We start from the raw sequence: 46,600 nt of genomic DNA on the forward strand, positions 1-46,600 counted from the left end.
CTTCATTAAAGTCCTAAAATCTTCAATAATTCACTTTAGAGCTAAAACTCATCTTTTCTTTCTTATTTTCAATGCGTTACCAGCGTATAACTCACTTTCTCTTTTGTATTAACTTTTAATTCTCTCTCTCATTGGGAGTGGGTTTAGCCTCTGCGATTAAAGGGCGAAATCCGATGATTGATGGCTTTGGATTGATCGCCTTTGCTTCACTGCTGCCGATGATGTTTGTCATGGTCTACGGGATGGTGGTGACATGATCAGTGCTCAGCAATTTATCGACACCTTTCTTGGCACTGTCATGGATGTGATTCCGATTGCGGTGATCATCTTCGGTTTCCAATTAGCGGTGCTGCGTAAGCCAGTTAATAACTTAGGCAAAGTGCTGATAGGTTTCTTTTACGTCATTCTTGGGTTGTCGCTCTTTTTGATGGGGTTAGAGCTCGCGCTGTTTCCTTTAGGGGAGACTATGGCAATGCAACTCACCGAACCAAGTTTTTTGACTGAGTTCAAGCTCAGTTCAGGCCTTACCTTGGCTTGGTTTGATTATTACTGGGTTTACCTTTTCGCGTTTTGTATTGGGTTCAGTACCACGATAGCCGAGCCCTCTTTGATTGCAGTGGCGATTAAGGCGAACCAAGTATCTGGTGGCAGTATTAGTGTTAACGGACTGAGAATCGCTGTGGCATTAGGCGTTGCCATCGGTATCTCATTGGGTAGTTACCGTATTGTTGCGGGCGATCCTATCCATTACTACATTATTTGTGGCTATGTCATTGTGGTGATTCAGACCTTTTATGCTCCCAAATTGATTATTCCATTGGCTTACGATTCCGGCGGGGTGACGACATCGACGGTGACAGTTCCTTTAGTGACGGCACTTGGGTTGGGACTCGCGTCAACGGTGCCAGGAAGAAATCCGGTAATTGATGGCTTTGGGTTGATTGCTTTCGCGAGCTTATTTCCAATTATATCCGTGATGGGGTATGCCCAAATAACGCAATGGCTAAACCGATCACAATCCTCTAAGGAGAGCAAAGATGCGCTTTAAACTTATCTTAGCGTTTGTAGAAGAGAGCAAGACCGATATCGTGCTCGACGCCGCGCGTGATGCGGGTGCAACAGGGGCAACCGTGATTAACAATGCCAGAGGGCAGGGGCTAAATCAAAAACGCACCTTCTTTGGGTTAACGTTAGAGGTGCAGAAAGATGTGCTGCTGTTTGTCGTCGAGGAGCATCTAGCTAGGCATATTCTAGAAACTATTGGGGAAGTGGGGGAGTTCGACCAAGAGTCAGGGCAAGGTATTGCAGTACAGATAGATGTGGAAGATGCAGTCGGCGTTGCGCACCAAGTTGAGACGTTAACAAAGGTTGTGGAGGATGAGCTATGAGTACCAGTGAAAAGATCCGAGTAGGTGATGTCATGGCCAATACGTATGTGATTATCGATGGGTTAACTACGGTGTTAGAAGCGATAGAGATGGCTAAAAAGCACAAAGTGAAGGCAATCATTGTCGATAAACGCCACGAGGATGACGAATACGGCATCGTATTGATGAATGATATTGCCAAGAAAGTACTGGCTAAGAACCGTTCTCCGAAGCGAACCAATGTTTATGAGATCATGACCAAGCCAGCGCTAAGCGTGTCTGCCGATATGAATGTGAAGTATTGTGCTCGCCTGTTTGAACGCTTTGGTATCAGTCGTGCCCCTGTGGTCAGTGACCATAAAATAGTTGGTATGGTTAGTTACAATAATATCGTGATCAATGGTATGGCGAGAGATGACGTGTAGCTGTTAGATACGTACAATAGGCTCATAAATTTTATGGAGAAGTACGTGTGAAATTATTTTTTGCTTCAGACCTACACGGTTCGCTGCCAGCAACAGAAAAGGTATTAGAACTCTACCAAGCGTCTGGTGCGCAATATTTAGTGCTATTGGGTGACATTCTGAATCATGGTCCAAGAAACCCGATCCCTGAAGGATACAACCCGCCGGCGGTTGCAGAGAAGTTGAATGCGTTTTCTCAAGAGATCATTGCTGTTCGTGGTAACTGCGATAGCGAAGTGGATCAGATGTTGTTGTCTTTTCCAATGATGATGGATTACTCGTGGGTGCTATTAGAATCAGGCCAACGTATCTTCCTAACCCATGGCCATTTGTACAACACCAATAAACGCCCTGCGCTGAAGGCGGGCGATATTATTGCCCATGGTCATACTCATATTCCTGTTGCTGAATACCAAGATGAGATCTTTATCTTTAATCCTAGCTCGGTGACATTCCCACGAGATGGTCACGCGGCTAGCTACGGTGTATATGAAAATAAAACGTTCAAAGTTATTAGCCTTGAGGGTGACGTAATTGTGAGTGGCGAGCTTTAAATAAACTCAATCGGCGGCGTTAGAAAAGGCTTACTTTGAGTCTACGTGGCCGAGGTCCCTGTCTGGAGCAATGATGTTTCGCACTCTTTGCTTCAGAACTTTAGCCTCAGGAAAACCGTCGTCCGCTTTTCTTTCCCAAATCTGTATTCCATTACAAAAAACCTCAAATCGACCTCCGGTATCTGGGTGTAAACTCACTTGCTCTATCTCTTCACTGAAAGTATGCAGTAATTCTTGGCATAACCAACTAGAACGAAGCATCCAATTGCATTGACGACAATAGTGTATTGCGATGGTTGCCTTGGAGATTGATGCACTTACCGAGCTTGGTTCTGTATTCATAGATATCCCTAATAATTCTAAAACAGTAGTTTGATGCCAACGGCTAACAAAAAAGGGGCATCATGCCCCTTTCTATTGGTATATCGTTTAACGGTATTAAGTTTTTGATATTAAATCACTAACTGTCGAGTTTTAGCTTGAACTGGTTTTAGTTTGAGAACAAAACAGTAGAACCATGATTTAAGCTAGTGAGCAGCAGTGCTTTCTGATTAATAATATCAATGCGTCGGCTTTGCTCTGCATCCATCTTAATCACTTGAGTTATCAGTTCTAGCTGCTCTTCCGAAAAATCTTGGCGCTCAGCAGAAGTCACATCTTTAAACTCCGTTGGCGAAATCAGTAAATAGTTATCGTTGATATCCCACTGACCTGTTTCGGAGATATTGATGACGTTTGCGGGTGCAGTCTGAGTGCTATACAACCTAACCACTGACATTCTCAAATACGTACCATTTGGTAGGTATTTTGCATTCGATGACAACTCAACTTTACGCAGTGGTCCGATTGAATCCTCTTGCTTGAGATCGCTAATCAGCGTCACCATTTTCGATTGCCATTCGTGTTGTGTCAGCAAACGCTCTACTTTTGCATCGCTACCCCAGTACAACCAACCGCTAAAGAAAGCAGAGATAACCAGTAAAATAATGGATACTTTTAATTTCATGTTACTGACCACCGTTACAAATGTCGTTTACATCCGACTGGTTTGCGTAAATTCTTAGAGTTACATTCTCGCTCGAGTAATCTTGAGGGTGAATATAGTTTAGAGCTAGATTGTTACCTTGCCCGCCTGTTGCAATCACCTCAGTTGGCTTTAGCATGCCTGTGTGGTTGGTGTTGTAACGCAATACACATTTCTCTATCGCTGGTAGCCAACTAGTCAGAGTCGGGTGGTTAATAGGTGTTTGAACTTTGACACCATTGACCTCTGCTAATATTCGAAACTCTGACTCTGCTGGGTTCGTTAACGTCAAAACGAGTACTGGCATGATGAAAGCGACAAGCAGTATTCCAAACGTTAACCATTTATTCGGGCTTTCAGTTTTAGGTTTAGCCTGATGGGTCACCTGTTCCGATTCGACATGAGGCTCTTGAGCCTTTGCAATTGGCTCTGGGTCGATAGTTTCAGTGATGACCTCATCAGCTAATGTGGTATTAGCAAATGTTAAGATAGGTTCTACGTCATTTTCTGCAATTTCAGCTGTTGTTGGCTGATCGTTTGATGACAGTGGTGCTGAGCGTTCAACAGTCGCAATAAATTGGTAACCGCGTTTAGGAACAGTCTTAACAAATGCCGGAGACTTGGTTGAGTCTTTTAGCATTTTTCTGAGTGTTGATACCGCTTGCGTTAAGCTGGAGTCGTCCACCTCAAAGCCTTGGTCTCGCCAAACATATTCGTGTAATTCGTTTCGAGTGATAACTTCATTGGGTCTTTCTGACAGCATTAGGAGAATGCGGCTTTCATTACTGCCAAGGCGTACGACTTCACCGTCGCTCATCTGATCAACAAGTGAGTTGCTATTTGGGTCGAATACGAACCGCTGTGCGAGAATAAACTTTGTGCCGATATTACTCATTGAATTCTTCTATTTTAGATGATTTGGGGTGTGAAATAGACAAATCTCAGGTGAAGTCCTGTTAATTCTTCACCAAATCATGGCTTCTTTTATGTTCTTTTATATTTATAACACTCAAGGATAATAAAAACAGATCAAAAAAACAGTGTTTTTATGCTTTTTGACCTTGAATTTACATTTGTCATCCTCATGTTAATGAACAGAAGAGTGGCATAATGTGCAACGCCCCTATGGTTATTCAACATAAAGTATAGATGTTTTGGAGTAAAAATGAGCGAAACGGCAACGCAAAATAAAGAGACTCGTGGCTTTCAATCTGAAGTAAAACAACTACTTCATCTAATGATTCACTCACTGTATTCAAATAAAGAAATCTTTCTACGTGAGCTGATCTCTAACGCATCTGACGCGGCTGATAAGCTTCGTTTCCAAGCGCTATCAAATGGCGACCTTTACCAAGGCGATGCTGATTTAGGTGTGAAACTTTCGTTCAACGCTGAAGCAAATACTTTAACGATCTCTGATAACGGCATCGGTATGAGCCGCGACAACGTTATCGAGCATTTGGGTACGATTGCTAAATCAGGTACGGCTGACTTTTTCTCAAAGCTGTCTGATGACCAAAGCAAAGACTCTCAGCTTATTGGCCAATTTGGTGTGGGTTTCTATTCTGCATTCATCGTTGCAGACGCAGTGACTGTTCGCACTCGAGCTGCTGGACTTGCTAATGACCAAGCAGTGCAATGGCACTCTGCGGGTGAAGGTGATTACACTATCGAAGACATCACGAAAGAATCTCGTGGTACAGACATCATTCTTCATATGCGTGAAGACGGCAAAGAGTTCTTAAATGAATGGCGTCTACGTGAAGTGATTGGTAAGTATTCTGATCACATCGGTATTCCTGTCTCTATCTTCACAGCGGTGAAAGATGACGAAGGTAAAGACACCGAAGAGAAGCATTGGGAGCAAATTAACAAGGCTCAAGCGCTTTGGACTCGTAACAAGTCTGATATCGAGAAAGAAGAATACCAAGAGTTTTACAAGCACGTATCTCACGACTTTGCTGATCCACTAACCTGGAGCCACAACAAAGTTGAAGGCAAGAACGACTACACAAGCCTGCTTTATATTCCTGCGAAAGCACCTTGGGATATGATGAACCGTGATCATAAGAGCGGCTTGAAACTATACGTGCAACGTGTGTTTATTATGGATGACGCAGAGCAGTTTATGCCATCTTACATGCGCTTCGTTCGTGGCTTGATTGATTCAAACGATTTACCATTGAACGTGTCTCGTGAAATCCTTCAAGATAACAAAGTGACTCAGTCTCTTCGTGGCGCATGTACTAAGCGTGTACTCACTATGCTTGAGCGCATGGCAAAGAATGACAACGACAAGTACTTGGAGTTTTGGAAAGAGTTCGGCTTAGTATTGAAAGAAGGCCCTGCTGAAGACATGGCGAACAAAGAAAAAATCGCTGGTCTACTTCGTTTCTCATCAACGGAAGTGGATTCTGTTGAGCAAACCATCAGCCTAGCTTCTTACTTAGAACGTATGAAGGAAGGTCAAGACAAGATCTATTACCTAACAGCAGATAGTTACGCTGCCGCTAAGAACAGCCCACACTTAGAGCAGTTCAAAGCAAAAGGTATCGAAGTTGTTCTCATGTACGATCGTATCGATGAGTACGTAATGAATTACCTGACTGACTTCGACGGTAAACAGTTCCAATCGATCACTAAAGCAGGCTTAGACCTAAGCAAGTTTGAAGGTGAAGAAGAGAAAGAGAAGCAAAAAGAGACAGAAGAAGAGTTCAAATCTGTTGTTGAGCGCACTCAATCTTACCTAGGTGGTCGTGTTAAAGAAGTTCGGACTACTTTCAAGCTCGCAACAACACCTGCCGTTGTGGTGACTGATGACTTCGAAATGGGCACGCAAATGGCTAAGCTTCTTGAAGCTGCGGGTCAAGCGGCACCTGAAGTGAAGTACATCTTTGAGATTAACCCTGAGCACGCACTTGTGAAACAGATGGCTTATGAAGCGGACGAACAAGCGTTTGGTCGTTGGGTTGAGCTACTCCTTGGTCAAGCTATGCTGGCTGAAAAGGGCTCAATGGAAGATCCGTCACAATTCTTAGGTGCAATCAACGAACTACTGACAAAACGTTAGTCTTTCGACTTTGGGCTAAGCTCATAATTATAATTAAAAGCTCGCTAATGCGGGCTTTTTTTATGAACGTCGCTTAACTTCATCGAAATGTCGCTAAAGTTGCTAACAAGACAAACGCAAACGCTGTCGATACATTCTTTAGTCTTAATTTAAGCAAAATTGAATATTAATGTGATAGAATGCTCGACCTAATCAGCTGGTACTATGAACCTATCATCTCCAGTTGTATGATTTTTAAACGTTATACCGAAACTTACCGTTTTGCTTCTGTTTACAGTTGTGCTTAGCCTCAGTTGTTACCTAACCTCTCTTGTTCGACTTAAATTGAACCAGAAAGGCGGGATAGTGAGCTTCGGTATAAATCATAATTTTTATAAGAGGATTAAACATGCGCATCATTCTTCTAGGTGCTCCTGGCGCGGGTAAAGGTACTCAAGCTAACTTCATCATGAACAAATTTGGTATCCCTCAAATTTCAACTGGTGACATGCTACGTGCTGCTATCAAAGCGGGTACTGAGCTTGGTAAGCAAGCAAAATCAGTAATCGACGCTGGTCAGCTAGTTTCTGATGAAATTATCCTTGGTCTAATCAAAGAGCGTATCGCTCAAGATGACTGTGAGAAAGGTTTCCTACTAGACGGTTTCCCACGCACAATCCCTCAAGCTGATGGCCTAAAAGAAATGGGTATCGCAGTAGACTACGTTGTTGAATTCGACGTAGCTGACGATGTGATTGTTGAGCGTATGGCTGGTCGTCGTGCTCACCTTCCTTCTGGCCGTACATACCACAATGTGTACAACCCGCCTAAAGAAGAAGGTAAAGATGACATCACTGGCGAAGAGCTAGTGGTTCGTGATGACGACAAAGAAGAAACAGTTCGTGCACGTCTAGGTGTATACCACGATCAAACAGCTCCGCTTATCTCTTACTACGGTAAAGAAGCTGAAGCAGGTAACACTAAGTACCTTAAGTTCGACGGTACTAAGCAAGTTGCTGAAGTTAGTGCAGAACTTGAGAAAGCACTAGCATAATTGGCTAACAGCCAGTTTTAGAATTTGATATATTGGAAGCGACCTTAAGGTCGCTTTTTTTGTTTCAATTTTTAGTCATATACCAATCTAGATAAACTCGATTGTGCACTGTTTCCGTGGTACGGCTTAGATTCGCGCGGCTAACGATCAATGTGATGTTGTGATCACCTAGGTTAAGAACGATTATTCTTAAATTTAGTAGCACAACAATGATCTTAAACTTATGTAGATTAGTATATTACGTTCCAGAAAATCACATATTGGTCTCAGGTATCTATGGAAAATAATAAAAAGCAGGGCGTTTTACTGGTGAACTTAGGAACACCAGACTCAGCGACCCCAGCTGGCGTTCGTCGATTTTTGAGTGAATTCTTACACGACAAGCGAGTCGTAAACTTAACGCGTTGGTTGTGGTGCCCTATTTTACATGGGGTGATCTTACCGATTAGAGCGCCGAAAGTGGCTAAGCTGTATCAGTCTGTTTGGATGGATGAAGGCTCACCACTGCTTGTGTACTCTCAAAGACAAGCCGAAAAGCTCCAGAAAAAATTACAGATACCCGTAGCGCTGGGTATGACCTATGGTAACCCAAGCCTTAAAACGGGCGTTGAGCAATTAATGGATCAGGGCGTTGAAGACATCATCGTATTGCCTTTATATCCTCAATACTCAGGCACAACCACAGCGGCCGTATCTGATGGCTTAACCAAGGCCTTTAAGCAGATGCCAGTGATTCCGAGCTATCGCTTTATTCGCGACTACTACGCGCACCCAAGCTACGCAAAAGCATTGGCTGAAAGCGTGCGTAGCCATTGGGATAAAAATGGTAGAGCCGATCATTTAGTTTGTTCTTTCCACGGTATTCCGAAACGATTGGCTGATGAAGGCGACATCTACCCACAGCATTGTGAAGCGACAACAGAGCTCCTTGCTGCTGAGTTAGGCTTATCAGCGGACGATATCACCATGACATACCAATCTCGATTTGGTCGAGAAGAGTGGTTGAAGCCATACACTGACGAGACACTTGAATCATTGCCAAGCAAAGGCATCAAAAAAATCGATATTATGGCGCCTGCATTTTCTGTGGATTGTTTAGAAACGTTAGAAGAGATTTCGGATCAGTGTAAAGAGACCTTCATTGACGCTGGTGGCTCAGACTTTAGCTACATTACGTGTCTGAATGATAGAGACTCGCACATCGATATGATGGCGGAGTTAGTGGCGCTGTATCGTTAAATACGACTTCGCCTAAACTGTCATGCACATCTAAAAATAACAAAAGGGCTGCTCATTGAGCAGCCCTTTTTGATCTGGATGTTTCTTCTTGAAATAGGTCTAGATATTAAGCAACCGAAGTTTCTGCTTTTGGCTCTGCTTCAAGCATCATGTTGCTTTCTACGCCATGCATCCATGATACAAGCTTGCCAGCACAAAGAAGAAGTAAGACGCCACTTATTGTCGCTGTAATTGCGATACCACCGAAGATAGACATTGCGCCAAGCTCACCAACGTGAGAACCCACAAGGCCAGCTACGTAGTTTGCGACAGCGTTGAAGCCAAACCATGCACCCATCATTAGCGATGCGAGACGGAGCGGAGCTAACTTAGTGACCAACGACAGGCCAATAGGAGATAGACAAAGTTCGCCAAGGGTATGGAAGAAGAAAGCACCGACTAGCCACAGCATTGATGTTTTCACTGTTAGGTCGCCACCTTGCTCCATTACAGCGCCCATCATGCACACAAAACCAAGAGCTAGGAAGAACAAAGCCATTGCAAATTTCACTGGAGAATTTGGTTCACGCTTACCAAGCTTAACCCAAAATGCAGCAATGATTGGTGCAAGTGTAATGATGAAGAATGGGTTCAGAGATTGGAACCACGCCGCTGGGACTTCAAAGCCACCAATCATGCGGTCAGTATATTGTTGAGTATAGATATTCATCAGACCGCCAGCTTGTTCAAAGCCCGCCCAGAAAACTATGACGAATAGACCCATAACCAGAATAACTTTTAATCGATCGAACTCTTCTTTGGTTAGTGGCGTTTTTTCTTTTGATTTGTTCAGTGCTTTTGCTCGCGCAGCTGCGGGCACTGAGCCAATGTTACCTAACCAAGATTGAGCCATTGTCATTTGCATGATTAAGCTAATAACCATACCAATACCAGCGGCTAAGAAACCTGCTTTCCAGCCGAAAGAGTCGACAGCAGCGCCTGAAATCAAGCCACCTAATAATGCACCTAAGTTGATGCCCATGTAGAAAATGGTGAATGCACCGTCACGGCGGTTATCGCCTTCTTGGTATAGGTCGCCAACCATGGTCGAGATGTTTGGCTTAAACATACCGTTACCACTGATAAGTAGTGCTAAACCTAGATAAAGAGCATTTACTTGGTCTAAGCCAATAGCGCCATTAGGAAGAGCGAGTGTAAACTGGCCGAGTGCCATTAATACACCACCCACTAGGATCGATTTACGTTGTCCTAAGTAGTTATCGGCAATCCAGCCACCGATCAATGGCGTGATGTAGACTAAGCCAGTGTAAATACCGTAGAGATCAAGTGCGTCTTTCGTTGACCAACCAAGTCCACCGTTGAGGGTCGTGTCAGTCAAAAATAAAACAAGGATGGCACGCATCGCGTAGTAGGAGAAACGTTCCCATAGCTCTGTGCTAAATAATAAAAATAGGCCTCTAGGGTGGCCAAAGATGTTGTGATTGCTTGGCATAAGTTTTACTAATTTTAGGTATTAAAAGATTTTATAGTCATTCATGTATACACAGTAGGGTAAAAGTCTGCAATAGGCGTATTTTGTGGTCACGATAACTTGGTTTTGCTAAGGTGTTGATATTAAATAAATTTACTTTTAATGTGGCCCATTCTACTTGTGCTGCAAACTAATTTTCCATATTTGACCTGGTTGGTTAGTAACCTTTTTTAAAACCCTATCCAATAAAAATGTTTAGATCTATTGCCCTAGCCTATCGTTATGATCTTATAGGGAATGTTATTCATATTATCTGCGATATACATATACTTACAGCAATGAGTCTTTTGATCTCTAAATGTTCCTTGTACAATGACTGACCAAATTTTTTACCTATGACTTTTTGGTTGATAAGTCTGTCTGTTCCGCGTAATTTCTCGCTTATCAGGACTCATTTATTAACGGCGACTAAATTGTTTTAGGCTGTGGTTAAATGTCCAAAGAACGAAGATGGCGAGTTAAATGAAACGTTGGTATTTACTTTACTGTAAGCGTGGTGATCAAAAACGCGCTCAACAGCACCTAGAAAATCAGGGGGTAGAGTGCTTTTACCCTCAAATAGAAGTCGAAAAGGTAGTGAGAGGGAAAGAGATGCTGGTCCAAGAACCGCTGTTCCCATCCTATATCTTTGTCCGTTTTGATTATGAGCAAGGCCCAAGCTTTACTACCGTTCGTTCAACTCGTGGTGTTGTCGACTTTATTAAGTTCGGTGCAAGGCCGTATGAAGTCCAAGGTGATTTGGTTTTTGAGCTAAAAGAGTTCGAGAAGTGTTGTAGTAGCGAAGTTGAAGATTGCTGTGTTGAATTTGAGACAGGGCAAGTTGTCAAAATTAATAGTGGCCAGTTTGCGGGTGTTGAAGCTATTTACCATCAGAAAGATGGCGAAGCTCGATCCATTATGCTCGTAAAAATGATCAGCCAAGTGGTTCCGATCAGTATTGAAAACGAAGCACTACAAGCTCACGTATAAGTCAAATATTAAAAAAGTAAAAACTAGGCTTAAAACAAAAAGGCGCATAATGCGCCTTTTTTAGTATTTGATTTTTCAAACGCTTAAGCGTTATAGGCGTCGTTGTGAACGGCTTGTACCGCACGGCCTGATGGGTCTACACAGTTTTTGAATGACTCATCCCACTCGATCGCTTTTGCTGATGAACAGGCAACTGAAGGGCCGCCAGGTACACACTCTGCCGCCGATTCTAGAGGGAATAGCTCCTCAAAGATTTCACGGTAAGCGTAACCTTCTTTGGTTGTTGGTGTGTTGTAAGGGAAACGGAACTGAGCAGCTTCCATTTGTTGATCCGTTACTTTTTCTTCAGCCGTTGCTTTCAATGTATCAATCCAGTCGTAGCCAACACCATCAGAGAACTGTTCTTTTTGGCGCCATGCGATTGAATCTGGTAAGTAGTCTTCAAAACACTCACGTAGGATGTGTTTCTCCATTTTACCGTTACCGCACATTTTGTCTTCAGGGTTTAAACGCATAGCCACATCGATGAACTCTTTATCCAAGAATGGTACACGACCTTCGACTCCCCATGCTGCAAGTGATTTGTTTGCACGAGCACAGTCAAACATGCTTAGAGCAAGAAGTTTACGTACCGTCTCTTCGTGGAACTCTTTTGCGTTTGGCGCTTTATGGAAGTACAGGTAGCCACCAAAGATTTCATCAGCACCTTCACCAGAAAGTACCATTTTGATACCCATTGCTTTGATCTTACGAGCAAGCAAGTACATTGGCGTCGATGCACGAATGGTCGTTACATCGTAAGTTTCGATGTGGTAGATAACATCACGGATTGCATCTAAGCCTTCCTGAATGGTGTAAGTCATCTCATGGTGTACAGTACCGATTTTGTCCGCAACTTCACGTGCAGCAATCAGATCGGGAGCATTTTCTAGGCCAACAGCAAATGAGTGTAGTTGTGGCCACCAAGCTTCTGATTGCTCGTCATCTTCGATACGCATTGCTGCAAAACGTTTAGCGACTGCAGAAGTGATTGATGAATCAAGGCCACCAGATAGAAGTACACCGTAAGGAACGTCAGTCATTAGTTGACGCTTAACAGCAGCTTCTAGCGCTTCAGTTAGCTCTTCTTTGCTTGTGCTGTTACCTTGAACGGCTGCGTATTCGTTCCAATCGCGGATGTAGTAGCGTTGAGGTTCTGTATCTTTAGAAGAGTAGAAGCTACCAGGAGGGAACTCACTGATCGTCTTACAAACTGGAACCAGTGCTTTCATCTCTGAAGCAACGTAATAGTTGCCGTGCTCATCGTAGCCTTGGTAAAGCGGGATGATGCCAATATGGTCGCGGCCGACTAGGTATTCGTCTTTCTCTTCGTCATATAAAACGAAAGCGAAAATACCGTTAAGTTCTTCTAAAAGGTCGGCACCCATCTCTTGGTAAAGCGCAAGAATGACTTCACAATCAGAGTCAGTTTGGAACTGGTATTTATCTTCATAGCGAGCGCGAAGTTCTTTGTGGTTATAGATTTCGCCATTGACTGCAAGAATGTGTTTTTTGTCTTGGCTATATAGTGGTTGAGCACCACTATTTAGGCCGACGATAGCTAGACGCTCGTGAGCAAGGATAGCTTTTTCACCAGCATAGATACCAGACCAGTCTGGGCCACGGTGACGAAGCTTTTTAGACATTTCTAAAGCAATAGGGCGAAGTGCTGCGGCATCACTTTTAATGTCGAGAATGCCAAATACTGAACACATAGAACTTCCTTTTAAATAATTTCTAAATCAACTGTATTCAATTTGCCATTCTGGCTAAAAAAAGCAACCGAATATGAGCAAAAAAATAATATAAAGGGGTTTATATTAGAAAGTATCTAATTTAAAGGTGGTTTTGGTGAGTGGTGTCTAATTGCGGTTGGTTTTTTGAACAAAAACCTCTCAAAAGTGCAAAAAAAGCGCAATTTTGAGAGGTTGAATGGAACATGTTGAATATTATATTTTATTGATGTTCGGATTCAATTGTTCACAAACATGTCGGGCAAAACCGCTGCCAGCTTCGCTGTAAATGTTAAATGCCGCATCGACGCCATTCTCTTTCAGTGTTTCGAGCTGATCTGGATATTCGGCAATTGCCGCTATTTGACCTTTAAAGTTTCGTGATTTTAATTGTTCTAAGGCGGTTTGATTACCCTGGTGGTGAGGCATAGCCAAGATCACCAGTTTTACGTTTGCTGTGTCTAAAATTCGTTCCCAGAAATCCGGGTCAGTTGCGTCACCAGAAATAACGTTTCTGCCATGGCTTCTGTGGTTATGTGCCGCGTCTTCACGAACTTCTACACCTAAACTCACTTTGCCGTAGCGTGAGCGTAATTCGTCGTAGGCACCAGTACCAATGCGTCCCATACCAAGAATTAGAACCTGAGCCCGACCTGGGTCAATTCGTTTGTCACGTTGGTGGAGCTTCTCAGCAGCGTGCTCTTTTAACCAGCGACCTGATTGTTGATAAAGTTTGTGACCCGCTTTGTTGAGAGGTGCAGCGATTAAGAACGACAATGAAACGGCTATAGCCACTGCCACCAAGATGTCGCCAGACATCCAGCCCATCTTAAAAGCAAGGCCACCGACGATGAGGCCAAATTCACTGTAGTTAAACAGTGACAAAGAAGTGAGTAGGGAGGTTCGAACACGGAACTTGAATCGGTTTAGTACCAAGAAGTACAGAACGCCTTTCACTGGCAGTAACAATAAGAACAAGACTGCAAGCATAAAACCCTGAATAGTTGGCTGTTCTGACAAGCCAATATTCAAGAAGAAGCAGACGAGGAAAAGCTCTTTGAGGTTAAACAGCGACTTCGATAGCTCTGAAGCTTTTGGGTGACCGGCTAATAGCATACCTAGGATAAGGGCACCTAAGTCTGGTTTTACTCCTACAAACTGGAACAAGCCAGCACCAACAACTAATGCGAAGAAGATACCGAATAGCACCAACATTTCACCGTGCCCAACCCAATCGAGGACTTTGTAGAACAATGGGCGAAAGAAAGGCAAAGCGAACAGTGCGATCGCATACCACTCTGGAATTTTGCCCGTCGATGCAGTCAAGAATACGACAGCAAAGATATCTTGCATGACCAGAATGCCAATCGCTAGTGTGCCATAGGTAGCATTCATTTCCCCTTTCTCTTGTAGAGACTTGACCGCAAATACAGTACTAGAAAATGAAAGAGCAAAACCGAGTAGAACGATCTGTTCTATTGACATGGCTGCTAGAGATGAAATACCTAGGAACTTAAAACCAAATAGAGCGGCTGCAAAAAACAGAGTGGATAAAAGATTGTGGATCGTTGCGCCAGCCCAGATCTCTTTAGAGAGTAGGGTTTTGATGTCCAGCTTTAAGCCAATAGTAAATAAGAGAAGGGTGACACCAAGGTCAGCCAAAGTAATGATGGTGTCATTGGTTTCAAAGCCAAGGGCATAAAGCCCGAAACCTGCAACCAAAAAACCAACTAATGGGGGGAGGTGGCATTTTAAAGCAATAAATCCTGCGATAAACGCAGTGGATATTAATATAAGTTCCATAACTTGTTGTTGTAGTTCCCTAGCTTAAAAAAACGGGCCGTGTTTATACAAACACGGCCCGCGGAAAATCAGAATTGTTTTCTTTAGTCTTCAAGAAGCTTTTGCAGTAACACACCGTTGAGCATGGCGCGCTTAATCATGGCAAAGGCTCCCATCGTAGGATGTTTATCGATCTGTGATGCTACAATAGGCAGGCCGCTATGGAAAGTCGTTAACGACTGATTCTCTACATTGCGCTTAATTGCAGGGAAAACAATCTCTTGTGCCTTCGTAATATCACCAGCAATGATAACTTTCTGAGGGTTAAACAGGTTAATCGTCATCGCGATAGCCTTACCTAACTGGTTTCCTACTCGAACTAAGCTTTGTTTCGCGAGTTCATCGCCATTGATTGCGTGGTCACAAACATCTTGAATCGTAATATGTTCAAGTTCCGTTAAAGAAGATTCATAGCCTTGCTTAATGAGCTTCTGTACTCGATCAACAATGGCAGGGTTTGCCGCTACGGTTTCAAGACAACCGAAGTTACCACACTGGCACTGTTCTCCTAGCGGATCAATTTGGATATGACCAATTTCACCCACGTTACGGTTATGGCCTAAGAAAACCTGTCCATTAACGATAATACCAGCACCCGTACCACGGTGCACACTGACCAAAATAGAATCTTGACTGTCTTTACTTGCACCGAAGTAGTGCTCAGCAAGCGCCATTCCTCTAACGTCATTACCAACAAAACAAGCCACATGGAAAGTGTCGCGAATAATGTCGCTCAATGCGAGGTTATCGATGTCCGTATTTGGCATGTACTCAACAACACCGGTTGTTGGGTTAACCAAGCCTGGAAGGGTGACACCAATGGCAATCAGTTGGTCGATCTTTGGCTGATGCTCAGCAATGAAAGCCTTGAGGTTATTGACCAAGCCTTGTGTAAGGTCTGATTGGTCTGAATAATCCAGGTCTTGTTGTTGGAAAGCCAACTCACGACCGCCAAGGTCATGAAGGCTTATTTGAATATAGTCTCTACCTAAGCGTACAGCGACAGAATGAAAAGGGTCGACTTCTGTGGTTAGGGAGATCGCGCGTCTACCGCCAGTAGACGCTTGTTGCGCAACCTCTTTAATGAGGCCGCGCTCCAAAAGTTGGCGGGTAATTTTTGTAACACTTGCCGGTGCGAGTTGGCTTACATCAGCCACTTGTATACGACTGATAGGCCCTTGCTGGTCTATTAGTCGGTATACCGCCGCACTGTTTAGTTGTTTAACTAAGTCTACGTTACCTATTTGTCCGCCATTCATACTTAATTGTGCTCGTATTGTCCATTAACAACAGTCGCTTTAACGTTAAAGTCTCGGTCAAATACAGCTAGGTTTGCAACCATGCCTTTTTTGATTCGACCTAGCTTGCTTTCTACACCGATAGCCGTAGCTGGGTATAGCGTAGCCATGCGAAGAGCTTCGTCTAAAGCGATACCAGCGTGCTCAACTGTATTCTGAACTGCTTCAATCATAGTCAGAGCTGAGCCGCCCAGTGTGCCGTTTTCATCAACACACTTACCATCTCGGTAATATACTTTCTTACCGACAAAAATAAAGTATTCCATGTCAGCACCTGCAGGAGCTGTGGCATCCGTCACTAATACTAGCTTTTCTCCCTTGATTTTGTGCGCAATTCTGATGTTTGCGTAATCAACGTGGAAGCCGTCGGCGATGATACCAGCATAAACTTCTGGCGTGTCGTAAATCGCGCCAACAACGCCAGGTTCACGACCGACCATAGGGGTCATCGCATTGAATAGGTGAGTAGCGAAAGTGATACCAGATTCGAAACTTTGTCGAGCTTCTGCGTAAGTCGCGTTTGTATGGCCGATTGAAACGACAACGCCAGCTTTGTGTAGGCGCTCGATATGTTCGGGATCATTAAGCTCTGGTGCCAATGTTACTTTTGCAACTAGGTCGCTGTTCTCACAAATCAGTTCAATCATTTCGCTGTCTGATTTACGAATGTGATCGACGCTATGAATGCCTTTTTTTGCAACGTTTAGGTATGGACCTTCAAGGTGCAGACCTAGTGATTGGTTTTGGTACTGGTTGTGATATTCACGAGCTGCAGTAATAACTGCACGCATATCTTCGTCTGAAGAGGTGATGAGCGTAGGCAAGAAGCTAGTACAGCCTGATTTAAGGTTTGCTTCGTGCATGATCTGCATTGTTTCTGCCGTGATCTCATCGTTAAGCATTACACCGCCACAACCATTCAGCTGTAAGTCAATGAAACCTGGGCTTAGGTTTGCTCCGTTTAGATCGCGAACCTCGATTCCTTCTGGCAATTCAGAGATAGGACAGACTTTTTTGATCAGTTCATTTTCTATTACGACGGCATGATCGGTTAGAACATCACTACCAGTGTAAATTTTACAGTTACTTAGCGCGTACATAGTCAGCTAATCCTTATTTCGTGAGATCTTTTAAATTTGTTCGTTACCTAAATGTGGACTTAGTTTGCGAGCATCATTTACGTAACGATTTATCTTTTATGGGCGAACGGCTTCAAAATGGGAAGCTATTTAAGTTGTTGAAAAACATATGAACAATTGATCTGTATTATACGTTTAGGTTCATTGTTAATGATTATTCATAGGGTAATCTAAAGTTAGGAATATCATGTTTTTGCCTAATGATTAGATTTGAATTTTATCTATAAACACTCATTTTTTTGAATGATAAAATAAGTTTTATGATCTCGCTAGCAAAAACCTCTGGATTTGGTAAAAACTGGTGATTAGGATCACAAATGGTAAGGTTTTAATTTGCGGGGCAAAATTAATTGAATACACTGAATAGGACTAAATTGAGCGACTAAAATAAGTTTCTCAAATGAATTCTAAAAAATCCTATAGGGGGAAACAACTGGTGAATATTCTAGGATATGCACAGAAGCTAGGTAAGGCATTAATGCTACCTATCGCAACACTTCCGATTGCGGCGCTTCTACTACGTTTAGGTCAAGGCGATCTACTTGATATTCCATTCATGGCAGAAGCTGGTGGAGCTATCTTCGGTAACCTACCATTGCTATTTGGTCTAGGTATCGCGATTGGTCTTTCTAAAGACGGTAACGGCGCAGCAGGTCTTGCTGGTGCAGTTGCTTACTTCGTACTAACAGCGACAGCAACAACAATTAACGCTGACGTAAACATGTCATTCTTCGGCGGTATCTTCGCTGGTATCATCGCTGGTCACTCTTACAACGCTTTTCATGCAACACGTCTTCCTGAGTGGCTGGCTTTCTTTGCGGGTAAACGTTTAGTACCTATCATGGCTGGTCTATTTGCACTTGTTGCAGGTGCTGTGTCTGGTGTGGTTTGGCCTGGTGTTCAATCTGGTCTAGACGCACTGGCTCACGCAGTATCAACATCTGGCGCTATTGGTCAATTCGTTTACGGTACTCTTAACCGTGCACTTATCCCTGTAGGTCTACACCACGTATTGAACTCATACTTCTGGTTCGGTATGGGTACATGTCAAGAAATCATCGTTGCTGGTCAAGGCGCATTTGCTAACATCACTCAACTTTGTGTTGACCCATCACTAGCTAAAACTCTAGTTGTTGGCCAAGAGCACACATTCACATTCGCTAACTCTGTAACTCCAGAAATCACTACTGTAGTTAAAGAAGTGACTGAAACTGTTAAATCTGGCGACCTACACCGTTTCTTCGGTGGCGATAAAGGCGCTGGCGTATTCATGAACGGTTTCTTCCCTGTAATGATGTTCGGTCTACCAGGTGCTGCACTTGCAATGTACCTAGCTGCTCCTGCTGAAAAACGCAGCCAAGTTGGTGGTGCACTGTTCTCAGTTGCATTCTGTTCATTCCTAACAGGTATCACAGAGCCGCTAGAATTCATGTTCGTATTCCTAGCTCCTGCTCTATACGCAATGCACGCTGTATTTACAGGTCTGTCTCTAGTAGTTGCAAACATGTTTGGTACTCTACACGGTTTCGGTTTCTCTGCTGGTCTTATCGACTTCGTATTGAACTGGGGTCTAGCAACTAAACCATTCGTACTACTACTAATCGGTCTTGGTTTCGGTGCTCTATACTTCTTCACTTTCTCTTTCGCAATCCGCGCTTTCAACTTGAAATCGCCAGGTCGTGAAGATGATGACGAAGCTGTAGCAGCTCCTGCTGGCGACGCACCAAAAGGTGAAGTTGCACGTCAATACCTGAAAGCACTAGGTGGTCACGACAACCTAACTTCAATCGACGCTTGTATCACTCGTCTACGTCTAACTCTTAAAGACCGCTCTATCGCAGATGAAGCTGTTCTTAAGAAGCTTGGCGCTAAAGGTGTGGTTAAACTAGGTGAGAACAACCTACAGGTTATCCTAGGCCCACTAGCTGAAATCGTAGCTGGCGAAATGAAAGCTATCGGTGCAGGTGAAGACCTATCTGATGTAAAACTTCCATAGTGACGGAAGTGCTTAATTAAGAAGTAAAGTTACTCTTAAGTAAGTTTCAAATTGAAAGCCTCCCAAACGGGAGGCTTTTTTGTGCCTACTGTTTAAGGTCAATGAACCCGGTTCGTTCTATTCTTCATCGAATAGCAGAAATAATCGCAATTAACGGACGGTTCTTATTGTGCAAAGGCGAAGAATTGTGGATGATTAGCAACAATGATCTTTCTATCTTTGACTGGCGCTGTAAGCGACCATTTTCATTGGTACAAAAGATAACTTTCTCTGACAATACTAAATACATAGAGGTGCTATAGATGAGTGAAGCTGAGGCTCGTCCATCGAATTTCATTCGCCAAATTATCGATAAAGATTTAGCGGATGGTACACACAGTAGCGTGCATACTCGTTTCCCGCCGGAGCCAAATGGCTACCTGCACATTGGTCACGCTAAATCTATTTGCTTGAACTTTGGTATTGCTCAGGACTACCAGGGACAATGTAATCTTCGTTTCGATGATACAAACCCTGAAAAAGAAGACGTTGAATACGTTGAGTCAATTAAGAATGATGTAAGCTGGTTAGGCTTTGAATGGTCTGGTGATATTTGTTACTCATCAAACTACTTCGATACGCTTTACGCTTATGCTGTGGAATTAATTAATAAAGGCTTAGCGTATGTTGACGAGCTAAGTCCTGATCAAATCCGTGAGTACCGTGGCACGCTAAAAGAGCCAGGTAAAGCGAGCCCATACCGTGATCGCAGTCCTGAAGAGAACTTAGCGTTGTTCGAAAAAATGCGTGACGGTGGCTTCGAAGAAGGTAAAGCGTGTCTACGTGCTAAGATCGACATGAGCTCTTCATTCATGGTTATGCGCGATCCTGTTATCTACCGCGTTCGTTTTGCTCACCACCATCAAACTGCTGATAAGTGGTGCATTTACCCAATGTACGACTTTACTCACTGTATCTCTGATGCGCTAGAGGGTATCACGCACTCTATCTGTACGCTTGAATTCCAAGACAACCGTCGTTTGTATGACTGGGTTCTAGATAACATCACGATTGATTGCCAACCTCGTCAATACGAGTTTAGCCGTCTGAATCTTGAATACACGGTAATGTCGAAGCGTAAGCTGAACCAACTTGTGGTTGAAAATCTAGTTGAAGGCTGGGACGATCCACGTATGCCAACTATCTCTGGTTTGCGTCGTCGTGGCTTCACTTCAAGCTCGATTCGTGAATTCTGTAAACGTATTGGTGTGACTAAGCAAGAGAACATGATTGAGTTCGGTTCACTTGAATCTTGTATCCGTGATGATCTGAACGAAAATGCACCTCGTGCAATGGCTGTTCTTGACCCTATCAAGGTCGTGATTGAAAACTACGACGCTGATACAGTAGAAACATTGACGGTAGCAAACCACCCGAACAAGCCAGAAATGGGTACTCGTGAAGTACCATTTACACGTGAAGTTTGGATTGAGCGTGATGACTTCCGTGAAGAAGCAAACAAAAAGTACAAGCGTTTGGTTCTAGGTAAAGAAGTTCGTCTACGTGGTGCTTACGTGATCAAAGCTGAACGTATCGAAAAAGATGCAGAAGGCAACATTACGACTATCTTCTGTTCTTACGACAATGAAACATTGGGTAAGAACCCTGCAGATGGCCGTAAAGTGAAAGGCGTTATTCACTGGGTATCGGCTGATAAAGCGTTGCCTGCTGAGATTCGTTTATACGATCGTCTATTCACAGTGCCAAACCCTGCCGCTGCTGATGATTTCGCTGCAACGCTAAACCCTGAATCACTTGTTACGCTAAACGGTTTTGTTGAACCTAGCCTAGGAGAAGGTGTGGCAGAGCAAGCGTACCAGTTTGAACGTACAGGTTATTTCTGTGTAGATTCGAAAGACTCTAAAGCAGACGCGCTAGTATTCAACCGCACGGTTGGTCTACGTGACACTTGGGGTAAAACTGAGGCTTAATGGCTTTGTTTTTCTCTACTCTATTTTTCCAAGCTCTGTTTCTCGGAGCTTAGTTTCTCAAGAGACGCTTAATAAAAAACCGGCTTAGAGCCGGTTTTTTTGTGTCTGGGAAATAACCAAATTGTGGGCCAAGCTACTGTGATTCTTAATACAATATCAGCCCAAATAAAAAACGCCGGCCTAAGCCAGCGTTCTGTGTTACTTCTTCGCTTTATGTGCGTCTGGGTTGCCTTTGCAATCCCCAGTGATGCTTTTACCATACAGATACAAACTGTGGTTAGTTAGCTGTACATTGTAGCGTTGAGCGATTTCTTTTTGTCTTTCTTCGATAAGATCATCAGAGAACTCGATAACTTCACCGCAGTCTAAACATACTAGGTGATCATGGTGATGCTGTGTTGAAAGTTCGAATACAGACTTACCACCTTCAAAGTGGTGACGAGTTACAATGCCTGCATCATCGAATTGGTTTAGTACGCGATAAACGGTCGCAAGACCAATCTCTTCACCTAAGTCGATCAGCTTTTTATATAAATCTTCAGCACTAATATGTTGGCAGTCTGGTTGTTGTAATACTTCTAAAATTTTGAGCCGTGGGAGGGTCACTTTAAGACCAGCATCTTTTAGCGCTTGATTATTGTCTGACATATACTTTCCTGTTGATGATCTGCAGCAATTAACAGAATTCAATATTAATACCATTATAGTTTAGTCAGGCATAACAATAAACCACGAACTTCAAAGGGTTACTCACTGACATCACAATCTGTTTTGTAAATTGGAAGTATCTCACTTATAGTGGAGGTACGACCAGCCAGGTGACGGTGTTTTTTGATATGAACATGGATTGTTGTTATGAATAAGCAACTCGCAAAAATATATAAACCCAATATTGTAAAATTTGCACTCAATATTTGGCCTCCCTTTTGGGGCTCGGGAATTCGAATAGCTCACATTAGCGCTGACTTTAGGGTTGTTAAGACTGTGCTCAAGTTGCGGTGGTGGAATAAGAACGCTAATCGGACTCAATATGGAGGCAGTATCTTTTCTCTTACCGATCCCGTTTACTCGTTAATGTTAATGGGGATTTTAGGTGAGCGATATTATGTTTGGGATAAAGAGGCGAGTATTAACTTTATCAAGCCTGGTCAATCCGACTTGTATGCAGACTTTGAGATAAGCCAAGGGCAACTTGAGGATATCTATCGTCAGACACAACTTGGTGAGAAGTGTTTCCCCGAATTTATCATCCACGTTAAAGATAAGCAGGGAAGTGTGGTTTCGGAAATTCAGCGAACTCTCTATGTGAGAAAGAAGCCACAATTTAGAGAGGATGACGAAGCATTAGAAGCTGAGTGTTGATTGATAAACATTGAATAGAAAAAAACCTCCCATAAGGAGGTTTTTTCATATCTATATAACGGTCATTAATTGTAACAATTAACAACCGCTAATGAATTAGTCTTCTAGCTCTGCTAGGCACATCTCTTCGTGGATTTGTTTAACCCAGTTAGATACGCGCTCATCAGTCAGCTCAGGTTGACGGTCTTCGTCAATACATAGACCAACGAATTGGCTGTCATCGCCTTCAACTAAACCTTTCGATGCTTCGAATTCGTAGCCTTCAGTTGACGTGTGACCTAGGATAGTACCGCCTTTTGCTTCAACGATATCACGGATAGTACCCATAGCATCGCAGAAGTATTCTGCGTAATCTTCTTGGTCGCCACAACCAAAAATCGCAACAAGCTTAGTTGAGAAATCAATAGCTTCTAGCTCAGGGAAAAAGTCATCCCAATCACATTGTGCTTCGCCGTAGTACCACGTAGGGATACCAAGCAGCAGCAGATCGAAGTTATCGATATCTTCTTTGCTGCTTTTTGCAATGTCTTGAACTTGAACGAGCTGCTTGCCCAATTGCTTTTGAATCATCTTAGCAACAGCTTCAGTGTTACCTGTATCGCTACCAAAGAAGAGACCTACACTTGCCATAGAATCATTACCTTTCATTTTGTCTGTTGTCGGTGTAATAAAGTTCGGAGGAAATCGTTAGATTCCAGTTCCTTCCCAGCTTAGTTGGATTATCCCTTTTGCGATAAAGCCTGCGCAGCCAAGGAAAAGTACTAACCATACGATACGACGACCAAATGCAGGAACATTTCCCTGCTTTAGAACGTCTTTAATTGCCATTCCGATTAGAAAGAAAATCGCGGCAAACAGAAGATCTAAACCAACAGATTCAATGATGTTCATGTAGTCGTAAAGCATGGGAACCTTATATACCAAATTTGCTTGGGCGCACTATATCACTGTTGTGAGATAAAGTTAATCTGCTGTGATTACACAGCTCTCATTTATATCGACTAATCAACCTATCTAAGTGATGAATTTCCTTATTGCACGGAGCACTTCAGCGGGCTTTTCCGCGTGTAGCCAATGTCCAGTGTTGGCGATAACATGTGCCTTTGCGTTGGAAAACTGCTGTTGAACGGCGGTTTGATGTTCAGCCGTCAGGTAATCAGAGTCACCACCCTTGATTAGCAAGGTTTTGACCGAGGTTTTGTCAATCGGTTCCCAACCAATAATATGTGGGTAGTTGTTTAAGAGCGAGGCAACATTGAAACGCCATTCCATGATGCCTTGTTCTGATTTGAACAAAGATTTCGTTAAGAACTGGCGAACCCCATCAATTTCGATATGTTTTGCGAGGACCTTAAGCGCCTCTGAGCGTGATGTCGGTTTTTCTTCTATCACAGCTTGTAGGCCTGCGAATACGTTGTCGTGACGACTTTGGGTGTACGCGACTGGTGCCATATCTAAGACAATCAATTTATGCAGCGTCAGATGTTGTGTCAGTGCCATCGCTACCTTGCCACCCATCGAGTGACCAATCACAGTGACACCTTCTAACTCAAGATCATTCAGCAGTTGAGCCACATCTTGTGCCATAGCTTGATAATTATGAGTGTCATTATGGAAAGATTGGCCGTGGTTACGTAGATCGATGCTAAGTACCTGATGATCGGTTTTTAGATCCCTAGCGAGCAAGCCAAGGTTGTCCAAATTTCCGAATAATCCATGGATCAAAACAATGGTGTGACCCTCACCTTCAATTTTATAGTTGAGCTGTACTGACATTTTTATCTTATTCATGGTGGGTTTGACGTAGAGTATCCGCGCGGATCTCGCTATAATCCCTCAGAGTTTAAACATTGAGATTGTGAAAAGCGAATGAAAACAATTGAGGTTGATGAGGACCTATACCGTTTTATTGCGGGTCAGACAGAACGTATTGGCGAAAGCGCTTCAGATATTCTGCGCCGCTTGTTACTGGTTGATAACCAAGGCACGGTTCCGATCGAAGAGATCGTTGAGCCAAAAGGTATCGTTGTTAGCAAAGAGGTAGGCTTTACTCCAGAGAAGTTCGATGGCGTTAAAGAAATGCGCTCACTACTAATATCAGATGAGTTTGCATCACTAAAGAAAGCCATTGATCGTTTCATGCTTGTGTTATCAACACTGCATAAAATCGACCCTTTAAGCTTTTCAGAAGCAACTCAAGTAAAGGGCCGCAAGCGTGTTTACTTTGCAGACAACGAAGCGACGTTGTTAGCAAACGGCAACACAACTAAGCCTAAAGCTATTCCACAAAGTCCTTTTTGGGTTATTACGAATAACAATACAAGCCGAAAAAGACAGATGGTTGAACAGCTTATGAGCCGCATGAATTTCCAAGCAGAATTGATAGAAAAAGTAACAGGTTCAATTTAACGAAATCTGATTTAAACCTCATAATATCCATGGCTAAGAAGATATTATGAGGTTTTTTTGTTTTTAAATTTTATATAAGGATGTCGATAATGGCTATGCACCCTCGTGCCGGGCAGAAAGCTCTGCAGGAAGATCTTCATAATATCCCGGCTTTAGTTGCAAACTATTTCTTACAGCAACCGGATGCTACTAACCCAGATCATAAAGTACTGTTCGGTACTTCAGGTCACCGCGGTACAGCAGACAAATCAACATTTAATGAAAACCACATTCTAGCGATCGCACAAGCGGTTGCTGAGGTTCGTGCCGATCAAGGTACAACAGGACCACTTTTCTTAGGCAAAGATACTCACGCTCTATCTGAGCCTGCTTTTTCTACGGTTATTGAAGTGCTAGTTGCAAACGGCGTTGAAGTTATCGTTCAAGAAAACAATGGCTTTACTCCAACTCCAGGTATCTCGCACGCGATTCTTACGCATAACCTAGTGAATGACAAAAAAGCAGACGGCATTGTTATCACGCCTTCGCATAACCCACCACAAGACGGGGGTATTAAATACAATCCGACACACGGTGGCCCTGCTGAGGCAGAGCTAACTCAAGCGATTGAAGATCGTGCGAATGTGATCATTGCTGAGCAAATGCAAGGCGTTAAGCGCACTCCTATCGCACAGGCTAAACAGTCTGAGCTAGTGAAAGAAGTTGATTTAGTTGCTCCTTACGTTGCTGACTTGGTTAACGTGGTTGATATGGAAGCAATCCAGAAAGCAAACATCAAGATTGGTGTTGATCCACTGGGTGGTAGCGGTATTGATTACTGGCGTCAAATTGGCAAAGCGTACAACCTAGACCTGACTCTGGTCAGTGAAGCTGTTGATCCTTCGTTCCAATTTATGTCTCTAGACAAAGATGGTGTGGTTCGTATGGACTGTTCTTCTCCATACGCAATGGCAGGTTTACTGGCACTTAAAGACGACTATCAATTAGCGTTTGGCAACGACCCAGACTACGATCGCCACGGCATTGTTACGCCAAAAGGCTTGATGAATCCCAACCACTTCCTAGCGGTGTGTATTGACTACTTATACCGCAACCGTGAAGGTTGGGGTAAAGACGTTGCAGTGGGTAAAACACTGGTATCAAGTGCTCTGATTGACCGCGTTGTTGCTGACTTAGGTCGCGAGCTTTGCGAAGTGCCAGTGGGATTCAAATGGTTCGTTGATGGCCTATATAACGGTCAGTTTGGTTTCGGTGGTGAAGAGAGTGCGGGTGCATCTTTCTTACGTAAAGACGGAACGCCTTGGTCAACAGATAAAGATGGCCTGATTCTTTGCCTACTTGCGGCCGAGATCACAGCAGTAACGGGCAAGAACCCACAAGAATACTACGAAGAACTTGCCGCTAAACATGGCGAATCTAAGTACAACCGTATTCAAGCAGTAGCTAACGGCGCACAAAAAGACGTGCTTAAGAAGCTATCTCCAGAGATGGTTTCAGCTGAGACGCTTGCTGGTGATGCAATTACTGCACGCTTAACGCACGCTCCAGGTAATGGTGCTGCGATTGGTGGCCTAAAAGTGACGACTGAAAACGGTTGGTTTGCTGCTCGTCCATCAGGTACAGAAGACATCTACAAGATCTACTGTGAAAGCTTTAAAGGTGAAGAGCACCTGAAAGCAATCGAAGCAGAAGCTCAAGAGATTGTTAACCAAGTATTTGCAGCCGCTGGCCTATAATCGAATACAGATTAGTAGAGTCATCAAGTAAATAGTGAAAGGGTTGATGTGAAAGCATCAGCCCTTTTTATTTGTCTGTGAGTAAGTGGCTAAGACTAAATCAACTCAATGGCTGAATAGATTAGCCGTGTGGCCAGCTTTGTGGCATCACAAACCAAAACTGTCCTGATTTGGTTTGTCCATGAACAAAGCGGTCACCAAACTCGGTGATAGGCTCGCAGGTGAAATCATCAGTGCCCGCTGCCCATTGCTCTTTGGTGAGAGGGTAGAGCACTTCAGTAATTAAATGAGCTTGGTTTTGATAGCACCAAAAACCGTTTACTTGGCTTGGATTAATGTCGTAACTCAAACATTCAGTCGGTACGTTTTGCTCCAAGAATGGGTTGGTATAAAGGCGACCTTGCATGAGGAGATGTTTTGAGTCGACATCAATCTCTGGATACTGTTCAATAAAGGCGGCTGAAGATGACATACCAAGCTGGTGGCTTAGCATCCTATCGAGCTTCTTATCCAATTGATCATGAGAGTTTGGCCCAAACCATGTTTGTTCATGGAGCAGATAAAACTTAATCGCCACTTCCCAATGTTGCAGCTTTTGGCTGCTCTCCTCTTCAAGAATAAAGTCGATTGCACCTAGCGTTCTGCCATCCACATTAATCTGAATTTCATCGTACTTGATCGAATAATCAGGTGAAGCTTCGATGACTTGTTCACATAGGTGCTGGTAGAGGAAACCTAACCTAGGATTACCATTGTATGTATGTGATGCATCTATTATGGTATGAGGGCTTGAGAATGCACTGAGATCCGAAATCGGTGGCTTGATTTCTAGTAATGGCGGTGAGTCGATGACCCATTGGTAAAAACGTTGCAGTGCTGTCATCTGTTCCTCATAAACTAGCTCTTTATAAACATAACCCTGGGGCTTTCGACATTCTACCCGTAAATTGATATAACGACGTTATTATAAAGGTAAGCTGGAAATAAAAATGAATAACTTACAATTAGAAAAGCTACTTAACGAAAAACTGCAGCCACAGCAAATTAAAGATTACTGTCCTAATGGTCTTCAAGTTGAAGGCGTAACAGAAGTGAAGCGAATCGTTACTGGTGTGACAGCTTCTCAAGCCTTGATTGATAAAGCGGTAGAACTGAATGCAGACGCTTTATTAGTGCATCATGGCTTCTTCTGGAAAGGTGAATCAGAAGCAATTCGTGGCATGAAGGGTAAGCGCATTCGTACCCTGATTAAAAATGACATCAACCTTTTAGGATACCATCTCCCTCTTGATATCCACCCTGAGCTTGGTAACAACGCCAAGCTTGCAGAGTTTCTTGATATCGAAGTCGAAGGCGGTTTAGAAGGGCACCCACAATCTGTTGCGATGTTTGGCAAGTTGAGTACGCCAATGACGGGTGCAGAGTTTGCTGCAAAAATTAACCAAGTTCTAAATCGTAAACCACTGCATATCGCTCCAGAAAACCAAGACAAAATGATTACTACTGTCGGTTGGTGCACCGGTGGTGGTCAAGACTACATTGAGTTAGCGGCTTCTCAAGGTATTGATGCATTTATCTCTGGTGAAATTTCAGAGCGCACTACTTACTCAGCACGTGAGCAAGATATCCATTACTTTGCGGCAGGCCACCACGCAACAGAACGTTATGGTGTGAAGGCATTAGGTGAGTGGCTAGCGAAAGAGCATGGCTTAGCTGTTGAGTTTATCGATATCGACAACCCGGTATAAAAAGAAAATATGGGATGTAGGATACGAGTCACTATAAATTTGTACCCGTCGATGAGACTGGCTAATTAGAACTCTAATGGATTTTATTTCGAGAGATCTCAAGTAATTCGTCATTCCCTAGACTGACAAAGGAAGGAGTAGGGAATCTCTAAAAGCTTGTCGATACAATTTACAATTAGTGAGATCCCCAACTCGCTCGTCCCTCACTCTTGAGGATGACGGAGTTGAGAGCATATAAAAGAAAAGGGTTGATGTTAATACATCAACCCTTTCTGATCTTAATCGATTAGAAAAGTCTAAACTTTACTATTCGCGCTCGTGTAGAGCTTGGAAATCACGCTGTTCTTCACCAGTGTACAACTGACGAGGACGACCGATGCGGTTCGTCGGATCGCTGTGCATTTCGTTCCAGTGTGCAATCCAACCTATAGTACGAGACATCGCGAAGATTACTGTGAACATTGATACCGGAATACCGATCGCTTTCAGAATGATACCTGAGTAGAAATCTACGTTCGGGTATAGTTTCTTCGATACAAAGTACTCATCAGAAAGAGCGATGCGCTCAAGTTCCATTGCAACGTCAAGTAGTGGATCTTGAATGTTCAGCTCTTTAAGTACTTCGTGGCACGCTTCGCGCATTACCGTTGCACGTGGATCGTAGTTCTTGTAAACACGGTGACCGAAGCCCATTAAACGGAACGGGTCATCTTTGTCTTTTGCTTTTGCTACGTACTCTTCAATGTTGTCTACGCTACCGATCTCTTCAAGCATCATTAGACAAGCTTCGTTAGCACCGCCGTGAGCCGGACCCCACAAAGAAGCGATACCAGCAGCAATACAAGCAAATGGGTTTGCGCCCGAAGAACCAGCTAAACGAACCGTTGACGTTGAAGCATTTTGTTCGTGATCTGCGTGTAACGTAAAGATTTTGTCCATTGCGCGAGCAACAACAGGGTTTACTTCATATTCTTCACATGGATTTGCATACATCATGTGCAGGAAGTTTTCTGCGTAGCCTAGGTCATTGCGTGGGTAGATAAACGGTTGACCGATAGAATATTTGTAACACATTGCAGCCAGTGTTGGCATTTTTGAAATTAGGCGGTATGCCGCAATTTCACGGTGTGTGTCGTTATTAACATCTAATGAATCATGATAGAACGCAGCAAGCGCACCTACCACACCACACATAACAGCCATTGGGTGAGCATCACGGCGGAAGCCGTGGAAGAAACTAGCAATTTGCTCATGAACCATGGTGTGACGCGTGACAGTCGTCTTGAACTCTTCGTATTGAGCTCGAGAAGGAGCTTCGCCGTATAAAAGAATGTAACAAACTTCTAAGTAATCAGCATTATTGGCCAGTTGATCAATTGGATAACCACGGTGTAGAAGGATACCTTTTCCACCGTCAATATAAGTGATTTGCGATTCACAAGATGCAGTGGCAAGAAAACCAGGATCAAAAGTGAAAAAACCATTAGAACCCAGTGTACGAACGTCGATGACTGGAGTACCAAGTACACCTTCTGTAATCGGCAATTCGATCGGCGCTTGACCTTCAATATGAAGGGTAGCTTTCTTATCCGCCATAACAATCTCCTTTGTTATTATTAATCCGTCCAGGATGTTTATGTGCCATTTTTTTACTGGTCTTACGTCAGAAAGTCAATTTTTCTGCAGCTTTGTGTGCACTTGTTAGTGTTTTTTACATTAAATTCGTTAAAAGTCTGTGCTGTGTAGCATTATTTGTTGCATCAATTGTATTAGAATGTTGCCAGCCGTATAGTGGCGCTGAAAAGTTTGGTTAAAACCTTATAAATGCAAGGCTAAGAAGAAATGTGAGGTGTCTTCGGAAACCTAGTTATTAACAATTATTTTACAATTATCTAAGGCTCAACTTACGTTATTTGTTAAGCTAATGTTAAATTTTGAGGGTTTGCAATCAAATTTTGTCCATAACAATACATAAGGTTATTTAATGACCATCATGCTCAATGGAGCTGAGTGAGCGAGCCCGTGAAAGAAAGAAAGACAAGACCTGTTAATTTAGATTTACAGACCATCCACTTTCCTATCACAGCAATAGCTTCCATCCTACACCGTGTGTCTGGGGTGATTACTTTTGTTGCGATCGGAATTTTGCTTTGGTTACTATCCATTTCCCTCTCTTCCCCTGTAGGCTTTATGGAAGCTAGCGACATTGTCGACGGTTTCTTCGTGAAGTTTATTCTGTGGGGCATTTTAACCGCTTTGGCTTACCACATTGCTGGTGGTATTCGTCACCTTCTTATGGACCTTGGTCACTTTGAAGAGCTGGAATCTGGCGCTAAGAGCGCGAAGGTTGCATTCGCAGCAACAGCGGTATTGTCTCTACTAGCGGGGATCTTAGTATGGTAAACAACGTTTCTACTTTTGGTCGTAATGGTGTGCATGATTATCTATTGATTCGTGCAACAGCCATCATTATGACGCTTTACACTATCTACCTAGTGAGCTTCTGTGCTTTCTCAGGTGATATTTCTTACGCATCTTGGACGCAATTCTTTGGTGGTACTTTCACTAAAGTCTTCACCATGTTAGCGCTTACTTCAATTTTGGTTCACGCGTGGATCGGCTTGTGGCAAGTACTAACTGACTACATCAAATGTGCAAAATTGCGCGTTGGTCTTCAAGTCGGTGTTGTTGCGGTTCTTCTAGGATATTTCTTCTCTGGTCTGTTTATTTTGTGGGGTGCGTAAGTGACTATTCCTGTTCGTGAGTTTGATGCTGTAGTAATTGGCGCTGGTGGTGCTGGTATGCGCGCCGCGCTACAAATTTCTGAGCAAGGCCTATCTTGTGCGTTGCTTTCTAAAGTTTTCCCAACTCGTTCTCATACTGTATCTGCGCAAGGTGGTATCACCGTTGCTCTTGGTAATGCGCATGAAGATCACTGGGAACAACACATGTACGATACGGTAAAAGGTTCCGATTACATCGGCGACCAAGATGCTATCGAATACATGTGTAAAAATGGCCCTGAGTCGGTTATCGAATTAGAAAAAATGGGTCTTCCATTTTCTCGTTTTGATAACGGCAGTATTTACCAACGTCCGTTTGGTGGCCAATCTAAGAATTTTGGTGGTGAGCAAGCGGCTCGTACCGCAGCGGCAGCCGACCGTACTGGTCACGCACTGTTACACACGCTTTACCAACAAAACATTAAACACAAAACGACGGTTTTCTCTGAGTGGTATGCACTGGATCTTGTTAAAAACGAAGATGGTGCAATCTTAGGTACTACCGCGCTTTGTATGGAGACGGGTGAGGTTTGCTACTTCAAAGCGAAGGCAACAATCCTTGCTACTGGTGGTGCTGGTCGTATTTACGCATCAACAACCAATGCTCACATTAACACTGGTGACGGTGTTGGCATGGCGATTCGTGCAGGCGTTCCAATGCAAGACATCGAAATGTGGCAGTTCCACCCAACGGGTATCGCTGGCGCAGGTGTTTTGGTAACAGAAGGTTGTCGTGGTGAAGGTGGTTACCTTCTCAATAAAGACGGCGAGCGCTTCATGGAACGTTATGCTCCGAATGCTAAAGATTTAGCTGGTCGTGATGTTGTAGCTCGTTCGATGATGGTTGAGATTCGTGAAGGTCGTGGTTGTGATGGTCCATGGGGTCCACACATCAAGCTGAAACTCGATCACCTAGGTAAAGAGACGCTTGAATCTCGTCTACCGGGTGTATGTGAGCTTTCTCGTACCTTCGCTCACGTTGATCCTGTTAAAGAACCAATTCCTGTAATCCCAACGTGTCACTACATGATGGGTGGTGTTCCTACACAGGTTTCTGGTCAAGCAATTAAACAAACTGAAGACGGTACAGACGTTGAAATTCAAGGTCTATTCGCTTGTGGCGAAATCGCTTCAGTATCCGTACACGGTGCAAACCGTCTAGGTGGCAACTCGCTACTTGATTTGGTTGTATTCGGCCGTGCGACAGGTCTTCACCTTGGTGAGACTTTGAACAAGCAAGCTGAAGCAAAACCTGCAACTGAAGCCGACATTGAACGTTCACTAGAGCGCTACAATCGTTGGGAAAACAGTACTGACGGTGAAGACCCTGCGGTAATTCGTAAAGATCTTCAGCAATGTATGCAGAACAACTTCTCTGTATTCCGTGAAGGTAAAGCGATGGCTGACGGCTTAGAAGAGCTGAAAGTGATTCGTGAGCGTCTTAAAAATGCACACCTTTCAGACAAGTCGACTGAGTTCAACACGCAACGTATTGAGTGTTTAGAGCTGGAAAACTTGATGGAAACGGCATTTGCAACCGCGGTTGCAGCAAACTTCCGTACAGAGAGTCGTGGAGCGCATGCTCGTTTTGACTTCCCAGATCGTGATGATGAGCAATGGCTATGCCACTCACTTTACAACCCTGAATCAGAAAGTATGACTAAGCGTGGCGTGAACATGGAACCTATCCATCGTGAAGCATTCCCGCCGAAAGCACGTACGTACTAAGGAGATATGACCATGAAACTGAATTTCTCTTTATACCGTTACAACCCAGACGTGGACCAGAAACCTTACATGAAAGAGTACACCCTAGAGGTGGAAGAAGGTTCTGACATGATGCTTTTGGACGCGCTTATTCTTTTGAAAGAGCAAGATCCAACGATTTCATTCCGTCGCTCATGCCGTGAAGGTGTATGTGGTTCTGATGGTTTGAACATGAATGGTAAAAATGGATTGGCGTGTATCACGCCACTGTCTGCACTTTCTGGCCAAGATAAAATCGTAATTCGCCCACTTCCAGGTTTGCCTGTCGTGCGTGATTTGATCGTAGACATGACTCAGTTCTACGATAACTACGAAAAAGTTAAGCCGTTCTTAGTGTCTGATGGCAATGTGCCACCGGCTCGTGAAAACCTACAAAGCCCTGATGAGCGTGCTCATTTAGATGGTTTGTATGAATGTATTATGTGTGCATGTTGTACGACTTCATGTCCATCATTCTGGTGGAATCCAGATAAGTTCATCGGACCAGCAGGCCTACTTGCAGCATACCGTTGGCTAATAGATAGCCGAGATACGGCGACAGACGAACGTCTGTCCGATCTTGATGATGCATTTAGCGTTTTTCGTTGCCATGGCATCATGAATTGTGTAAGTGTTTGTCCTAAGGGATTAAATCCGACGAAAGCGATTGGTCACATTAAGACCATGCTAGTGAATCGTTCGGTTTAAGTTATATAAAAATTGCCGCCCTAGAAGTTTTGGGGCGGCCTTTTAATAGCTCGGCATAGACCGCAGCAAACGTGAAAACTACTGGTTAAGGGAAAATATGCACAACGGCGTGATGAAGGCATGGCTCGAGTCTTCACACTTGGCTGGCGCCAATGCAACGTACGTAGAAGAACTCTATGAACTGTATCTAAGTGACCCCGATTCGGTAAGTGACGAATGGAGAAGTGTTTTTGAAGAACTGCCTGTGCAAGCTTCAGAAGCAGTGGAACAACCACACTCTCGTGTTCGTGAATACTTCCGTCGACTCGCTCAAGAAACAAAGCATTACAGTGTCCAAGTTAGTGATCCAGATGTCGATGCGAAACAAGTAAAGGTTCTGCAACTTATTAATGCCTATCGATTCCGAGGGCATCAATCAGCAAATCTAGACCCCCTAGGTTTATGGGAAAGAGATACAGTCGCTGAACTGGATCCTTCTTTCCACACTCTTACCGAAGATGACCTCAATGAGACGTTTAACGTCGGCTCTTACGCTATTGGCCAAGAGACGATGGTGCTTCGAGATTTGTACAAATCTTTAAAGCAAACTTATTGTGGTTCGATTGGTGCTGAATACATGCACATGACTAACACAGAGCAAAAGCGTTGGATCCAACAACGTTTAGAGTCTGTTTCTGGTCAACCCTCTTTCGATAAAGAAGAAAAGCAAGCTTTCCTAGAAGAGCTAACGGCTGCTGAAGGTCTTGAGCGCTATCTTGGTGCTAAATTCCCAGGCGCAAAACGCTTCTCGTTGGAAGGTGGTGATGCGTTGATCCCAATGACGAAGGAAATTATTCGTCATGCTGGTGGACAAGGCATGCGTGAAGTTGTTGTTGGTATGGCTCACCGTGGTCGTCTAAACATGCTGGTCAATGTGCTTGGTAAAAAGCCACAAGACCTGTTTGACGAGTTTGCGGGCAAGCACAGCGATGACTCGTGGGGCACTGGTGATGTGAAATACCACCAAGGTTTCTCTGCGGATTTCGCAACACCAGGCGGCAACGTTCACTTAGCACTTGCATTTAACCCATCTCACTTAGAAATCGTAAACCCGGTAGTTATCGGTTCGGTACGTGCTCGCCAAGATCGTCTAGACGATAAAGATGGCAGTCGTGTACTTCCAATTACTATCCATGGTGATTCAGCTATCGCTGGCCAGGGTGTAGTACAAGAGACGTTCAACATGTCTCAAGCTCGTGGTTTCTGTGTTGGTGGTACGGTTCGTATCGTTGTAAATAACCAAGTTGGTTTTACAACGTCTAACCCTCGCGATACACGTTCTACGATGTACTGTACCGATATCGCGAAGATGGTTCAGGCTCCGATTTTCCACGTTAACTCTGATGATCCAGAAGCTGTCGCTTTCGTAGCACGTCTTGCATTAGATTACCGTAATACGTTTAAGCGTGATGTTGTTATTGATTTGGTTTGTTACCGTCGCCACGGTCACAATGAAGCCGATGAGCCGAATGCAACGCAGCCTTTGATGTACCAAAAAATCAAGAAGCATCCAACGCCACGTAAGCTTTATGCTGACGTGCTAATGGAACGCGGTGAGTTTGGTATTGATACGGCAACTCAACTCGTTAATGAATATCGTGATGCACTTGATCACGGTGAAGTTGTGGTTAAAGAGTGGCGCCCAATGGCACTTCACTCAGTGGATTGGTCACCTTACCTAGGTCACGACTGGAACATCGAATGGGACAACAAGATTGATATCGAGCGCCTGAAAGAGCTCGGTAGCAAACTTTGTCAATACCCAGACAGCCATAAGCTGCAAAGCCGAGTAAACAAACTGTACAACGATCGTACTGCCATGGTGAATGGTGAGAAACAAGTCGATTGGGGTATGGCCGAGACTCTGGCTTACGCAACACTTGTTGATGACGGTAAGCGTATTCGTATCTCAGGCCAAGATTCAGGTCGTGGTACGTTCTTCCACCGTCACTCAGTACTGCACAATCAATCAGATGCAAGCACGTATGTTCCTCTTGCGAACATTCATGATAAACAAGGGCCATTCCAAGTATTTGACTCTGTGTTATCTGAAGAAGCGGTACTCGCATTTGAGTATGGTTATGCAACGGCAGAACCAAGCGGTCTAACCCTTTGGGAAGCACAATTTGGTGACTTCGCAAACGGTGCACAAGTTGTAATCGACCAATTCATTTCGTCAGGTGAGCAAAAGTGGGCACGTTTATGTGGTCTAACTATGTTGCTTCCTCACGGCTATGAAGGCCAAGGCCCAGAGCACTCATCTGCACGTCTTGAACGTTACCTTCAATTATGTGCTGAACAAAACATGCAGGTTGTTGTTCCTTCAACACCAGCTCAGGTTTACCACATGATTCGCCGTCAGGTTGTTCGACCAATGCGTCGTCCACTGATTGTAATGTCACCTAAGTCATTGCTTCGTCACCCTCTATGTACATCTTCTCTTGAAGATTTGGCAGAAGGCACGTTCCAACCAGCTATCGCAGAAATTGATGATCTGGCTCCTGAGAACGTAAAACGCGTCGTGTTCTGTTCAGGTAAGGTTTACTTTGACCTGCTTGACCAAAGACGTAAGAACGAGCAAGACGATGTCGCTATTGTGCGTATTGAGCAACTTTACCCGTTCCCTTATGAGGACGTGAGAGCTGCAATCGCACAATACACAAATGTAGTCGATTACGTTTGGTGTCAAGAAGAGCCACAAAACCAAGGTGCTTGGTACAGTAGCCAACATAATTTCCGAGCTGCTATCCCAGTAGGTGCTGATATTCAATACGCAGGTCGTCCTGCATCAGCGTCACCAGCTGTTGGCTATATGTCGGTACACTTGAAACAACAAAAAGCGTTAGTAGACGACGCTTTGACCCTACTTAAGAACTAGAAGTAAAAGGAAAATACAGACATGACAATTGAAATTCTGGTTCCAGATTTACCTGAATCTGTGGCTGATGCAACAGTTGCTACTTGGCACAAAAAACCGGGCGAAGCGGTTGCACGTGATGAAGTCATTGTAGATATCGAAACAGATAAAGTAGTTCTAGAAGTACCGGCTCCTGAAGCGGGTGTTCTGGAAGCTATCATCGAAGAAGAGGGTGCTACGGTACTTTCTAAGCAGCTTCTGGCTAAAATTAAGCCTGGTGCTGTCGCTGGTGAACCAACGAAAGACACGACTGAAGATACAGAAGCTTCTCCTGATAAACGCCACAAAGCGGCACTGACAGAAGAAAGCAACGACGCACTAAGCCCTGCTGTTCGTCGTCTTCTTGCAGAGCACAACCTACAACCAGCTGACGTTAAAGGCACTGGTGTTGGTGGTCGTATTACTCGTGAAGACATTGACGCACACCTTGCAGCAGCGAAAGCGGCTCCGGCAGCAGCCTCTGCACCAGCAGTTGAAGCGCCAGCAGCGGCTCGTAGCCAAAAACGCGTGCCTATGACTCGCCTACGTAAGACAGTTGCAAACCGTCTTCTAGAAGCGAAGAACAGCACAGCTATGCTGACTACTTTCAACGAAGTGAACATGAAGCCAATCATGGACCTTCGTAAGCAGTACAAAGACCAATTCGAGAAGCGTCATGATACGCGTCTTGGTTTCATGTCTTTCTACGTGAAAGCAGTAACAGAAGCACTGAAACGTTTCCCAGAAGTTAACGCTTCTATCGATGGTACAGATATCGTTTACCACAACTACTTCGACATCAGCATGGCGGTATCTACGCCACGTGGTCTAGTGACTCCAGTACTGAAAGACTGTGACACACTAGGTTTCGCTGACATCGAAAAAGGCATCAAAGAGCTAGCAATCAAAGGCCGTGACGGCAAGCTAACTGTTGATGAGTTGATGGGCGGTAACTTCACTATCACGAACGGTGGTGTATTTGGCTCTCTAATGTCTACGCCAATCATCAACCCGCCTCAAGCGGCAATTTTGGGTATGCACAAAATCCAAGATCGTCCAATGGCTGTTGATGGCAAGGTTGAGATCTTACCAATGATGTACCTAGCGCTTTCTTACGATCACCGCCTAATCGACGGCCGTGAATCAGTTGGATTCCTAGTGACCATCAAAGAGCTTCTAGAAGATCCAGCACGTCTGCTATTAGACGTTTAGTATCTCTAAAACGTCTAGTTAACCCGGTTAGCTAGACGTAAAAAGTTTCAAAGGCTAGGCTGCTCAACGTCTGGCCTTCACTTGAACTGTAAAGCCATTAGAAAATGGACAGCAGTTGATTTGAGAAGACCCTACAGACGTACCACAGGAAACTGTGTCGTTATGGAAATAATAATCCCTTAAGGGAAAATAAACGGAATATCAAAATGAATTTGCATGAATACCAAGCCAAACAGCTGTTTGCAGAATTCGGTTTGCCTGTACCAGAAGGTTTCGCATGTGATACTGCACAAGAAGCTTTCGAAGCTGCAGGTCGTATCAGTACAGCCAAGAAAGTCGTTAAGTGTCAAGTACACGCTGGTGGTCGCGGTAAAGCGGGCGGCGTAGAGCTACATGACACCAAAGAAGGCGTTAAAGAGTTTGCACAAAAGTGGCTAGGTAAAAACCTAGTGACTTACCAAACAGACGCTAATGGTCAACCTGTAACAAAGATCCTAGTTGAAGAAGCATCGAACATTGCTAACGAACTTTACCTAGGTGCTGTTGTTGACCGTGCAACGCGCAAAATTGTATTCATGGCGTCAACTGAAGGCGGCGTGGACATTGAGAAAATCGCTGAAGAAACTCCAGAGTTGATTCACCAATCAGCGATCGATCCTCTAGTGGGCCCTCAAGCTTACCAAGGCCGTGAACTTGCGTTCAAACTTGGTCTAGTTGGCGATCAAATTAAACAGTTCGTTAAGATCTTCATGGGTCTTGGCCAAATGTTCTCTCAGTACGACCTAGCTCTACTAGAAATCAACCCGCTTGTAATTACTGGCGAAGGCAACCTGCTTTGTCTAGACGGCAAGATCAACATTGACTCAAACGCAATGTACCGTCAGCCAAAGCTTCGTGAAATGCACGATCCTTCACAAGAAGACGAGCGTGAAGCGCACGCTGCTCAGTGGGAACTGAACTACGTAGCACTTGATGGCAACGTTGGCTGTATGGTTAACGGTGCAGGCCTTGCGATGGGTACGATGGATATCGTAAACCTACACGGCGGCAAGCCAGCAAACTTCCTTGATGTAGGCGGCGGCGCGACAAAAGAGCGTGTAGCTGAAGCATTCAAGATCATCCTTTCTGATGACAATGTTAAAGCAGTACTCGTAAACATTTTCGGTGGCATCGTTCGTTGTGACATGATCGCTGAAGGTATTATCGGTGCAGTTAAAGAAGTAGGCGTAACAGTTCCAGTAGTTGTTCGTCTAGAAGGTACAAACGCAGACCTAGGTCGCGAAGTACTTGCTAATTCTGATGTTGATATCATTGCTGCTGTATCTCTAACAGATGCTGCTCAGAAAGTTGTTGCTGCTGCGGAGGCTAAATAATGTCTGTATTAATTAACAAAGACACTAAAGTAATCTGTCAGGGTTTCACTGGCGGTCAAGGTACATTCCACTCAGACCAAGCTATCGCATACGGTACGCAAATGGTTGGTGGTGTTTCACCTGGTAAAGGTGGTCAAACTCACCTAGGCCTTCCAGTATTCAACACAGTACGTGAAGCAGTAGAAGCGACTGGCGCAACAGCAACAGTTATCTACGTACCAGCACCTTTCTGTAAAGATGCAATCCTAGAAGCGATTGATGCAGGTATCGAACTGATCGTAACAATCACTGAAGGTATCCCTACTACAGACATGATCGACGTTAAAGTGAAGCTAGAAGAAACTGGCGTTCGCATGATCGGTCCTAACTGTCCAGGTCTTATCACTCCAGACGAGTGTAAGATTGGTATCATGCCTGGCCATATCCACAAGAAGGGTAAAGTAGGTATCGTATCTCGTTCAGGAACTCTGACGTACGAAGCAGTTAAACAAACAACAGATGAAGGCTTTGGTCAGTCTACATGTGTTGGTATCGGTGGTGACCCTATTCCAGGTTCAAACTTCATTGATATCCTAAAACTTTTCCAAGAAGACCCAGAGACTGAAGCAATCGTAATGATTGGTGAGATCGGTGGTACTGCGGAAGAAGAAGCGGCTGAGTTCATCAAAGCAAACGTAACTAAGCCAGTTGTATCTTACATCGCTGGTGTTACGGCTCCTCCGGGTAAACGTATGGGCCACGCAGGCGCAATCATCTCTGGTGGTAAAGGTACTGCTGAAGATAAATTCGCAGCACTGGAAGCAGCAGGCGTTAAGACTGTTAAGTCTCTTGCTGACATCGGTAAAGGCCTACGTGAAATCACGGGTTGGTAATCAGCTGGATTTTATCTAATGAGATAGAAGTTAACTGAACGATATTAAAAAGGCTTGGTCACTGACCAAGCCTTTTTTGTATGTTTTCAATGATACGAGATACGAGATACGAGATACGAGATACGAGATCGTACTGATAAGTGCTAAGCTCGGCTTCTAACCATTTGAGATAACATAAACATTGCCGCAGCACTGATAACAACAGAAGGGCCGGCCGGTGTGTCATAGAACCAAGACAAGCTCAATCCTCCGAACACAGCGATAGAACCAATTACCGATGCAAGGAATGCCATTTGTTCGGGTGTATTGGCGAATTTTCTTGCCGTTGCTGCCGGAATGATAAGTAGTGAGGTCATGATTAACGCACCAACAAACTTCATACCTACCGCAATCACGATCCCAACCAATAGCATCAAAATAAGACGCATTAAATCAATGTTGATGCCATCAACCGCTGCGAGATCTTCGTTAACGGTCGTCGACAATAGTGGTCGCCAAAAGATAGCAAGTACCACTCCAATCACGGCAGCACCCGCATAGATGAATACCAAATCTGTCGGAGACACTGCAAGCAAGTCACCAAATAGGTAGCTCATTAGGTCAACGCGAACGTTATCTAAGAAACTCACGGCGACAAGACCCAAAGACAGAGCGCTGTGCGCCAAAATACCGAGTAGGGTATCGGTCGCGACCAGCTTTTGTTTTTGTAAAGTCACTAGCAACACAGCTAGCATCAAACAACAAATCAGCAGCGCGAAATACAAGTTAATGTTGAACAGAAAGCCAAGTGCTAAGCCCATCAAAGAAGCGTGAGCAAGCGTGTCACCAAAGTAAGCCATCTTGCGCCACACCACGAATGAACCTAGTGGCCCCGCGATTAGAGCAATGCCCAAGCCAGCTAAAATAGAGGGAAGAAGAAACTCAAGCATTAGTGGTGTCCGTGTTTATGGTTTGAACATTCATGCACGTCGCCTTCGACAGGCTGTCCTGCGAGATCATGATGGTGATGTTCGTGTTGGTGGTGATAAAAGGCTAAGGTCTCTTGGGTCGCGGTGCCAAAAAGTGCGATATAAGAGGGGTGGTGTTTGATGTCTGCCGGTGCGCCTGAACAGCAGATATGGTGATGCAAACAGATAACATCGTCTGTTTTTGCCATCACTAAATGCAGATCGTGTGAAACCATAAATACGGCACAACCAAAACGGTGGCGAATGGTATCGATCAGGTCGTACAGGTCTATTTGGCCTTGTACATCAACACCTTGTGCGGGTTCATCAAGAACCAGTAGATCGGGTCTTCTTAGCAATGAACGAGCAATTAGCACACGTTGGTTTTCACCGCCAGATAGTTGGTGCATGTTGCTCTTTTGTAGATGTTCAGCACCAACGAGCTTCAATGCTTCAAGGATCTCTTGCTGACTGAACTTACCAGTGAGCTTTAGAAAACGTTCTACATTGAGCGGTAGTGAATCATTGAGCTTTAATTTTTGTGGTACATAGCCAATTTTCAGTTTTTTAGCTTTTGTTATTGTGCCTGAAAATTTGGTCTGTAAACCTAATACCACTTTTACTAATGTCGACTTTCCTGCACCGTTTGGCCCAATCAGGGTGGTGATTCTGCCGCGCTCTAAATTTAGAGAGATGTTATCTAGAACTTTTCGACCGTCAAATTCGACGCTCACAGAATCTAGTTGGATTAAATTATCCATGAATAGAACTCATTTGCAATTCGCTAATGTTATAATGTAACATTTACCTCAAGCCTAAGCTACTTTTCTATTAACGAGGAATTATGTCACGTTCATCTTTTATACTTGCTACTTTGCTTTTAGCGCCAAGTGTTGCAAGTGCCAATACTATTCTAACAAGCTTCAAACCAATTCAAATGATTGTGACAGAATTAACGCAGGGCGTTAGTGAACCTGATGTGTTGATGAACAGCAATGCTTCGCCGCACGATTATGCGCTTAAGCCATCGGATGTCAAAAAAGTTCATAGTGCCGATATGGTGATCTGGTTTGGCCCTGACCTAGAAGCTTTTTTGACCAAGGTGATTGGTTCTAAAGAAAACGTTATCAAGATCAGTGAGATTCCGGGGATTAACTTGAGAGAGTTTGGACATGAAGACCACGATGCTCATGAAGGGCACAACCATGGTAGTCATGACCCGCATTTTTGGTTGGGTATCGATCAAGTCGAGGTCGCGGCAAAGTATATCTCAGCTAAGCTAATTGAGTCAGACTCTGATAACGCCATGGCGTATCAAGAGAATCTAGATTCATTCTTGATTGCTTTGAAAGAGAAACAGCAGGCGATTCATGAACAACTCGCGCCAGTGAAAGACAAAGGCTACTACGTATTCCATGACGCGTATGGCTACTTCGAACAAGAATTTAAGTTGAATAATCTAGGTCACTTTACGGTTAGCCCTGAGCGTAAACCTGGCGCAAAAAGTCTGATAGCTATCAAGAAGACTTTGGTGCGTGAAAATGTTCAATGCGTATTTTCAGAGCCTCAATTTACACCAGCGGTGATTGAATCGGTGACTCGTGGAAGTAACGCTAAACAAGGGCAACTTGATCCTGTCGGTTCGCAGGTTGAAGTGAAGAGTGGAAGCTATTTTGATTTTCTTCAGCAGCTTACAGATAGTTACACAAGTTGCTTAAGTGGAATGTAATCAATATTGAGTATTCTTTACGACACTTTGCTCTCGTTAATTGATGAATCATGCCGCTTTTTGCGGCATTTTCGTGACCGCTAAGATAAAACCTTCCAACAAATATCAAACCTCCTTTCTCCTTTGTCAATTTCAGCTAAAATAGAAAGATAATAATAAGCACAAAAAAACTCACTTTTTGGTTAATCAGCAACAAGCGCTGTGAGAACCAATATTTCATGTGTTGTTGCTGTTCAGGATTAAAAGTTGTATCGAATTATTTTCAAAATGTTCATCTTAATGAGCATTTCATTTAGCGTTCTTGCGGTAAATACATCACCCTCCGTTTTCTACCCTTTGCCCGTTCAAGCACAAGGGAACTTCCTTGCGGCAAAAAATCTGTACTTAGGTGAAGGTGGCGGACTCTGGGTTCATGATGTACATGGAAAAATACTTTTTTATGATGGCAGAACCCTATTCCCTCGAAAAGGTAGCCTTTTGCAATTTTCTTCAGAGAAAGTCGCGTTTCTTAACGATGAGTTTTGGACTTTCTTTGATAATGAGGTGTACCGACATAGCCCAGGAATCGGCAATGCACTTGCATTTAGTCTAAGCCCGGGGGCTGAGATCGCGAATATCGGTGCTTCCGGTGATTATATTTGGGTTACAGATGGCAGTAATTTCTATACGTACAATACTCAATCTTTAGAATTTAGCACTTACTCGCTTCTAAAATTGTATCGGCATAACAATAGCAGCGATATTACGATTAACGATGCTGAGCGGGTGCTGTCAAAATGGGTGCTTGCGACCAGCTCCGGAGTGTACCTTTCTGATAGCCAAGAATTTACTCATATCGGTGCATCAGAAAAAAATCATATAGAGACGCTGTATTTTTCGATGGCAAGACGTGAGTTAGTCATTGGTACATTGAATGGTGCAGTGATTATAGATCTTGCAAATCCTAAGAAAGAAAGGTGGGTGCGTGGTTCGCATGTTCTTTCTCTCGCTGAAACAACCGATCAATACTGGATTGGGACTGAGCATGGTCTTATCAGCTACAACTTTATTACGGGGCAAATTACACGATTTGAACAAGCCGATAATCAAGACTTTTCGTTACCGGGTGAAAAAATATATTCGTTAATTAACGACCATGCTGGTGGAATGTGGGTCGCGACCAATAACGGAATTCGATACTTTTCACTGTTCAGCAGGACATTCTCAAGAACGCCATTAACGGGAATGGGGATGCACTCGAGTAGTGTGGTGATAAACAAAGTACAGCTTGTTCGCGATCAACTGTCTTGGGTTGCTTCTTCCAGAGGTCTCTATTTGGTTGATTCTCAAAGTGAAGATAACCCCGTTCGTGTTTACTCTAACCCAGTACAGGACTTTGAGTTCTTTGGTTCTTCAATTTGGTTGGCGACTGCAGAAGGTATTATTAGTTTCAACACTGATACGTTAGAGGCTGAAAAGGTCGATCTACCAAGAGCGATTGAAGGTGTACCCGTTGAAAACTTTGCACTTGAAGCGAATAACATGCTTTGGATGACCTCGGGACAAAACCTTTATTCGTTATCTATCGAAACCAATAAGTTGACAAGTTATGGTACCGACTGGTTAGTCGATAAATTTTTGCCAGCAAAGATCACCGCTCTCAATATAGGTTTACAAGGTCGTATTTATGTTGGTACTGATCACGGATTCTACTCTTTTCTTGATGAGAGAATTAGCTTTAGTCGTTCAAGCGAGCGGCTTGGCAAAGTGGTCGATATTGAAAAAGCGAAAGATGGATCCCAGTGGTTTGCGAGTAGCTATGGTGTGTATCGAATCTCTAATAACAGTTCTATTATTCAAGAGGTCACTCTTGTTGAGGAAAATATCAGTCCTAAATGTTTAATTAGCGATGATAATGGGATGTGGTTAGGCTCTTCGAAAGGTATTAGCTATTACGGATTGGATGGGCAACTGCATAAACATATCGGCTCACCATTTGGCTTGATCACCAATGAATTGGCTGCAGGTGCGTGTGCTCTGTTTTACAGCTCAGGTAGCCAGTCTACTAGGCTTATCTTTGGCTCAAGATATGGCGTGGTGAGTGCGTTAGCTAATGAGCTATTGGTATCAACAACACCTCATAGCCGTGCATTGCTAAGCAAGATAAGTGTCGACCATCAGATAGTATCACTTGGTGGCAAGACAGCTGATTTAGATGAAATTCCTTATGGCTCATCAATCGGTTTTAAGATTGGAATTTTACCAGCGACATACACACCTGCAATGGAGTATCGACTAAGCGACAATGAACCTTGGAGTGAGTTTGAAGGGGGGTTACTAACACTCGATCACCTTCTTCCTGGGGACTATACGTTGGAAGTGAAACCCGTTAAGGACTCCCATTATCGCTTTACGTCAACGAACCAAAGCTTTTCTATTGCGGAACCTTGGTATCTGAGTAATTGGGCAGCAGCAAGCTCTCTTGTATTACTTATCTGTGTAGTGACTGCTTTGGTTTTTTGGCGATCGCGTTACGTCACTTTCGCCAACAGGCACTTAAAGGCGCAAGTTGCATTAAAGACAGATCAACTGAGGCATCAAAGCCGAATACTACTAACGACTAATCAACAGCTTAAAAAACAGTTGTCAGTTAAGAGTGCTCTTGTCACACATACTGCTAATGAACTCTCTTCTGAAGTTAATCATATCGCAGCTATGATCCCAAATTGGCATGATGAACAAGGTAAGTCGCCAATATTGACATTGAAAAATGGCTTGGCTCAGTTGAGTAACACGCCACAAGGGAAGGGAAAGGTTTGTTACGATATAATTTTAATCTTAGAAGCTGTACTCAAAGCTTGGCAGGACGATTTAGCCAAAGCCGGTATTGAACTGGATATTAAAGTTGACACTAAACAACGACACGTCTCCTTGCTGTATTTTAACCTTGATATTATTTTCAACAGTCTAGTCGCTAGCATCATTAAGAGAAATTTTAAGTCACAGAGTATGGTGGTATTGGTTGAAGAGGTTAAAGAGCACCTTGTTGTGACGATTCGAGACCATGGAATGCCTTTCCCAAAATTGACTTCAAGCATTAATGACAATACTGGAAAATCGACCGACCTAAACATCGAAAAGTTGCCATTATTGATGAACCAGAGCGGTGGTGAACTGAATGCTTTTGTCTCGGACTCTCAAAATAAGGTGCAGCTTTCGTGGCCGATTGAATATCAAGTGTTAGATAATTTGGAAGCTAGTACAATTGAACAGATTGAGACCATTAAACTTACAGTTTCAGCGACGGAGCAACAAAGGTTAAGTGCTGAGCAAGAGTGGAAAAACAGAGTGTCGCAGCTTGTGAGTGAAAACTACGCCGATGCAGAGTTCAGTACGGCAAATGCTGCTAAGTACTTGTTCATGTCAGAGAGAAGTTTACAGAGACGTTTTAAATCGGCTTATAACAAGACCTTTAAAGAGCATTTGAATGAAGTGCGTTTAGAGCATGCGTGCGAGCGGTTACTTGCGGGAGAGAGGATTTCAGACGTCGCGTTTGATTCTGGTTTCAATGACCCTTCCTATTTCAGTCAAAGGTTTAAACATCACTTTGGCATGTCGCCATCTAAGTTTGCTGAAAACAACGAAGAGCAGTGAGCTAGGGACGTCCAGTTACAACATAGATAAAGATACTTTGAGCCTCGACATTCGTGTTGGGGCTTTTTTATGCTTCTACGAGATACGAGATACGAGATACGAGATACGAGATACGAGATACGAGATACGAGATACGAGA

At 43.7% G+C, this 46,600-nt stretch carries 40 protein-coding genes and 1 pseudogene; 25 read left to right on the plus strand and 16 right to left on the minus strand.

Going from position 1 to position 46,600, the window contains the following annotated elements; all coding sequences use genetic code 11:
- Positions 1–128: 128 nt before the first annotated feature.
- The 5 genes and pseudogenes from ACED28_RS00320 to yfcE form a co-directional block, all read left to right on the plus strand.
- Positions 129–257: pseudogene (locus tag ACED28_RS00320) on the plus strand (DUF1538 family protein); the annotation flags it as partial.
- Positions 254–1,048, plus strand: a complete 795-nt coding sequence (locus ACED28_RS00325; RefSeq protein WP_371709039.1) for a DUF1538 domain-containing protein — start codon at positions 254–256, stop codon at positions 1,046–1,048. The pseudogene ACED28_RS00320 and the gene ACED28_RS00325, both read left to right, overlap by 4 nt.
- Positions 1,038–1,388: a P-II family nitrogen regulator gene (locus ACED28_RS00330; protein WP_009847348.1), complete on the plus strand. Its 351-nt coding sequence runs from the start codon at positions 1,038–1,040 to the stop codon at positions 1,386–1,388. Before ACED28_RS00325 ends, ACED28_RS00330 begins: the two co-directional genes overlap by 11 nt.
- Entirely contained in the window at positions 1,385–1,792 is a 408-nt protein-coding gene (locus ACED28_RS00335; RefSeq protein WP_371709040.1) for a CBS domain-containing protein, read from the plus strand. Before ACED28_RS00330 ends, ACED28_RS00335 begins: the two co-directional genes overlap by 4 nt.
- A 47-nt stretch (positions 1,793–1,839) precedes the next feature.
- The gene (gene yfcE, locus ACED28_RS00340) at positions 1,840–2,385 is read left to right on the plus strand and encodes a phosphodiesterase (RefSeq protein WP_102250398.1); all 546 of its coding nucleotides are present in this window, start codon (positions 1,840–1,842) and stop codon (positions 2,383–2,385) included.
- Positions 2,386–2,415: 30 nt separating this feature from the next.
- Here the strand turns inward: yfcE and ACED28_RS00345 are convergent, their stop codons facing one another.
- The 3 genes from ACED28_RS00345 to ACED28_RS00355 all read right to left on the minus strand — a co-directional run bounded on the left by ACED28_RS00345 (position 2,416) and on the right by ACED28_RS00355 (position 4,304).
- On the minus strand, positions 2,416–2,727 hold the full coding sequence (locus ACED28_RS00345; protein WP_371709041.1) for a SelT/SelW/SelH family protein: 312 nt from the start codon (positions 2,725–2,727) through the stop codon (positions 2,416–2,418).
- 148 nt (positions 2,728–2,875) lie between these two features.
- Positions 2,876–3,391, minus strand: coding sequence for a regulatory protein ToxS (locus tag ACED28_RS00350; RefSeq protein ID WP_029223803.1), 516 nt, complete (start codon positions 3,389–3,391; stop codon positions 2,876–2,878).
- A gap of 1 nt (position 3,392) precedes the next feature.
- Positions 3,393–4,304: a transcriptional regulator gene (locus tag ACED28_RS00355; protein WP_371709042.1), complete on the minus strand. Its 912-nt coding sequence runs from the start codon at positions 4,302–4,304 to the stop codon at positions 3,393–3,395.
- A 270-nt stretch (positions 4,305–4,574) separates the two neighbouring features.
- On the opposite strand from ACED28_RS00355, the gene htpG reads away from it, so the two are divergent.
- The 3 genes from htpG (at position 4,575) to hemH (ending at position 8,751) form a co-directional block, all read left to right on the plus strand.
- A complete protein-coding gene (htpG, locus tag ACED28_RS00360; RefSeq protein WP_371709043.1) occupies positions 4,575–6,479 on the plus strand; it encodes a molecular chaperone HtpG in 1,905 nt (634 codons plus the stop codon).
- Between the two features lie 388 nt (positions 6,480–6,867).
- Positions 6,868–7,512, plus strand: coding sequence for an adenylate kinase (gene adk / locus ACED28_RS00365; RefSeq protein WP_009847341.1), 645 nt, complete (start codon positions 6,868–6,870; stop codon positions 7,510–7,512).
- A gap of 276 nt (positions 7,513–7,788) precedes the next feature.
- Positions 7,789–8,751, plus strand: coding sequence for a ferrochelatase (gene hemH, locus ACED28_RS00370; protein WP_012604545.1), 963 nt, complete (start codon positions 7,789–7,791; stop codon positions 8,749–8,751).
- A gap of 106 nt (positions 8,752–8,857) precedes the next feature.
- Here the strand turns inward: hemH and ACED28_RS00375 are convergent, their stop codons facing one another.
- Positions 8,858–10,243, minus strand: coding sequence for a peptide MFS transporter (locus ACED28_RS00375; protein WP_012604544.1), 1,386 nt, complete (start codon positions 10,241–10,243; stop codon positions 8,858–8,860).
- A gap of 501 nt (positions 10,244–10,744) precedes the next feature.
- Here ACED28_RS00375 and rfaH point away from each other — a divergent pair.
- The gene (rfaH, locus tag ACED28_RS00380; RefSeq protein ID WP_371709044.1) at positions 10,745–11,251 is read left to right on the plus strand and encodes a transcription/translation regulatory transformer protein RfaH; all 507 of its coding nucleotides are present in this window, start codon (positions 10,745–10,747) and stop codon (positions 11,249–11,251) included.
- Between the two features lie 83 nt (positions 11,252–11,334).
- Here rfaH and asnB read toward each other — a convergent pair whose 3' ends face one another.
- From asnB to nagA, 4 genes are all read right to left on the minus strand, one after another.
- Positions 11,335–13,005 (minus strand): asparagine synthase B, encoded by a 1,671-nt coding sequence (gene asnB, locus ACED28_RS00385; protein ID WP_009847337.1) that lies wholly within the window; start codon positions 13,003–13,005, stop codon positions 11,335–11,337.
- A gap of 234 nt (positions 13,006–13,239) precedes the next feature.
- The gene (locus ACED28_RS00390) at positions 13,240–14,826 is read right to left on the minus strand and encodes a cation:proton antiporter family protein (protein WP_009847336.1); all 1,587 of its coding nucleotides are present in this window, start codon (positions 14,824–14,826) and stop codon (positions 13,240–13,242) included.
- An 83-nt stretch (positions 14,827–14,909) separates the two neighbouring features.
- Positions 14,910–16,124, minus strand: coding sequence for an ROK family protein (locus tag ACED28_RS00395; protein ID WP_009847335.1), 1,215 nt, complete (start codon positions 16,122–16,124; stop codon positions 14,910–14,912).
- Positions 16,125–16,126: 2 nt separating this feature from the next.
- Positions 16,127–17,263, minus strand: a complete 1,137-nt coding sequence (nagA, locus tag ACED28_RS00400) for an N-acetylglucosamine-6-phosphate deacetylase (protein WP_012604541.1) — start codon at positions 17,261–17,263, stop codon at positions 16,127–16,129.
- Between the two features lie 475 nt (positions 17,264–17,738).
- On the opposite strand from nagA, the gene nagE reads away from it, so the two are divergent.
- Positions 17,739–19,298 carry an N-acetylglucosamine-specific PTS transporter subunit IIBC gene (gene nagE / locus ACED28_RS00405; protein ID WP_029222967.1) on the plus strand — a complete coding sequence of 520 codons (1,560 nt, stop codon included), beginning with the start codon at positions 17,739–17,741 and terminating at the stop codon, positions 19,296–19,298.
- 302 nt (positions 19,299–19,600) lie between these two features.
- A complete protein-coding gene (gene glnS / locus ACED28_RS00410; RefSeq protein WP_102250395.1) occupies positions 19,601–21,268 on the plus strand; it encodes a glutamine--tRNA ligase in 1,668 nt (555 codons plus the stop codon).
- Between the two features lie 198 nt (positions 21,269–21,466).
- On the opposite strand, the gene fcrX is transcribed toward glnS, so the two are convergent.
- Positions 21,467–21,916, minus strand: a complete 450-nt coding sequence (gene fcrX / locus ACED28_RS00415) for a ferric iron uptake transcriptional regulator FcrX (protein WP_004734226.1) — start codon at positions 21,914–21,916, stop codon at positions 21,467–21,469.
- A gap of 207 nt (positions 21,917–22,123) precedes the next feature.
- Here fcrX and ACED28_RS00420 point away from each other — a divergent pair, with 207 nt between their 5' ends.
- Positions 22,124–22,630: a DUF4442 domain-containing protein gene (locus ACED28_RS00420; RefSeq protein ID WP_009847330.1), complete on the plus strand. Its 507-nt coding sequence runs from the start codon at positions 22,124–22,126 to the stop codon at positions 22,628–22,630.
- Between the two features lie 96 nt (positions 22,631–22,726).
- Here ACED28_RS00420 and fldA read toward each other — a convergent pair whose 3' ends face one another.
- From fldA to ACED28_RS00435, 3 genes are all read right to left on the minus strand, one after another.
- A complete protein-coding gene (fldA, locus tag ACED28_RS00425) occupies positions 22,727–23,260 on the minus strand; it encodes a flavodoxin FldA (RefSeq protein ID WP_009847329.1) in 534 nt (177 codons plus the stop codon).
- A gap of 57 nt (positions 23,261–23,317) precedes the next feature.
- Positions 23,318–23,536 (minus strand): DUF2788 domain-containing protein, encoded by a 219-nt coding sequence (locus tag ACED28_RS00430; protein ID WP_009847328.1) that lies wholly within the window; start codon positions 23,534–23,536, stop codon positions 23,318–23,320.
- 108 nt (positions 23,537–23,644) lie between these two features.
- Positions 23,645–24,406, minus strand: a complete 762-nt coding sequence (locus ACED28_RS00435; protein ID WP_371709109.1) for an alpha/beta fold hydrolase — start codon at positions 24,404–24,406, stop codon at positions 23,645–23,647.
- A 93-nt stretch (positions 24,407–24,499) separates the two neighbouring features.
- Between ACED28_RS00435 and seqA the strand changes: the two genes are divergently transcribed.
- Both seqA and pgm read left to right on the plus strand, forming a co-directional pair.
- Positions 24,500–25,039 carry a replication initiation negative regulator SeqA gene (gene seqA / locus ACED28_RS00440; RefSeq protein WP_012604536.1) on the plus strand — a complete coding sequence of 180 codons (540 nt, stop codon included), beginning with the start codon at positions 24,500–24,502 and terminating at the stop codon, positions 25,037–25,039.
- 89 nt (positions 25,040–25,128) lie between these two features.
- Complete coding sequence (gene pgm, locus ACED28_RS00445; protein WP_009847325.1) at positions 25,129–26,775, plus strand: phosphoglucomutase (alpha-D-glucose-1,6-bisphosphate-dependent); 1,647 nt, start codon at positions 25,129–25,131, stop codon at positions 26,773–26,775.
- 121 nt (positions 26,776–26,896) lie between these two features.
- Here pgm and ACED28_RS00450 read toward each other — a convergent pair whose 3' ends face one another.
- Positions 26,897–27,658: a DUF1853 family protein gene (locus tag ACED28_RS00450; protein WP_371709045.1), complete on the minus strand. Its 762-nt coding sequence runs from the start codon at positions 27,656–27,658 to the stop codon at positions 26,897–26,899.
- Positions 27,659–27,764: 106 nt separating this feature from the next.
- Between ACED28_RS00450 and ACED28_RS00455 the strand changes: the two genes are divergently transcribed.
- Positions 27,765–28,523: a Nif3-like dinuclear metal center hexameric protein gene (locus ACED28_RS00455; protein ID WP_371709046.1), complete on the plus strand. Its 759-nt coding sequence runs from the start codon at positions 27,765–27,767 to the stop codon at positions 28,521–28,523.
- Between the two features lie 306 nt (positions 28,524–28,829).
- Here the strand turns inward: ACED28_RS00455 and ACED28_RS00460 are convergent, their stop codons facing one another.
- Entirely contained in the window at positions 28,830–30,119 is a 1,290-nt protein-coding gene (locus ACED28_RS00460) for a citrate synthase (protein ID WP_004734217.1), read from the minus strand.
- A gap of 414 nt (positions 30,120–30,533) precedes the next feature.
- Between ACED28_RS00460 and sdhC the strand changes: the two genes are divergently transcribed.
- The 8 genes from sdhC to sucD all read left to right on the plus strand — a co-directional run bounded on the left by sdhC (position 30,534) and on the right by sucD (position 40,152).
- Positions 30,534–30,926, plus strand: coding sequence for a succinate dehydrogenase cytochrome b556 subunit (sdhC, locus tag ACED28_RS00465; RefSeq protein WP_012604532.1), 393 nt, complete (start codon positions 30,534–30,536; stop codon positions 30,924–30,926).
- Positions 30,920–31,267 carry a succinate dehydrogenase, hydrophobic membrane anchor protein gene (gene sdhD / locus ACED28_RS00470; RefSeq protein ID WP_004734215.1) on the plus strand — a complete coding sequence of 116 codons (348 nt, stop codon included), beginning with the start codon at positions 30,920–30,922 and terminating at the stop codon, positions 31,265–31,267. The genes sdhC and sdhD overlap by 7 nt, the downstream gene beginning before the upstream one ends.
- Entirely contained in the window at positions 31,268–33,034 is a 1,767-nt protein-coding gene (gene sdhA / locus ACED28_RS00475) for a succinate dehydrogenase flavoprotein subunit (protein ID WP_009847321.1), read from the plus strand. It begins immediately after the preceding gene.
- A 12-nt stretch (positions 33,035–33,046) separates the two neighbouring features.
- A complete protein-coding gene (locus tag ACED28_RS00480) occupies positions 33,047–33,760 on the plus strand; it encodes a succinate dehydrogenase iron-sulfur subunit (RefSeq protein WP_009847320.1) in 714 nt (237 codons plus the stop codon).
- A 97-nt stretch (positions 33,761–33,857) separates the two neighbouring features.
- Positions 33,858–36,677 (plus strand): 2-oxoglutarate dehydrogenase E1 component, encoded by a 2,820-nt coding sequence (gene sucA / locus ACED28_RS00485; protein WP_102456983.1) that lies wholly within the window; start codon positions 33,858–33,860, stop codon positions 36,675–36,677.
- 21 nt (positions 36,678–36,698) lie between these two features.
- On the plus strand, positions 36,699–37,907 hold the full coding sequence (gene odhB / locus ACED28_RS00490; protein ID WP_009847318.1) for a 2-oxoglutarate dehydrogenase complex dihydrolipoyllysine-residue succinyltransferase: 1,209 nt from the start codon (positions 36,699–36,701) through the stop codon (positions 37,905–37,907).
- 206 nt (positions 37,908–38,113) lie between these two features.
- Positions 38,114–39,280, plus strand: coding sequence for an ADP-forming succinate--CoA ligase subunit beta (gene sucC, locus ACED28_RS00495; protein ID WP_009847317.1), 1,167 nt, complete (start codon positions 38,114–38,116; stop codon positions 39,278–39,280).
- Positions 39,280–40,152 carry a succinate--CoA ligase subunit alpha gene (gene sucD, locus ACED28_RS00500; RefSeq protein ID WP_017096870.1) on the plus strand — a complete coding sequence of 291 codons (873 nt, stop codon included), beginning with the start codon at positions 39,280–39,282 and terminating at the stop codon, positions 40,150–40,152. The genes sucC and sucD overlap by 1 nt, the downstream gene beginning before the upstream one ends.
- Before the next feature lie 143 nt (positions 40,153–40,295).
- Here the strand turns inward: sucD and znuB are convergent, their stop codons facing one another.
- Together znuB and znuC are read right to left on the minus strand one after the other, a co-directional pair.
- Positions 40,296–41,081, minus strand: coding sequence for a zinc ABC transporter permease subunit ZnuB (znuB, locus tag ACED28_RS00505; protein WP_009847315.1), 786 nt, complete (start codon positions 41,079–41,081; stop codon positions 40,296–40,298).
- Positions 41,081–41,860, minus strand: a complete 780-nt coding sequence (znuC, locus tag ACED28_RS00510) for a zinc ABC transporter ATP-binding protein ZnuC (protein ID WP_012604527.1) — start codon at positions 41,858–41,860, stop codon at positions 41,081–41,083. Before znuC ends, znuB begins: the two co-directional genes overlap by 1 nt.
- A gap of 83 nt (positions 41,861–41,943) precedes the next feature.
- Between znuC and znuA the strand changes: the two genes are divergently transcribed.
- Positions 41,944–42,828 (plus strand): zinc ABC transporter substrate-binding protein ZnuA, encoded by an 885-nt coding sequence (gene znuA, locus ACED28_RS00515; protein WP_009847313.1) that lies wholly within the window; start codon positions 41,944–41,946, stop codon positions 42,826–42,828.
- Between the two features lie 246 nt (positions 42,829–43,074).
- Complete coding sequence (locus ACED28_RS00520) at positions 43,075–46,461, plus strand: helix-turn-helix domain-containing protein (protein WP_371709047.1); 3,387 nt, start codon at positions 43,075–43,077, stop codon at positions 46,459–46,461.
- The last annotated feature ends 139 nt before the right edge of the window (positions 46,462–46,600 follow it).

Source organism: Vibrio sp. 1F253 (assembly GCF_041439295.1).
Taxonomy (GTDB): Bacteria; Pseudomonadota; Gammaproteobacteria; order Enterobacterales; family Vibrionaceae; genus Vibrio; species Vibrio tasmaniensis_A.

Coding starts and splice junctions, on each gene's coding strand:
- ACED28_RS00325 (WP_371709039.1), top strand. CDS start 254: ATGATCAGTGCTCAGCAATTTATCGACACCTTTCTTGGCACTGTCATG.
- ACED28_RS00330 (WP_009847348.1), top strand. CDS start 1,038: ATGCGCTTTAAACTTATCTTAGCGTTTGTAGAAGAGAGCAAGACCGAT.
- ACED28_RS00335 (WP_371709040.1), top strand. CDS start 1,385: ATGAGTACCAGTGAAAAGATCCGAGTAGGTGATGTCATGGCCAATACG.
- ACED28_RS00345 (WP_371709041.1), bottom strand. CDS start 2,727: ATGAATACAGAACCAAGCTCGGTAAGTGCATCAATCTCCAAGGCAACC.
- ACED28_RS00350 (WP_029223803.1), bottom strand. CDS start 3,391: ATGAAATTAAAAGTATCCATTATTTTACTGGTTATCTCTGCTTTCTTT.
- ACED28_RS00355 (WP_371709042.1), bottom strand. CDS start 4,304: ATGAGTAATATCGGCACAAAGTTTATTCTCGCACAGCGGTTCGTATTC.
- htpG (WP_371709043.1), top strand. CDS start 4,575: ATGAGCGAAACGGCAACGCAAAATAAAGAGACTCGTGGCTTTCAATCT.
- adk (WP_009847341.1), top strand. CDS start 6,868: ATGCGCATCATTCTTCTAGGTGCTCCTGGCGCGGGTAAAGGTACTCAA.
- hemH (WP_012604545.1), top strand. CDS start 7,789: ATGGAAAATAATAAAAAGCAGGGCGTTTTACTGGTGAACTTAGGAACA.
- ACED28_RS00375 (WP_012604544.1), bottom strand. CDS start 10,243: ATGCCAAGCAATCACAACATCTTTGGCCACCCTAGAGGCCTATTTTTA.
- rfaH (WP_371709044.1), top strand. CDS start 10,745: ATGAAACGTTGGTATTTACTTTACTGTAAGCGTGGTGATCAAAAACGC.
- asnB (WP_009847337.1), bottom strand. CDS start 13,005: ATGTGTTCAGTATTTGGCATTCTCGACATTAAAAGTGATGCCGCAGCA.
- ACED28_RS00390 (WP_009847336.1), bottom strand. CDS start 14,826: ATGGAACTTATATTAATATCCACTGCGTTTATCGCAGGATTTATTGCT.
- ACED28_RS00395 (WP_009847335.1), bottom strand. CDS start 16,124: ATGAATGGCGGACAAATAGGTAACGTAGACTTAGTTAAACAACTAAAC.
- nagA (WP_012604541.1), bottom strand. CDS start 17,263: ATGTACGCGCTAAGTAACTGTAAAATTTACACTGGTAGTGATGTTCTA.
- glnS (WP_102250395.1), top strand. CDS start 19,601: ATGAGTGAAGCTGAGGCTCGTCCATCGAATTTCATTCGCCAAATTATC.
- fcrX (WP_004734226.1), bottom strand. CDS start 21,916: ATGTCAGACAATAATCAAGCGCTAAAAGATGCTGGTCTTAAAGTGACC.
- ACED28_RS00420 (WP_009847330.1), top strand. CDS start 22,124: ATGAATAAGCAACTCGCAAAAATATATAAACCCAATATTGTAAAATTT.
- fldA (WP_009847329.1), bottom strand. CDS start 23,260: ATGGCAAGTGTAGGTCTCTTCTTTGGTAGCGATACAGGTAACACTGAA.
- ACED28_RS00430 (WP_009847328.1), bottom strand. CDS start 23,536: ATGCTTTACGACTACATGAACATCATTGAATCTGTTGGTTTAGATCTT.
- ACED28_RS00435 (WP_371709109.1), bottom strand. CDS start 24,406: ATGTCAGTACAGCTCAACTATAAAATTGAAGGTGAGGGTCACACCATT.
- seqA (WP_012604536.1), top strand. CDS start 24,500: ATGAAAACAATTGAGGTTGATGAGGACCTATACCGTTTTATTGCGGGT.
- pgm (WP_009847325.1), top strand. CDS start 25,129: ATGGCTATGCACCCTCGTGCCGGGCAGAAAGCTCTGCAGGAAGATCTT.
- ACED28_RS00450 (WP_371709045.1), bottom strand. CDS start 27,658: ATGACAGCACTGCAACGTTTTTACCAATGGGTCATCGACTCACCGCCA.
- ACED28_RS00455 (WP_371709046.1), top strand. CDS start 27,765: ATGAATAACTTACAATTAGAAAAGCTACTTAACGAAAAACTGCAGCCA.
- ACED28_RS00460 (WP_004734217.1), bottom strand. CDS start 30,119: ATGGCGGATAAGAAAGCTACCCTTCATATTGAAGGTCAAGCGCCGATC.
- sdhD (WP_004734215.1), top strand. CDS start 30,920: ATGGTAAACAACGTTTCTACTTTTGGTCGTAATGGTGTGCATGATTAT.
- ACED28_RS00480 (WP_009847320.1), top strand. CDS start 33,047: ATGAAACTGAATTTCTCTTTATACCGTTACAACCCAGACGTGGACCAG.
- sucA (WP_102456983.1), top strand. CDS start 33,858: ATGCACAACGGCGTGATGAAGGCATGGCTCGAGTCTTCACACTTGGCT.
- odhB (WP_009847318.1), top strand. CDS start 36,699: ATGACAATTGAAATTCTGGTTCCAGATTTACCTGAATCTGTGGCTGAT.
- sucC (WP_009847317.1), top strand. CDS start 38,114: ATGAATTTGCATGAATACCAAGCCAAACAGCTGTTTGCAGAATTCGGT.
- sucD (WP_017096870.1), top strand. CDS start 39,280: ATGTCTGTATTAATTAACAAAGACACTAAAGTAATCTGTCAGGGTTTC.
- znuB (WP_009847315.1), bottom strand. CDS start 41,081: ATGCTTGAGTTTCTTCTTCCCTCTATTTTAGCTGGCTTGGGCATTGCT.
- znuC (WP_012604527.1), bottom strand. CDS start 41,860: ATGGATAATTTAATCCAACTAGATTCTGTGAGCGTCGAATTTGACGGT.
- znuA (WP_009847313.1), top strand. CDS start 41,944: ATGTCACGTTCATCTTTTATACTTGCTACTTTGCTTTTAGCGCCAAGT.